Genomic DNA, 56,705 nt, shown 5'->3' with positions numbered 1-56,705 from the left:
GGCCTCGTCGTCTCTGAAATGATCGCGAGCCGCGAGATGCTGTCGGCCCGGCCCTCGACCCGGGCGCGCGCCGAGCTGGGGCTCGGGGATGCGCAGACCGCCGTGCAGATCGCGGGAAACGACCCGGAGCTGATGGCGGAGACCGCCCGGCTCTGCGCGGGCGAGGGCGCCCGCATCATCGACATCAATTTCGGCTGCCCGGCCAAGAAGGTGACCTCCGGCCTGTCGGGTTCGGCGCTGATGCGCGACCCGGATGTGGCGCTTCGCATCGTCGAGGCGGTCGTCGCCGCGGTGGACGTGCCCGTCACCGTCAAGATGCGCCTCGGCTGGGACGAGGATTGCCTCACCGCGCCCGAGATCGCCCGGCGGGCCGAGGCGGCCGGCGTCCGCATGATCTGCGTGCATGGCCGCACCCGCTGCCAGTTCTACAAGGGCCGCGCCGACTGGAACGCGATCGCCGCCGTCCGCGCGGCCGTCCGCATCCCGCTCATCGCCAATGGCGACATCGTCTCGGCCGGCACCGCGGCCGAGGCGCTCGCGCGCTCCGGCGCCGACGGCGTGATGATCGGACGCGGGGCCCGCGGCCGGCCCTGGCTCATCGCGGGGATCGAAGCCGCCCTCGCGGGCCGCCCCGTCCCGGCGGAGCCCGGCCCCGCGGCGCGCAGCGCGCTCGTCATCGAGCATTACGAGGCGATGCTCTCCTTCTACGGCGTCGATCTCGGGGTCCGCGTCGCGCGGAAACACCTCGGCTGGTATCTCGAGCGGCTCGACGGCGCGGAGGCGCTCCGCGACCGGGTCATCCGCCTTACCGATCCCTCCGCGGTGATCCGCGCCCTTCAATCGGAAATGTCATCGTGCAATTCGTCAAGCCCCAGGGCCGCCGCCTGATGGAAATCGGTTTCGAAGCGCTCTGGAGCGCGATTCCCTATCCCGGCCTCATCATCCGCAAGGACGACACGATCGCCGCCGCCAACCCGGCGGCGGAGGACTTCGGCGCCACCTCGGTCCGGCAGATGCGGGGCAAGCCGTTCAAGAAGTTCCTCGGGCCCAACAGCGTTGTGATGGACGTGATCCACCAGGCGCGGAAGAGCGATGTCTCGGTGACGCAATACAACGTCATGGTGAGCTGGGTCGGCATGCCGCCCTCGCTCCAGAACCTCCACGCCTCGCCGATGCACGAGGCGGATGGCGAGATCCTGCTGCTGATGCACCCCCGCGGCATGGCCGAGAAGATGGATCGCAGCCTCAGCCACCGCTCGGCGGCCCGCTCGGTCTCCGGCATGGCGGCCATGCTCGCCCACGAGATCCGCAATCCGCTCGCCGGCATCTCCGGCGCCGCCCAGCTGCTCGAGATGGGGCTCACGGCCGAGGATCGCGAGCTCACCGGCCTCATCCAGGCCGAGGCGGCGCGGATCGGCGCGCTGGTCGACCGGGTGGAGCAGTTCGGAGATCTCCGGCCTGCGCTGCGCCGGCCGATCAACATCCACGACGTGCTCGACCGGGCGCGGCGCTCGGCGCAGGCGGGGTTTGCGGCCCACGCGCGCTTTTCCGAGGAATTCGACCCCTCGCTGCCGCCGGCTTCCGGCGATCCGGACCAGCTCCTGCAGGTGTTCCAGAACCTTCTGAAGAATGCCGCGGAGGCAATCCCGCGGGTGGGGGGCACGATCGCGATCGGCACCGCCTACCGGCCGGGCGTGAAGCTCTCGCGGCCCGGCGGCAAGAGCGAGAGCCTGCCGCTTCTGGTCACGATCACCGACAACGGCCCGGGCATTCCGGAAAATCTCGTGCGCGACATCTTCGATCCCTTCGTCAGCTCGAAGGAAAACGGCACCGGGCTCGGCCTCTCGCTGGTCTCGAAGATCATTTCTGACCATGGCGGTGTCGTCGAATGCGACAGCCGCCCGGGGCGGACCCGGTTTCTCGTCCGGCTGCCGGTCTGGATCGAGAAGAAGAAGACCAAGGAAACGGATGGAGGGCGCTAGGGCATGGAAGGGACGATCCTTGTTGCGGATGACGATCGCACGATCCGGACTGTGCTCGCGCAGGCGCTGACCCGCGCCGGATGCCGCGTGCGGGCGACGGGCACGGCCTCGACGCTCTGGCGCTGGGTCGACGAGGGCGAGGGGGACGTGATCGTCACCGACGTGATGATGCCCGACGGCGATGCGCTCGACCTGCTGCCCGCGATCAAGAAGCGCCGGCCGGACCTGCCCGTCATCGTGATGAGCGCGCAGAACACGGTGATGACCGCGATCCGCGCGGCGGAGGTCGGCGTCTACGAATACCTCCCCAAGCCCTTCGACCTGAAGGAGGTTCTGGGCCAGGTCTCCAAGGCCCTGAAGCAGAAGGCGCGCCGCACGCCGCTGGCCGAAGAGGAGCCCGCGCGCGAGGAAAACCTGCCGCTCATCGGCCGGAGCCCGGCGATGCAGGAGGTCTACCGCATCCTTGCCCGCCTGATGAACACCGATCTCGGCGTGATGATCACCGGCGAGAGCGGCACCGGCAAGGAGCTGGTGGCGCGCGCCCTGCACAATTTCGGGCTCAGGAAGGACGGGCCGTTCGTCGCGATCAACATGGCCGCGATCCCGCGCGACCTGATCGAGAGCGAGCTCTTCGGCCATGAGAAGGGCGCCTTCACCGGCGCAGACCGCGCGATGGCGGGCAAGTTCGAGCAGGCGCGCGGCGGCACGCTCTTCCTCGACGAGGTGGGCGACATGCCGCTCGATGCCCAGACGCGGCTCCTGCGCGTGCTGCAGGAGGGTGAATTCACCCGCGTGGGCGGCCGGGACGTGCAATCGGCCGATGTGCGCATCGTCGCCGCCACCCATCAGGATCTGCGCGGCCTCATCGGCGAGGGCCGCTTCCGCGAGGATCTCTTCTACCGGCTCAATGTCGTGCCGATCCGCCTGCCGCCGCTGCGCGAGCGCCTCGAGGACGTGCCCGATCTCGCCCGCGCCTTCCTGCGCCGGGCCGAGAACGAGGGCCTGCCGCGCAAGTCGATCTCCAAGGACGCGCTCGACATCCTCAAGAAGCAGGACTGGACGGGCAATGTGCGCGAGCTCGAGAATCTCATGCGCCGGCTCTGCGTGCTCTGCACCGACGACGTGATCTCCGCGGGCGTGGTGACCCAGGAGGTCTCGGCCCGCCCGACCTCGACCGCCCCGGCGCAGAACGCCCAGCCCCAGCGGCTGGCGCATGCCATCGAGGCGCATCTGCGGCGCTACTTCGATCTCCACGGCGACGCGCTGCCGCCCAACGGGCTCTATGACCGCATTCTCAAGGAGATGGAGCTGCCGCTTATCGCGCTCGCGCTCTCCGCGACACGCGGAAATCAGGTCCGGACGGCGGAGTTGCTCGGCATAAACCGGAATACGTTGCGAAAAAAAATCCGTGACCTCGACATTCGGGTGACACGTGGCAAGAAAATGATGTAAGAACGCCACAGTCGAGCCTGAAAAGAGCGCCATGGCAGAATGCGCCTTCACCCACTGAGCCTGTCCGGAGAGCGTTTCGCACGCTGGCTGAATCGCCGGGACGTCAGGACGTATTTCCTCTGGGCGATGCTCGGGCTTGGCCCGCTGCTCACCATCGCGACCTTCGCCTCCCTCGGGGGGATGCACGGGCTGTCGAGCCAGCCGGTCCTCCGCATCGTGCTGATCTGCGACTTCGTCTATGCGCTCACGGTCGCGATGTTCGTGGCCCGGCGGATCGCCGAGATGATCGCCGCCCGCAAGCGGCATTCGGCGGGGTCGCGGCTCCACATGCGCCTCGTGCGCTTCTTCACCGCGATCGCGCTGATCCCGACGGTGCTGGTCGCGATCTTCGCGACCATCACGCTGAATTTCGGCCTCGAGGGCTGGTTCTCCGACCGGGTGCGCGACGTGGTCACCAACTCGATGGCTGCCGCCCAGGCCTATGAGGAAGAGCACCGGGTCACGCTCCAGACCGATGCCCGCGTGCTCGGCTATTTCCTCAGCGAACAGAAGCAGCGCCACCCGCTGATGACCGGCGGCCAGCTTCGCGAGCTGCTCACCACCGGCCAGCTCCAGATGCAGCGCGCGCTCCCCAAGGCCTATGTGATCGACGGCGACGGCAATCTCCGGGCGCGCGGCGAGCGGAGCTATCTCTTCGACTACATCGCGCCTTCGAAGGCCGATATCGAACGCGCCCGGTCCGGCGAGATCGTCGTGATCCAGGACTGGGAGAACAACGAGTTCCGCGCGCTGGTCCAGCTCCAGGGCTTTGCCGACCGCTTCCTCTACGCAAGCCGTGCCGTGGACGGCAAGATCCTGAGCCTGCTCGACGAAACCCAGGAGACCGTCCGTCTCTACCAGCAGCTCGAGAATGACCGCGGGCGGCTGCTCTTCGAATTCGCGCTGATCTATCTCGGCTTCGCGCTCGTGGTGATCCTCGCCGCGATGTGGATGGGCCTCTGGTTCGCCGAACGCCTCGCCCGGCCGGTCGGCCGGCTCGCGAGCGCGGCCGAGCGGGTGGGCACCGGCGATCTCGGGGTGAGGGTGCGCGAGTCCGGCGAAGACGACGAGATCGCGCTGCTCGGCCGGACCTTCAACAAGATGACCGGCCAGCTCAAGGTGCAGCGTGATGCGCTGGTCGCCTCGCACAGCGAGACCGAGCGCCGGCGGCGGCTCTTCGATTCCGTGCTCACCGGCGTCACCGCCGGCGTGATCGGTCTCGACGGCAACGGCCGGATCGAGGTCATCAACACCGCCGCGGCAAGCCTTCTCGCGCTCGATCCCGAGCAGGCGACGGGCGCCTTCCTCGCCGATGCGGTGCCGGAGTTCGCCGACCTCATGGACCGGGTCGACGACCGCAGCTCGACGGTTGCCAAGGGCGACGTGCGCCTGCGCCGCCATGCCCACGAGCGCGACCTTCTGGTGCGGGTCGCGGCGCGCGAGACGGGCGAGGGCGATCTGGAGGGGTATGTCGTCTCCTTCGACGATGTGACGGACCTCGTGGTCGCCCAGCGCATGGCGGCCTGGGGCGACGTCGCACGGCGCATCGCCCATGAGGTGAAGAACCCGCTCACCCCGATCCAGCTCTCGGCCGAGCGGATGCGGCGCAAGTTCGGCCCGATCCTCGCCCAGGACAAGCGCGAGTCGCTCGAACAGTATGTCGACGTGATCGTGCGCCAGACCAACGACCTGCGGCGCATCGTCGACGAATTCTCGAAATTCGCCCGCATGCCCGCCCCCGAGCGCCGCTCGCTCGATCTCACCAAGCTTATCGGCGATGCGATCCTCCTGCAGGAAACCGCACGCCCCGACATTCGTTATATCACGCAGGTACCCGGGCATGCGGTGCTGGCCCAGCTCGACGGGACGATGATAAGCCAGGCGCTCACGAACCTCCTGAAGAATGCCTCGGAAGCGATTGATGAAGCGCTGGAGGCCGATAAGAGCTATAAGGGAGAGATCCATGTCGCGCTCACGCTCGAGCCTGACGCGATGATCATCGACATCGAGGACAACGGGCCGGGCCTGCCCGACCAGCCCGCCCGGCTCTTCGAGCCCTATGTCACCAACCGGCCGAAGGGCACCGGACTCGGCCTGCCGATCGTGAAGAAGATCGTCGAGGAACACGGCGGCACGCTCGACCTGCTGACCGCCGCGCCCTTCGAGGGCGCGGACCATTGCGGCGCCCGCGTCCGCATCGTGCTGCCACGGACCTCCGCCGGAACTTCCCCAGAAACGTCTGAAAATTCAAGTGCCTTTGCCGAGAAGTTGAGAGAGAGAATAAAATGACAGACATTCTCGTTGTCGACGACGAACGTGACATTCGCGAACTTATTGGCGACATCCTCGAGGATGAGGGGCACGGTGTGCGCCTCGCCTGGGACAGCAGTTCGGCCCTCGAGGAGATCAACCGGGAAGCCCCGGATCTCATCATCCTCGACATCTGGCTCAAGGACAGCCGCCTCGATGGCATCGACATCCTGAAGCGGGTGCGGCGCGACAATCCGGCGATCCCCGTGGTCATCATTTCCGGCCACGGCAACATCGAGATCGCGGTCGCCGCCATCAAGCAGGGCGCCTACGACTTCATCGAGAAGCCCTTCAACATCGACCAGCTCATGGTGGTCATCACCCGGGCGCTCGAGACCTCGCAGCTCCGGCGCGAGAACGCGGCGCTGAAGGGGCAGGACACGCACAAGCTCTCGATGGTGGGCAGCAGCGGCGCCTTCAAGCAGATGAAATCGAAGCTCGACAAGGTGGCGCGCACCAACAGCCGCGTGATGCTGACGGGCCCCGCAGGCTCGGGCAAGGACACGGCCGCGCGCTACATCCACGCCAATTCCGCCCGCGCCCACAGCCCCTTCGTGGTGGTGAATTCCGCCTCCGTCGGGGCCGAGATGATGGAGGAGGTGCTCTTCGGCCGCGACACGCCCGAGCGCGGCGTCGAGCCGGGCCTCCTCGAGCGCGCCCACACCGGCACGCTCTTCTTCGACGAGATCGCCGACATGCCGCTCGGCACCCAGTCGAAGATCCTGCGCGTGCTGGTCGATCAGGCGTTCCAGCGCGTGGGCGGCACCGACACGGTGCGGGTGGATCTGCGGGTCATCTCCGCCACCACGCGCGATCTCGAGGCCGAGATCGAGGCCGGCAGCTTCCGCACGGAGCTCTATCACCGGCTGAACGTGGTGCCGATCACCGTGCCGGGGCTCGAGGCGCGGCGCGACGACATTCCCGAGCTCGCCAGGCATTTCCTGGGCGAACTCAACGAGACCCAGGGCCTGCCGCTCCGCGAGCTCTCGGCCGAGGCGGAGGCCCAGCTCCAGACCATCCAGTGGCCCGGCAACGTGCGCCAGCTCCGCAACATGCTGGAACGCGCGCTGATTCTCGGCACCAGCTCCGAACCGATCGCCGCCGAGGAGCTCACGGGCGAGCTCAATGGCGGCGAGGGGGCCGATGGCGCCGTTCTCGGCGCGGCCTTCGCCGGCCTTCCGCTGCGCGAGGCGCGCGAAACCTTCGAGCGCGAATACCTCATGGCCCAGATCAGCCGCTTCGGCGGCAACATCTCGCGAACCGCCAGTTTCGTCGGGATGGAACGCTCGGCCTTGCATCGGAAGCTGAAGTCCTTGAACGTGATCTCGGCCGTCCGGAGCCAGCGCTCCGAGGAGACCGAGGAGCACGTCTGACCCCGCCGGGGTCGCCCTGAAGCAGGAATGCCCGAATGAAGATCATCATCTGCGGTGCAGGGCAGGTGGGAGGCCAGATCGCCCGCCATCTCTCCCGCGAGGACAGCGCGAACCAGGTCACCGTGATCGACAACAATCCGGCGCTGATCCGTCGGATCTCGGACGCCCATGACGTGAGCGGCATCACCGGCTTCGCCTCGCACCCCGACATTCTGGAGGCGGCCGGCGCGCGCGATGCCGACATGGTGATCGCGGCCACCCAGTCGGACGAGGTCAACATGGTCATCTGCCAGGTGGCGCATTCGATCTTTTCCGTCCCGCGCAAGATCGCCCGGCTGCGCTCGCCGGCCTATCTCAACGCAATCTATTCCGATCTCTACCGCCGCGCGCATCTGCCGATCGACGTGGTCATCTCGCCGGAATTCGCTGTGGCCGACGCGGTGATGCAGCGCCTCGCCGCGCCCGCGGCCTTCGACATCGAAAGCTTTCTCGACGGCCGGGCGCAGCTTCTCGGCATCTCCCTCGACAGCACCTGCGCCGTGCTCAACACGCCGCTGCGCCAGCTCTCCGAGCTCTTCTCGACGCTCCGCGCCGTGGTCGTCGGCATCCGCCGCGCCAACCGGCTCTTCGTGCCCGAACCCGAGGACCAGCTCTACCGCGACGATCAGGTCTATGTCTTCTCCGCGACCGAGGACCTGGCGCGCATGATGGAGGTCTTCGGCAAGGACCACCTCGAGATCCGCCGGGCGCTGGTGATCGGCGCGGGCAACATCGGCCTCAACGTCGCGCAGAAGCTCGAGTCGGGTCGCAACAAGGCGCGGGTGAAGGTGATCGAGGCCAATCGCGACCGGGCGGAGGTCGCGGCGGACGCGCTCAACCGCACCGTCGTGCTCCACGGCGACGGGCTCAACCTCGAGCTGCTCGAGGAGGCGAACGTCCGGCACATGGATGCCGTGCTCGCGCTGACCGACGACGACAAGACCAACATCCTCGCCTGCGTGCGGGCCAAGAACGAGGGCGCGCAGCTCGTCATCGCGCTGGTGAACGACGCCTCGCTCATCAGCCTCATCGCGCCGATGGGGATCGACGCCTATGTGAACCCGCGCTCCACCACCGTGTCGTCGATCCTGCGCTACGTGCGCCACGGCCGGGTCAAGGCCGTCTATTCCATCGGCGACGCCGAGGCCGAGGTGATCGAGGTGCAGGTGCTCGGCACCTCCGCCATCACCGGCAAGACGGTGCGCAACTCCGATCTGCCGGAAGGCTGCCTCATCGGCCTCATGCGCAAGGGCGAGAAGATCCTCGTACCCCGCGGCGACACCCGCATCGAGGAAGGCGACGTGCTGACCCTCTTCTGCATGCGCGAGCAGGTGAACGAGGTCGAACGCCTCTTCCAGGTGGGTCTGGACTTCTTCTGACCATGGGACAGCTGCGCCAGTTCCCGGCCATCGTCATCGTGCTCATGGTGGTCTCCTGCGCGATGATGCTGCCCGCGCTCCACGCCGTCTCGGGCGGCAACTGGGAGATCGCGCGCAGCTTTCTCTATCACGGCATCTTCTTCAACATGGTGGCCGTCGTGCTCGGCATCGCGACGATGAACAGCCGGCCGAGAATGCCCGCGCGCTACCATCTGCTCTCGCTTCTCGGGATCTACGTGCTGCTGCCGATCGTGCTCGCGGCACCGCTCGCCTCGCTCATCACCCAGATGCCGTTCCGCGACCTCTATTTCGAGATGCTGTCCTGCCTCACGACCACCGGGGCGACGATCTTCGACCGCCCGTCGCTGCTGCCCGACACCATCCACCTCTGGCGGGCGATGGTCGGCTGGTTCGGCGGCCTCATCGTGCTCGTCACCGCCTTCGCGATCCTCGCGCCGCTCAACCTGGGCGGCTTCGAGATCAGCCAGAACTCGCAGTCCCTGCGCGGCGGCTTCTCGGGCACCTCGATCGAGGACGCAAGCCGCCGGATCATCGCCAACACCCGGCTGATCGCCCCGATCTACGCCGTGGTGACAGGCATCCTCGCGCTCGCGCTCATCCTGCTCGGGGACCGTCCGCTCGTCGCGATCTGCCATGCGATGTCGACACTCTCGACCAGCGGCATCTCGCCGCTCCGCACGCTCGACGCGGCCGGATCGGGCCGGGCAGGGGAAGTCGCCATCGCGCTCTTCCTGCTCTTCGCGATCTCGCACCGCGGCCTCAACCAGCGCATCCTGCGCTTCCAGATGCCCCGCTTCACCAATCCGCAGGTCCAGCTCATGCTGATCTCGGTGCTGAGCGTCACCCTGATCCTGTTCCTCAGGAGCTTCATCGGCGCGGTGGAGATCGAGCGTCAGGCGCATTTCGATTCCGCGCTCCGCGCGCTCTGGGGCAGCATCTTCACCGTGCTGTCCTTCCTCACCACCACCGGCTTCGAGAGCCACGACTGGCGCACGATGCAGATCTGGTCCGGCCTGCCCGATCCGGGCGCGATCCTGCTCGGGGTGGCGGTGATGGGCGGCGGCATCGCCACGACAGCGGGCGGCGTGAAGCTCCTCCGGCTCTATGCGCTCTACCGCCACGGGCTCCGCGAGATGGACAAGCTCGTGCACCCCTCGAGCCTCGGGCGGCAGGGCGAGGGCGACCAGCTCATCTCCGAGCGCGGGCCGCAGATCGCCTTCGTCTTCCTCATGCTCTTCCTGACCGCGCTTGCGCTGATGATGACGCTGCTCTCGGCAACCGGCCTCGGCTTCGACGAAAGCCTCGCGCTTGCCGTCGCCTCGCTCACGACGACGGGGCCCGCGATCCGCGTCCTGGGCGGCGCCTTCACCTACAACGACCTCGACGCCGTGGCGCAGATCCTCTTCGGCATCGGCATGGTCGTCGGCCGCATGGAGGCGCTCGTGATCATCGCGCTCTTCAACCCCGCCTTCTGGCGCAGCTGACGCGGAGGACACAGCCGCGGAATTTTTTCAACCGCCGCACTGGAAATGCGGCAGCGCACAACCGATAATAAACGCACAACAACAACACGAGCCGCTGTGAGCGGATATACAACTGAAGGCTGAAAAATAATGGCTGCCGACAAACAGAATCTGCAGGACGCATTTCTCAACAATGTCCGCAAATCCAAGGTGCCGGTCACGATCTTCCTCATGAACGGCGTCAAGCTGCAGGGAGTTATCACCTGGTTCGACAATTTCTGCGTGCTCCTGCGCCGCGACGGCCAGTCGCAGCTCGTTTACAAGCACGCGATTTCCACCGTGATGCCCTCCCAGCCGATCACGCTTTACGAGGCCAGCGATAACTGAAGAACACGCGCGGATGCAGACGCTCGTCGTGCATCCGTGGATTGCCGCGTCCGCGTCGCGAGACCCTGAGGACGCGCTTTCCGAAGCCACCAGCCTTGCAACGGCCCTTGACCTCGATGTGGTCGGGGCCTTCGTCGTGTCTCTGCCAAAGGCGCGCTCCGGCACGCTCTTCGGCACCGGCAAGCTCGAGGAGCTCGGCCGCCGCGTGGCGGAGGACGAGGTCGGCCTCGTCATCGTCGATGCCACCCTCTCTCCGGTGCAGCAGCGCAACCTCGAGCGCGACTGGAAATGCAAGGTGCTCGACCGCACCGGGCTCATCCTCGAGATCTTCGGGGACAGGGCGCGCACCCGCGAAGGCGTGCTTCAGGTGGAGCTCGCGCATCTGAGCTACCAGAAATCGCGCCTCGTGCGGAGCTGGACCCATCTCGAGCGCCAGCGCGGCGGCACCGGCTTCCTCGGCGGCCCCGGCGAGACCCAGATCGAGGCCGACCGGCGTGCGCTCGACGAACGCATCCACCGCATCCGGCAGGCGCTGGCCAAGGTCGTGAAGACCCGCGGCCAGCACCGGGCGGCGCGGCGCCGCGTGCCGTATCCGATCATCGCCCTCGTCGGCTACACCAACGCCGGCAAATCCACGCTCTTCAACCGTCTCACCGGCTCGGGCGTGCTGGCCAAGGACATGCTCTTCGCCACGCTCGACCCGACGATGCGGGCCATCGAGCTGCCCGGCGGGCCGCGGGCGATCCTCTCCGACACGGTGGGCTTCATCGCCGATCTGCCGACCCAGCTCGTCGCCGCCTTCCGCGCGACGCTCGAAGAGGTGCTGGAGGCCGATCTGATCCTCCACGTGCGCGACATCTCGCATCGCGAGACCGAGCATCAGGCGGAGAACGTGCGCGCGATCCTGCGCGATCTCGGCATCGACGATGCCGCGCAGGAGAACGTGATCGAGGTCTGGAACAAGGTCGACTGCCTGCCCGAGGAGAGCGTCGGCCCGGTGCTTGCCGCCGCCGAGCGCAATCCCCGGGTGCTGCCGATCTCCGCCCTCACCGGCGAACGGGTGGAGGCGCTCCTTGCCGCCATCTCGGAGGATCTGCGCGCCACGGCCGTCGAGGAGGAGATCGATCTGCCCTTCGACGACGGCCGCCGCCGCGCCTGGCTCTTCGAGCGCAATCTCGTCGAGGCGGAAACCATGACCGATGGCGGGCATCACCTCACGGTCAAATGGACCGAGCGGGACCGCAACCGCTTCCGGCAACTCTGAAATCCGGCGGGCGGGCGCGGGCAGGGGGCCCGCACCCGCCGCCGCGTCGGGCTCAGATCCGGGCGAGCAGGGTGGCCGGGCTGAAGCGGAGGCGCGACACCGCCTCGATCGCGTAATGCACCGCCACGCCAAACCCGACGCAGCCCGCATAGACCAGCACGAAGAGCGCCAGCGGATAGCCGGTTTCAAACCCGTCCGGAATGAAATGCAGCAGCACCGTCACCGCGATGAGATGTGAGCAGAAGATCCGGAAGCCGAGCTTGCGCGACACCTGCGCCGGGGCCTCGGATGACACCACGACACGGGCGAGCGCGGCGAAGACAAGAAAGCCGCAGATCAGCCGCGCCGGAATGGTGAGCGCGAACAGCAGGACGCCGCGCGCCGTCGGGTCCTTCGGCACGGCGATATTGTAGTATTCGAGGAAATGGGCCGAGAGCAGCGTCGCCAGCACCAGCCCGGCAAGCACGCCGTTCGAGGAGACCGCCCGGAGAACCGAAGGCTCGAAGAGCCGCTTCCAGACGCCGTGCGTTGCGACGCCGAGGAAGAAGAGCAGCACAATGCTCGAGCGCGGCATCAGCGACATGCCGTTGTCGCCGAAGCGATTGGCATTCTCGCCCCAGAGCAGCGTCACGAGGCAGAGCGCGACCCCGGCCAGCGCCACCATCCAGCGGTTCCGCAACCCGAGCGCATGGAGCGCGAGGAAGACCACTGTCGCGAAGCAGATGTCGAAGACGAAGTGCAGCGGATAGTTGTAGGGCCAGATGCCGATGCCGAAGATCTTCTCGAGCCAGCGGTAGTTCACGTTGGCGCCCGCAATGCCGCCCGCGATCATCAGATAGGCCACCGCCCAGAAGACGTAGGGCAGCCCCATGGACACGAGGCGGTTGCGCGCGACATCGACGGCATTGCGCCGCTCGAGCCCCTCCATCACGAACCAGGCGCTCACCAGCGTCAGCGCCGCCACCGCGCCGCGGCCAAGGCCGGACTTGAGAAAGAGCATGAGGTTTTCGCGCAGCAGGAAGCCGAACTCGGCAAGGGTGAGGCTCAGGGAATGCCAGGAGACGCCGCCATAGAGCGTCGCGAGCTCCGGCAGCTTCAGCGTATAGGGCACATGGACCGAAACCATGAGCACAACGACCACGACACGAAACATGTCCACCAGCCGGGACCGGACCAAACTCTCACTCACTGACTCACGCACCTGCATTCCTCGGCTCCGGCCAAACTTCGACCGGCCACCGAAATCATCCGGCGGTGAGACAATCAAGAAGCTAACAGTTTCATTGGCTTAATGGGCGGATTCGCGCCGAGCGCAAGATCGCGGCGCGCATGCAATCATTGCGCGAGCGGGCGATCCGGCGGCACGGCAGCGAGCAGGTCGTCCGTGCCGGGCGAGAGCCAGCGCCAGTCCGCCATCCGGCCACGGAACCAGCTCCGCTGGCGCTTGGAAAACTGCCGCGTCGCAATGACGGCCTCGAGGATCGCCGTCTCGAGGTCGATCGCGCCGTCGAGATGGGCGAAGAGCTGCTCGGCGCCGAGCGCGCGGGCCGACGGCAGATCGCGCGGCGTGCCGGCCGCCAGGAACGCCCGGCATTCCGCCAGCGCACCCTCGGGCACCATCCGCCGGAACCGCGCCTCGACGGCACGGTGCTGCACCGGGATCTCCGGGCTCAGAACGATCGCATCGCAGGCCGCGCGCGGCAGCAACGGCGGCGGCGTCTCGTCCTGCCAGGAGGAGAGGGGACGGCCCGTGCTGACAAGCACCTCCCAGGCCCGCTGTACGCGCACAGGATTGGCCCGGTCCATGCGCCCGTACGTACGGTGGTCTCTGGCGGCAAGCTCGCTCAGCATGCCGCTGAGGAGTCCGCTGTCGATGCGCCTCTGAGAATCCGCGCGCACCTCCGGATCGATCTCCGGGATCTCGGCCAGTCCTTCGGTCAGCGCCGAGAGATAAAGCCCGGTGCCGCCGACGATCACCGGACGCTGGCCACGGGCCGCAAGCCGCTCGAGCAGCGCCGCAACGTCGCGCAGCCAGGCGCCGACCGAGTGCCGCGTGCGGGCATCGACCGTGCCGTAGAGCGCGTGCGGCACCCGGGCACAGTCGGCCTCGGAGGGCCGCGCCGACAGCACGCGCCAGCAATCGTAGACCTGCAGCGCATCGGCATTGATCACACAGCCGTCGTCACGCTCGGCAATACGCATCGCCAGCTCGGATTTACCGCTGGCGGTCGGACCGGCGATCAGAACCGGCCTGCGCCCATATATAACATAATCTTCGTTATACGACACTTATCCCATTCCCGGCCGGGATCTTCTCATAGGCCCGAAGGAAGCTTGCAACCCTGCCGGATGGCCATCGCTGCGGGCCGATACAGGCCGTCCTGCCACCCGCGCCGCGCCTTTCCGCCACCGGGATGCCGCCACAGGCCGCCACCCGCCCGGACCCGGCCCTAGTTGAGCGATACGGCCTGAAACTCGGCGATCACCGCGCCCGTCTCGTCGACAAGGCACATCTTGTCGCCGGAGATCGTCCACCGCCGGGCCTGCAGGATGGTGTCCGCCAGCAGCCTCTCCCATCCGTCCAGCGGCGGCGGACAGGCCATCCGCGTCGACGCCGCCCCCTTGCCGAAGGAAATCGCGTCACCGTCCACCGAATAGCTGCCCAGAATCTGGTTGCACCCCACCGTGGCCGTAAACCTGTCCTCGTCGTCCCCGAGCAGGATCAGATGCGGATCCTTGCCGCCCTCCGGCACCTGGATCTCGGTCTCCCCGAGCTTCAGGATCTTCCAGTAGGTGTTGGTCAGCCCCACCTCCCGCGTCGCACGATCGCAGGACACGTCCGGCCAGACCCCGATGAAGCGATTGACCACCACAACGTCCTTCTCGTCGCCGCTCCCGTCCGTGCCGGGGCGCTGCTCGAGGTCGCCGTCGAAGGTCGCAAAGATCGACAGCCCCGGCTCGCGCCCTGCGGCGAGATAGGCATGCTCGAGCGCGGCGTAATCGCCTTCCTCCGAAATCGGAAAGGTCATGCCGCTGCTGCATTGCTGAAAACTCGCGCCATCCGCGGCATAGGTCACGAGACCCTGCATCGACGGCTCGCGCTCCGGCTTCGGCACCGCCGCGTCCGTCGCTTCGCCCTGGCCGGTCATCGCGGCCTCGGGCGTGGCATCCACCGCCGTGCCGCTCGCCTGGGCCACGAAGACGCCGGTCTCGCCGCGCAGTCCGAGCAGATCGCCGTTCCGCGCCGCCAGCATCACCATGCCGACATCGACATGATCCGAGGCGCCGCCCGTCAGCACCGGATAGATCGTGTCCGAGGTAAAGCGCAGCCGCCCCGCGACCTCCACCGTGGCGCGCACGGAATAGACGTGATCCTCCAGGATCGAATTCGGATCAAACGGGATCGTGAAACGGATCGACGGCCCGCCGGGCCCGGCAATCGAGACGCGCCCGAGCTCGACCGGAAGCGTGTCCGCGAGCGTGATGTCGAGCAGCCGTGCCTCGAATACCGCTTCGGTGGGCAGTGTGATCGTCTCCCGGTAGCTCGCAGTGCCGCTCACAAGCGACGGTTTTGCCGATACGGGCGCGAGCGCGAGGACAAAGACCCCGAATACGGCGTAAAACCTTCGCCAGTTCATGTCTGTTCGCCATTCTTGCCTACCCCGCCCGTTCTTCAACTTGACAGGAATTGTGGAGATGGCCAATCCCCTACACAGAGTAAACTGAATTTTTCGCGACTACTTTCGTCGGATTTGACAAGTCCGTGAACCGCCCCGCCCGGTATTCGGCGAAGCGGCCGGATCGCGCCGGGCTCAGAGCTGAGCCATGACCTCTTCCGAAATCTCGAAATTCGCCGTCACGGTCTGCACGTCGTCATCGTCCTCGAGCGCCTCGATGAGGCCCATGAGCGTCTGCGCCGCGTCGAGATCGAGCTCGGTGGTGGTCTGCGGCCGCCAGACGAGCTTCGTGCTCTCCGCCTCGCCGAGCACAGCTTCGAGCGCGGTCGAGACATCGTTGAGATCGGTGTCGGCGCACCAGATCACGTGCTCCTCCTCGCCGCTCTCCACATCCTCGGCCCCGGCCTCGAGCGCGGCCATCATCACGTCATCCTCGGAACCCGCGGCGGCCGCATAGACGATCTGGCCCTTGCGGTCGAACATGAAGCTCACCGAGCCGGTCTCGCCGAGATTGCCGCCGCGCTTTGTGAAGGTCGAGCGCACGTTCGAGGCGGTGCGGTTGCGGTTGTCGGTCATCGCCTCGACGATGATCGCCACCCCGTTCGGCCCGTAGCCCTCGTAGCGGATTTCCTCGTAGTTCTCCGCATCTCCACCGGCGGCCTTCTTGATGGCCCGGTCGATATTGTCCTTGGGCATCGAGCTGGCCTTGGCCTCCTTCACGGCGAGGCGCAGGCGCGGGTTCTTGTCCGGATCGGGATCGCCCATCTTGGCGGCGACGGTGATCTCCTTGGAAAGTTTCGAGAACAGCTTCGAGCGCGCCGCATCCTGGCGCCCCTTGCGATGCTGGATGTTGGCCCATTTGGAATGCCCGGCCATGGGATGCTCCGTTGGATATCTGAAGATGGATGGCGCGCCTTATAGGCTGGCGCAGGCCCCGTCATCAACCCCCGAGAGACGCAGGGGCGCCCGTCATGCGGGCACCAGCGGCCAGAAGACCGGGATGAGAAGACAGGATGCGACCCACATCAGGAGGTTGAGAGGAATGCCGACGCGGAAATAGTCGGTGAACCGATAGCCGCCCGGCCCGTAGACCAGCGTGTTGGTCTGGTAGCCGATCGGCGTCGAGAAGCTCGCCGACGCCGCGAACATCACCGCCACCACCAGCGGCCGCGGGTCGAGCCCGAGCTCGTGGGCGAGCGTGATGGCAAGCGGCGTGATGACCACCGCCACCGCATTGTTGGTCACGATCTCGGTCAGCAGCATCGACATGCCATAGAGCGCAAAGAGCACGACGATCGGCGGCAGCTCCCGCAGGGTCGGGGCAATCGCCCCCACGATGAGATCCATCGCGCCTGAATTCTCGAGCCCTGCCCCGACGGCCAGCATCGCGAAGATCAGCGTCATGAGCTGGGCGTTCACGTTCGCATAGCACTCGTCGGTGTCCATGATCCGGATCAGCAGCACCGCGGCGACGCCCACCAGCGCCAGAATGTGGATCGGCGCGACATTGAAGGCGGCAAGCCCCACCACCGCGGCGAGAATCCCCACCATGAGCGGCGCCCAGCCGCGCTTGTAGGGACGTTCGCTCGGTTCGGAGATGTCGACGAGATCGACCTCGGAGGCGAGCCGCCGGATGTCTTCCGGCGCCCCCTCGAGCAGCAGCGTGTCCCCGACCCGGACCACCACATCGTCGAGCTGCCGGCCGATGTTCTGGTTTCTGCGATGGACGGCAAGGGGATAGACGCCGTAGCGGCGGCGCAGCCTCAGGCTCCCGAGGGAGCGGCCGACGAGCTTGCAATCGGGCGAGATCAGCGCCTCGACCGTGGTCGTCGTCTTCGACCCGACCCGGTCCACCAGCGTCACCTTGTTCGAATCCTTGAGCCCGAGCAGCTCCTTCATGTCGGTGCGCAGCACCACCCGGTCGCCCTCGCCCAGCGTCACGTCGGGAAAATCCCGCCGCAGCGACTCGTCGCCGCGCAGCAGGTCGATGACCCGTGTGCCCTCATGCTTGAAGAGCGCCACATCCATCACCCGCTGGCCGATGAGCGGCGAGCCCTCCGGCACCACCACCTCGGTGAAGAAGCGCATCCGCTTGCGCGGCCCGAGCAGATCGGCCATCGAATCCCGGTCCGGCAGCAGGTAGCGCCCAATGGTCGCCAGATAGACGATGCCGATGAGCGCAAGCATCACACCGAGCGGCGCGATCTCGAAGAGCGTGAAGGGCTCGAGCCCCGAACGGCGGGCCACCCCGTCGACGAGCAGGTTCGTCGAGGTCCCGATCAGCGTGCAGAGCCCGCCCATGATCGTGATATAGGAGAGCGGAATCAGCAGCTTGGAGGGCGCGAGCCCGAAGGATTGCGCCAGCTGGATCACGATCGGGATCATCACGACCACGATGGGCGTGTTGTTCATGAAGGCCGACGCGCCCGCCGTCACGATCGCCAGCGCCGCGAGCGTTCGTCGCGGTCGCTCCGTCGCATGGCGCGTGACGAGCAGCGAGAGATTGGCGAGCACCCCCGTGCGGATCAGCCCGCCCGAGAGGATGAACATCGCCGCGATCGTCCAGGGCGCGGGGTTTGCGAAGACCTCCAGCACATCGTCCACCGGCAGCACACCCGCCACCAGCAGCGCCACCGCCGCCCCCATCGCCGTCACCTCCGGCGGATAGACCTCCCGGACGAAGAGGCCGAACATCACCACCAGCACGACCAGCGTGTAGATCGGCGCAAACATTTCGTGGCTCAACAAGGCCGTCACCCGTGACTCCCCCAGTACATACCCACCATACCCGGATCTCCGGGCCACAAGACCGTCGGCCACCTTGCCCCAACGCCGCGGCGCACTCAAGGGCACCTGATGCCGCCGCGCTCGCGGCCGCACCTGCGTGGCAGTTCAATCACCCCTGCTCCACCGGCCCCGACGGCGCGAGCCGCCCGCCGACCCGCACCGGCACCACGCGGAGCGCCCGCCCGGTGCCCGCCTCGGTCTCGACGAAGATGCCCGAAAGCGTCGCCTCGCCATTGGCCGGCGTGAAGCGCGCTTTCGTCATGCCGGTGACGAACCGGGTGATCGGCTCGAGCTTGTCCATGCCGATGACGCTGTCGTAATCGCCGCACATGCCGGCATCGGTCAGATAGCCGGTGCCCTTGGCGAGGATCTGCGCATCGCCCGTCGGCACATGGGTGTGGGTGCCGACGACGAGGCTCGCCCGCCCGTCGCACCAGTGCCCCATCGCCATCTTCTCCGAGGTCGCCTCGGCGTGGAAATCGACGATCACCGCATCCGCCACCCGGCCGAGCGGCGCCTCGCGCAGCGCGGCATCGACGGCGGAGAACGGATCGTCGAAGGGCCGCTTCATGAAGACCTGCCCCAGGATCTGCACCACGAGCACCTTGCGGCCGCCCGGCGCATCGAAGAGCCGCACGCCCTTGCCCGGCGCCGTCTTGGCATAGTTCACCGGCCGCAGCACCCGCCGGTCCTGCTCCACATGCGAGAGCATGTCGCGCTGATCGAAGGCGTGATCGCCCAGCGTGAGGCAGTCCGCACCCGCTTCGAGCAGCAACTGGGCATGCGCCGCCGTCAGCCCCATGCCGCCGGAGGCGTTCTCGCCGTTGACCACCACGAAGTCGAGCCGCCAGTCCTTGCGCAGGCGCGGGAGCGTCTCGCTCACCGCCTTGCGCCCCGCGCGGCCCATCACGTCACCAAGAAAAAGAAGTCTCATTCGCACGCCTTATCGTGCCGCCCCGGGCCGGGCAAGAGGCGCCCGCGCGCCCTGCCCGGCCCCGCGCGCAATCCCGCCTCAGCCGCCGAGCGCCTTTCGCAGCATGTTGAGCGCGGTAAGGATGATGAAGGCGGCAAAGACCCGCCGCAGCGGCTTGGGATCGAGCGCATGGGCAAGCCGCACCCCCCAGGGCGCCGTCACCATGGTGACCGCCACCACGACCAGGAACGCCGGCAGGTTCACCAGCCCGACCGTGAAGGGCGGCCGGCCCGGCGCATCCCAGCCCGTGAACAGGAACGCCGTGACCGAGGGCAGCGCGATCACCAGCCCGAAGCCCGAGGCCGTCGCCACCGCATTGTGGATCTTCACGCCATAAAGCCGCATCAGTGGCACCCCGAAACTGCCGCCGCCGATCCCCATCAGCACCGAGATGAAGCCGATCGCCGCCGAGGTGACGGCCCGGCCGATCCCGCGCGGCATCTCGGTGCCGAGCTGCCAGCTCTCGCGGCCGAAGCCGATATAGAGCCCGACGAGCGTGCCGAGCACGCCGAAGATCATCATGAGCGAGGCGGTCTTGAGCCCGCTCGCCGCGAAGACGCCGACAAGCGCCCCCACCGCGATCCCCGGCGCCCAGGCCTTGAGAATGTCCCAGCGCACCGCGCCCTTGCGGTTGTGGCTCCTGAGCGACCGGGCCGAGGTGAAGACGATGGTCGCCAGCGAGGTCGCGAGGCAGACCTGCATCACCTGCGGCCCGTCATAGCCGAGCGCGATGAAGGTGTAGAGGAAGGCGGGCACCAGGATGATGCCGCCGCCGACCCCGAGCAGACCTGCAACGATCCCGGCCAGCGCGCCGATGGCGATGAGCAGGCCGAGAAAGGGAAGAAGCTGGGACGGATCGGGCATGGGCATGGCCGCGGACACTCGCACTTGCAAAAGACCTCGGCCCAAGCCCTAGCCCACCGGCGGCGCGGGATAAAGAGCCGCAGCGCCGCAGCGCCGCAGGGCTCAGCGCATCCCGCCGGCCTGCCGCTCGCGCCAGCCCGAGACGAGCGCCACCGTGATCCCGAAGAGCAGATGGCCCGCGAGCGAGGCCCAGGCGAGGCTCCCGAAACCGAGGAAGGCGGGCAGCCCGGCGAGGAGATGCGCCATCACATAGAGCGCGAAGACCCAGAGCCCGAGCCCGAAGCCCGCGCCCGCGAGCACGAGCGGCAGTCCGGGCAGCAGCGCGCGCTGGAGCGGCCGGGCGATGAAGAGCCAGCCGAGCGGATAGCAGACCACGCCGACAAAGGCATGGATCGCCTCGGCCAGCGGCCAGTTGCGGAAGCCGAAGACCGATTGCACCAGCGCCGCGGGCTGCAGCGGCCCGCCGACCAGCAGCGGCGTGATCCCGCGCGCCCAGACCTCCCAGACGAGATCCGCGGCAAGCCCGGAGAGCAGCACGGTGAAAAGAAGCGTGCGCCCGGCAACAGGAAACAGGGGCCGCGGCGCGGCCTGAGGCATCATGGTCATGGGAAGGTCTCCGAAAGATCGCCCTGAATCAGGCGGTTGAAGGAAAGACTGAAAGCTCTGCGCGAGGGCCTACCCCGCCTGCGCCGCCTGCCGCCCCACGGCGGCAATCAGCGTATCCTCGGCCTTGAGCTGCGCCCGCGCCGCCCGGATGCGGGCGAATGCGCCCGCATCGCCATCGCGGCCCGCGAGATCGGCGAGCGCCAGAACGAAGAGATCGCGCTGCGCATTGCTGCCGCCGAGTTGCGGCAGACGCCGGAGCAGCGGCTCCAGATCGCGGCCCGCGCGCGTGTCGGTGCCGGCAATGGCGCGCGCCAGCGGCAGCCCCACCGCGCGGGCGATCTCCGCCTGTTCGCCCTGCCCCCGCGCCTTGCGCGCGATCGCCTCGAGCGCCTCCCGCGCCGCCACCCGCTCGCCCGCCGCAACCAGCGCCATCAGCCGGTGGAGTGCCGCGAACATCAGCGTCGTGTCATTGGCCCGCGCCCGGCCGAGCGCCGCCAGCTCGTCCCACCGCGCCCCCACCGCGACGCCGCAGCGCTCGAGCCGCCAGAGCAGCGAGACGGCGTTCGCCACGTCGCGGAAGTCATCCGTCGGCTCGGGCCGCACCTCGGCATCGTAAAGCGCCAGCACCCGGTCGTGTTCGCCCCGGTCGAGATGGAGCAGTGCCAGGTGCCAGGCCATGTGGAAGGAGAAGTTGTTGCAGCGCGACCAGTCCCGCCGCCCGGCTTCGAGCCAGGCGATCCCCGCCGCCGCATCCCCCGTCATTTCATGGACATGCCCGACCGCATGCATCCCCCAGGCGTCTTCGGGCTGCAACGCCACCGCCCGCCGCCCGATCGCTTCGGCCACCCGGTAGGCGCCGCTCTCCTCGAGCGCGAAGGCGTGGCAGCCGAGCAGGAACCCCGCCGCCGGATCCGTCTCGCGCCAGGCCTGCAGCATCCGCGTGCTCGCCGCGAGCATCCCCGGCCCGTCGCCGATCATGAAGCGCAGCGCATGGGAGAGCTTGAACGGCAGGAACGCCGCCGGCCGCTCGGCGAAGCCCGCGTCGAGGCACTCCGCCGCGCGCCCGAACTGCCCGCCCGCGGCATGGCCGAGCGCCTCGACGAGCACACGCTCGTCCCGCGTGCCGCCATCCCGGCGCCGGAGCGCGCCGCGCGCGGCCTCGAGTGCCGCCTCGACCACCGGGCGGAGCTCGGCGCGGGCCAGCGTGAGATTGGCAAAGCCCTTGAGCGCCAGCCCCGCCACATGCTGCGGATCGGCCTCGAGCGCCCGGCCGAGATCGACGCCCGCATTCGGGCGATGCGCGCCGAGCCCGTGGACCGCCGCCTCGAAGGCCGCGAGCGCCTCGGGGCATGTCGTGCTCGTCACGAGGCCGTAGCGATCCTCCGACGTCATCAGCGAAACCGGTCCGGCGGCGGGCTCTGGGCGCATCATGTCCTTGGATCCTTGCGTCATGGATACGCCCGGCGGGCGCGGTCACAAGGCGTTACGGAGCCCGCGCTTTCCCCGTTACGCCCCGACCTCGTAACGCCTGCGTGAGGGCCTGCGGGAGGGCCTGTGGGATCCATGCCGGGATCGCGGTGAAACGCTCCGCGAGATCCGCCCGGCGCCGAAGGCCGGCCCTGCGGCATTCATGATATGTTAACTACGAAAATCGAATGATTTCAGAGGCGTTTTTTCGATTTCACGGTGAAACGCCCCGTTTTCACGCCCCACCACCCCTGCCCCGGACCCCGCCTTTTGCCCGGTCGCCGCGCCGAGGTTTTGCATTCGCCGCAGGGCCGCGCTATCAGGCGCACGAATCCTCCCGGAGTAGCACCCATGATCCTCTATCCCGCCATCGACCTGAAGGACGGCCAGTGCGTCCGGCTGCTCCGCGGCGAGATGGACCAGGCCACGGTCTTCGGCGACGACCCCTCCGCGCAGGCCCGCGCCTTCGCCGCCGCCGGCTGCCGCTGGCTGCACCTCGTCGATCTCAACGGCGCCTTCGCGGGCCAGCCGGTCAACGGCGCCGCCGTCGAGGCGATCCTCGGCGCCGTCGACATTCCGGCCCAGCTCGGCGGCGGCATCCGCGACCGCGCGACGATCGACCGCTGGCTCGAGCGCGGCATCGCGCGGGTGATCCTCGGCACCGCCGCACTGCGCGATCCCGAGCTCGTCCGCGCGGCCGCCCGCGCCCATCCCGGCCGCATCGCCGTCGGGATCGACGCCCGCGGCGGCATGGTCGCGGTCGAGGGCTGGGCCGAAACCAGCGACGTGACCGCGACCGACCTCGCGCGCCGTTTCGAGGATGCGGGCGTTGCCGCCATCATCTATACCGACATCGAGCGCGACGGCGCCATGCAGGGCCCGAACGTCGCGGCCACCGCGGCCCTCGCCCGCGCCGTCGGCATCCCGGTGATCGCCTCGGGCGGCGTCTCCTCGATGGCCGACCTGCGCGCGCTCAAGGAAAGCGGCGCGCCGCTCGACGGCGCGATCTCCGGCCGCGCGCTCTACGAAGGCAAGATCGACCCGGCCGAGGCCACGGCCTACCTTGCCGCCTGAAACGAAAGGCTCCGCCCATGCTCAAGGTTCGCGTGATCCCCTGCCTCGACGTCAAGGACGGGCGCGTGGTGAAGGGGGTGAACTTCGTCGACCTGATCGACGCGGGCGACCCGGTCGAGGCCGCGCGCGCCTATGACGCCGCCGGCGCCGACGAGCTCTGCTTCCTCGACATCTCCGCAAGCCAGGAAAAGCGCGGCACCCTGCTCGACCTCGCCTGCCGCACGGCCGAGCAGTGCTTCATGCCGCTCACCGTCGGCGGCGGCGTGCGCACCCCCGAGGACGTCCGCGCCCTCCTCCTCGCCGGGGCCGACAAGGTGAGCTTCAACACCGCGGCGGTGAATACCCCCGATGTGGTCAACGAGGCCGCCAGCAAGTTCGGCAACCAGTGCATCGTCGTGGCGATCGACGCCAAGACCGTCGCCGACGGCCGCTGGGAGATCTTCACCCACGGCGGCACCAGACCGACCGGCATCGACGCGGTGTCCTTCGCCAGGGACATGGCCGCCCGCGGCGCCGGCGAGATCCTCCTCACCTCGATGGACCGCGACGGCACCAAGGCGGGCTACAACCTGCCCCTGACCCGCGCCATCGCCGATGCGGTCGAGGTCCCGGTGATCGCGAGCGGCGGCGTCGGCACGCTGGAGCATCTGGTGGAGGGTGTGACCCAGGGCCACGCCTCCGCCGTCCTCGCCGCCTCGATCTTCCACTTCGGCACCTACACCATCGGCGAGGCGAAAGCCGCCATGGCCGCCGCCGGCATTCCCGTGAGGCTCGCATGACCGACACGCTCTCCCGCCTCTGGGCAACGATCGAGGCCCGCGCCGCCGCCGATCCCTCAAGCTCCCACACCGCCGCCATGCTGGCCAGGGGGCCTGCGAAATGCGCCGAGAAATTCGGCGAGGAAGCGGTCGAGGCGATCATCGCCGCCGCCCGCGGCGAACGGGCCGAACTCGTCCACGAGGCCGCCGACACGCTCTATCACCTCCAGGTCACCCTCCGCGCCTGTGGCGTCAGCTGGGCCGAGGTGATGGAGGAACTCGAACGCCGCGAAGGCCGCTCCGGCATTGCGGAAAAGGCATCGCGCGGGAAGTGAATTTTCCGCGCTGTTGCCGATTGCAGCCCGCCGCAAGCTCGCATATAGAGGCGCTCAGGCACCCGTAGCTCAGCTGGATAGAGCGCTGCCCTCCGAAGGCAGAGGTCACAGGTTCGAATCCTGTCGGGTGCGCCATCCCAGACAAGTATCGGCCACTCCGCAGGGCGATCTTTCACCGATCACTTTCCGCGCCCGTTCCGATCTCGCGAAGGCTGCCGGGGGGTCACAGCCCCCTTGGCAAGGCCGAAGCACCTGGGATCCGACAAGCGGCGGTGACGATGCCGCGCAACCATCGGTGCGCCGGATCTGCCTCCATGCGGGGATGCCAGAGCGCCGAGATGCCGATTTCCGGCGTCGTGACCGGCAGGTCGAAGCCAACCAGACCTTCCGCCAATGACGGGTCACCGAGGCACGATCGCGGGACAAGCGCGACAAGATCCGACTGCCGCGCGATCCGCAGCGCATCGGGAAATCCCGGCACGACGGCGATGATCCGGCGATACAGCCCGAGCGCTTCCAGCGCGTCATCGACCGCTCCGGTGAAATGGCCCCTGCGCGATGCCACGACATGGCGGGCGGCCGCATAGGCCTCCGGCGTCACCGGAGCCGACAGAAGCCCATGCCCCGCCCGCACGACACCGAGGAATCGGTCTCGGAACAGCAGGTGGGTGCGTACCTCCGGCGCGAACGCCCCGAGCACGCCAATCTCAAGATCTGCGTCACCTTCCCGGAGAGGGCCGGCATCCTTGGCGGGCTTCGGCGCGAAGCGCAGCCGTGCATGCGGTGCAGCCTCGGCAAGAGCGGCGACCAGAGGTGCCGAAAACAGTCCGATGAAACCTTCATTGGCGCGGATCGTGAACGTCCGGTCGAGCGTGGTGAGATCGACCCTCTCCTCCTGCGGACTGAGAACGTCGCGCGCCTCCCGAGCCAGCGCATGAACGCGGTCGCGTAGCGCGACAGCGCGCGGCGTCGGCACAAGACCGCGGCCAGCCCGCACCAGCAGCGGATCGCCGGTTGCAGCCCGCAGCCGTGCGAGCGTCCGGCTCATGGCGGACGAACTGAGCCCCAACCGCCGCGCCGCGCCGGTCACACTGCCTTCCGCCAGAAGCGCATCGAGCGCAGGAAGCAGATTGAGATCGATACCGTTCATGACCGGAACCTACGCCATCCGGCCGGCTCATCATAGCGTCCGGCGCAACAACAGTTTGCGTCCTGTGCGTCTGGTGCATTTCACACCATGCGACCACCTTGCCTGTCGAGACTGGAAACGAAAGGCAATCCAATGACATCGAACGATCCCAACGAGACAGCAGGCACCATCCTGATCGTCGGCGCATCCCGCGGCCTCGGCCATGCCATGGCAGCGGAGTTTCTCCGGCGAAACTGGGCCGTTATCGGAACAGTGCGCGGCACCGGCAATACCCTGCTGCACGCGCTGGCCGACACCTTCCCGGGGCGTGTCGAGGTCGAGATGCTCGACGTGACCGAGCGGGAACAGATCGCCGCCCTCCGCGGCCGTCTTTCCGGGCGGACCATCGATGTCCTGTTCGTCAATGCCGGCACGGCGAACACCGATCAGGACGAGACCATCGCGGAGGTCACGACGGATGAGTTCGTTCGCGTGATGCTCACCAACGCACTCGGGCCGATGCGGGTGGTCGAAGGCTTGCAGGCGTGCGTTGCGCCAGCCGGCATGATCGGCATCATGTCATCGGGACAGGGCAGCATCAGCAACAACAATAGCGGTGGCCACGAGGTCTATCGCGGCTCGAAGGCGGCCCTGAACCAGTACATGCGCAGCTACGCCGCACGCCATGCCGGAGACTCCCGCACCCTGGTTCTGATGGCTCCGGGCTGGATCCGGACTGCACTGGGTGGCGCAGCCGCACCGTTCGGCATGGAAGAGACGGTGCCGCAGATCGTGACCACGCTTCTTGCACAAAGGGGCAGGCCCGGCCTTCGGTATCTCGAACGCGACGGTCGGACCGTGCCCTGGTGAAGACCGATCCGACCGGCTTTCACCCTGAACCCCATCGAACCGACCTGACGGAGACGATTGGGTGGGCGGACCTCTCCGCGTCCCCCGGCGCGGCGCGCCATCCTGACTCCCGCGGCCCCGTCCGTCGTGACGGGACGCCAAGGTCTGCGGCCTGAAGGTGTCTCAAGGCCCGTCGCGCATGATTTCAATCGGTGCCGGAGGTCCAGAGGCCGTAGGGGTGTCCGTTGAAATCGATCTGCGCCGCGGGGCCGGTTTCCGGGTGAGAGCCGTCCATGCGGCAGACGAGGATGGCATCGGGGGTCGTGTCCAGCCAGTGGAGGGCATCCTGAAGGGCGCCGATCGGCAGGACAGGTTCGCGTAGGCGGGCGGCAAAGCTGAATTCACCCTGGTATCTGTCGGAGCAGATGGCGATCGCACCATCATGCGGCGCGATGATGCGGGCGATCGGATCGGGATTGTAGATCCGGCCCGGGGCCCCATGCAGGAACAGGAGGTCGAGGGCAAGGACCAGCCCCGGCCCGAGCAGGGCCGCGCGCGGCCCCTTCAGGACAAACCCGGCGCCCGCAAGCGCCAGGAGCAACGCCGCCGGGAGGAGACTGCCCCAGACCGGCCGCGCCAGCGCTGTCATATCCGCCGGGCCGAAGCCAAGCGCGAGCGCAAGCAGGGTGATGCCGAGCGTCAGCGGCAGCAGGCCGGCCGCCGCCAGGCCGCCGCCCCTGATCGCACCAGCTCTGGCGAAGATGAGCGCAACGGCCGGCAAGGCCGGAAGCAGGTAGTGCAACTGCTTGCTGGCAATCAGGCTGAAGAGGAGCAACGCCGAGAGGGACCAGAGCAGTGCGAGCCGCAGCCCGCGATCCCGGCGAAACCCGAGCCCCGCGACCTCGCGCCAGAGCCGGCCGGACCATGCCCAGGGCCAGAGCAAGAGCGGCAGAAGCGGCAGGAACCACCAGAGCGGCCGGCCGTGGGCAAAGGGATCGGCAATCCGGCCGGCGCTCTGGGTCCAGAGCACGGCATCGCGATATTCGGGGCCTCCGAAGAAACTTGCCGGAATCAGCCACAGGCTCACCATCAGCAGCGCGAGCGCCACGGCCTTCAGTGTCCGCAGGGCGGCCACACGCCAGGGTTCCCCGCGCCAGAGTGGCGTGGCGAGGGCGATGGGCAGGAGATGCACCAGAATGACCGGCCCCTTCGCGAGTGCACCGAACGCAAGGGCCGCGCTCAGCCCGATCCAGGCGCGCGGCTGCGTTTCCGTCGCGACGAGGGCCCTGACCCCGAGCACGACAGCGAGGGCCAGCATGGTGTCGAACATGGTGAGCCCGGCGTAGAGGTCGAAGGCGGCGAAACCGGCGAGCACCAGAGCGGCACGGCCGCCTGCGGCCGCGTCCTCCGGCCAGAGCCTGCGGGCGAGGCCCGCCGTTGCCGCGATGGTGGCAAGGCCGAAGGCCGGCCCGACGAGCCTTGCCGCGAAGGCGGAAACGCCCGTCACCGACCAGACCAGATTGATAAGCCAGAACAGAAGCGGCGGCTTGTGGCTGTAGACCGCGCCGTTCAGATGCGGAACAAGCCAGTTGCCATGGGCGCGCATTTCCCAGGCGACAGACAGATAGCGGGTCTCATCGACCGGCAGGACCGGCCGGGCGAGGATGCCGACCACGGCCACCACCCCGAAGGCAAGCAGGGCAAGCCATGTCCCGTGTCGCGCGATCCCCACTCCACGGGCCTCTGCGGCCAGGCCGGCGGAGGGCGGTTCCTTGCCCTGGAGTTCGTGCCAGCCCTCATGCAGCAGATCAGCCATAGTCCTCGGAGCTCCCGGTTCAGCTTCGGCACACAGAGATCGAGGCAGATCCTCGCGGCCCTGCTCTCACCTCGCCTGGTGACGCCGCCGGGATGCGAAGGAACCTCGACAGGTCGGGCGGGGTCTTGTGACCCGGGACGCGACGGTGCCGTTCGACCGACTGTGTAATCCGGGGAAATCCGGCCGAGCTGAAGGAGACCTTACTTTTTCGTAAGATCCTCGATTGACGGGATATCCTGGACGGTTGCTCCTGCACGGACCATTGCGCGCCGCAGCCAATTGCGTGCTATGACGGGCGGACACGCGCCCGGCGCGCTCCCTCGCCATCCCGATGCGGCGCGGGGGTGGGGCCGCCGGGCTTTCGAACGGGAGGATCCTCGCGGCAGTGCGGCAACCGGTCCGGGAAGGCAGGAGCGAGACGGGCGTGCTGCCGGTGCTGGCGGCAGCGGCGGCCATTGCCTTCGTGGTGCTGGCCTGGATCGGCTACGAAGCGCTTGCGCGGGAATTCGAGGCCGAACTGGTGGAGGATGGTACCCGCTCGCTCGACCGGACGGCCGACATGGCCCGTGTCTGGTTCGAGCGCTACAGCGCACTCGCGCCGATCTATGCCCGAGATCCGCGCGTCACCGCCGCGCTCGAGGCGCCCGGCGATGCCGCGCTTGCCCGGACCCTCAACCGCGAGCTCGAAGCCTGGAACGGGCTCGCCGGCACCACCGACACCTATGTCATGAACCGCGACGGCACGACCATCGCCGCCTCGAACTGGGAGGAGGCCCACAGTTTCGTCGGCCGGAACTTCGCCTTCCGGCCCTACTTCCGCGACGCCCTGGAAGGCCGGCTCGGCCGCTTCTTCGGCCTCGGCACGACATCGGGGCTGCGCGGCTACTATTTTGGCGCTCCGGTTCGCGATGCGCGCGGCATCATCGGCGTGGTGGTGGTGAAGATCGCGATCACTCCGCTCGAGGAGGATCTCCGGCTCGGCCCGCATCAGGCCTTCTTCACCGACGAGGCCGGCATCATCGTCGTGGCCGGAACCCCGGCCCTGCGCCTCAAGCGGCTCGGAGAGATTGCCGAAGCCGAGCGCGCGCGGATCGTCGAGACGCGTCAGTTCGACGGTGCGACGCTTGGCCCCGCCCCGGTGGCCGCAGCCGGATCCTGGCTCGACGGCACCCAGCAGCTTGTCCGCGCCCCCGACGACAGCGGCAGCGGAACCGCGCACCGCTATGTCGATCTCAGCCGCCGCATCGAGACGCTGGACTGGACGCTCCATGTGCTCGCCGACACCGCCGTGGTGAACCGTCGCATGACCTCGGCCCTGCTCACGGGCGGCGCCGGTGCGCTCGCCCTGCTCACGCTCGCCTCCCTTCTCTGGCAGCGGCGCCAGCGGCTGGTCGAGCGGCTGCGGCATCGCGAGCGCGACCGGCTTGCGCTCGAGCGCCGTGTGGCGCAGCGCACCGCCGAACTCACCGCGGCGAATGCCCGGCTCGAGGCGGAGGTTGCCGAGCGGCGCAATGCCGAGGAGAGCCTGCGGCGGACCCAGAGCGAGCTAGTGCAGGCCGGCAAGCTCGCCGCCCTCGGCCAGATGTCGGCCGCCCTCAGCCACGAGTTCAACCAGCCGCTCACGGCGATCCGCACCTATTCAGAGAACGCCATCGCCTTCTACGAGGCGGGCGCGGGCCAGAAGGCGGCAGAGAACCTCGCCCGGGTGCTGCGCCTCACCGAGCGGATGGCCCAGCTTTCGAAACACCTGACCCGCTTCGCCCGCCGCTCGCAGGACGACGTGACGCCCGTCGATCTCGATGCGGTGCTTTCGGACGCGCTCGGCCTGCTCAAGGGACGGATCGAACGGGCCGAGGCGGAGGTGCGCCGCGAGGGCGATGCCGGGCTCGCGGTGCTCGGCGGCGCGGTCCGGCTCCAGCATGTGGTGATGAACCTCGTCGGCAATGCGCTCGATGCGGTTCCCGCGGACCGGACACCCCAGATCCGCATCGCGCTCCGGCGGGACGGCGGCGAGATCGAGATCGCCGTCGAGGACAACGGCACCGGCATCGCGCCGGAGGCCCTGCCCCGTATCTTCGATCCGTTCTTCACCACCAAGGAGGTCGGCAAGGGGCTCGGGCTCGGGCTCTCGATCTCCTTCAACATCGTGAAGGATTTCGGCGGCACCATGCGGGCGGAAAATGGCGCGGACGGCGGCGCGCGCTTTGTCATCCGGCTTCCCGCCGCGGGAACCGGCACGCGGGAGGCGGCGGAATGAGCGCGATCGAGGTGCTGCTCGTCGATGACGAAGAGGATATCCGCGTCTCGGTCGGCCAGGCGCTCGAGCTCCGCGGCTTCGAGGTCACGGCCTTCGCGCGCGCCGAGCGGGTACTCGACCGGCTCGGCCGCGATTTCACCGGTGTCATCGTCTCCGATATCCGCATGCCGCGGATGGACGGGCTCGCGCTCCTCGACGGCGCGCTCGGGATCGACGCCGATCAGCCGGTCATCCTCATCACCGGCCATGGCGACGTGCCGCTGGCGGTCGAGGCGCTCGGACGCGGGGCCTATGATTTCATCGAGAAGCCCTTCGCAACCGACCGGCTGGTGCATTCGATCACCCGGGCGGCCGAGAAGCGCCACCTCACGCTCGAACTTCGCCGCCTGCGGGAGGCGCCCGCCCCGGACGATCCGCTGGAGGCGATGATCCTCGGCCGCTCGCCCGCGATGACCGAGTTCCGCCGCAAGCTCCGGACCGTGGCGGAAACCGATCTCGATGTCCTCCTTGTGGGCGAGACCGGAACCGGCAAGGAGCTCGCCGCCCGCGCGCTTCACGGGTTGTCCGCCCGCCGCGATCGCCCCTTTATCACCATCAATCTCGCCGCGCTCCCCGCCGCCCATGCCGAGGCCGAGCTCTTCGGCCATGTCGCGGGTTTTGCCGGCTCGGCACGGGCGCGGATCGGCCGGCTCGAGCACGGCCGCGGCGGCACGGTGCATCTCGACGAGATCGGCTCGGTGCCGCTCGCGCTGCAGGTCAAGCTCCTGCGCGTGCTCGAGGACCGCGCCATCGAGCCACTCGGCGGCGGCGACCGGGTCGATCTCGACATCCGCGTCATCGCCTCGACGCGGGAGAGCCTCGAGGAACTGGTGGCCGAGGGCCGTTTCCGCGACGACCTGCTCTACCGGGTGAACCCCGTCACCCTCCGCATCCCGCCGCTGCGGGCGCGGGGCGGCGACATCCCGCGCCTCTTCCAGCATTTCGCCGCCGCCGCGGCCGGGCGGCACGGGCGTGATGGGCCGGAGGTTCCGCCGGAGACGCTGCTCGCCGTCGCTTCGCGCGACTGGCCCGGCAATCTTCGCGAACTCAAGAACGCCGCCGAGCGCTTCATCCTCGGGATCGAGAGCGACCCCGCACCGGGCGCGGCCCGCGGCCTGACGCTGGCCGAACGAATCGACCGATTCGAGCGCGATGTGCTGACCGCGACGCTCGCCGCACATGACGGCAGCCTGAAAGCGACCTACGAATCGCTCGGGCTCGCCCGCAAGACCCTCTACGAGAAGATGCAGAAGCACGGTCTGCGCCGCGAGGACTTCAGCGACTGACGCCGGACGTCCCTGCCGCCACCCGCCCCTCGGGCCGACATGGGTGGCTGAGGGAACATCGCACCCGCCTTCGCCTCAAAATGATCGCATGGCAGCCTTGCATTCGTTGCATGGCTCGCAGGTCCGTGGCCTTTTCGATGGCACGAGCCGCCCACGGGCGGTCAACACCGGGCAAACGATCGCCCCGAAAAAACGCCAAACCAATCGGAGGAACCCGTATGAAGCGCGTATCCATTCTTGCCGCCACCGTCTGCGCCGTTGCCCTTGCCGGGCCGGTCTTCGCCGCCTGCGACGAGGGCGAGACCCTCATCAAGTTCGCCCATGTGACCAACTCGGACAAGCATCCCAAGGGTATCGCGGCCCAGCTCTTCGCCGACCGCGTGAACGAGGAGATGAACGGCAAGGTCTGCGTCGAGGTCTATCCGAACTCCACCCTCTATGACGACGACAAGGTCCTCGAGGCCATGCTTCAGGGCGACGTGCAGATGGCCGCGCCCTCGCTCTCGAAATTCGAGACCTTCACCAAGAAGCTCCGCATCTTCGACCTTCCCTTCCTTTTCAACGACATGCCGTCGGTCGACCGCTTCCAGACCTCCGAGCCCGGCCAGGCGCTGCTTGCCTCGATGGAGCGCAAGGGGCTGACCGGCCTCGCCTACTGGCATTCCGGCATGAAGCAGCTCTCGGCCAACAAGCCCCTGCTCGAGCCGGGCGATGCCAAGGGCCTCAAGTTCCGCATCCAGCCCTCCGACGTGCTTCAGGCGCAGTTCGAGGCGCTGGGCGCTAACCCGCAGAAGATGGCCTTCTCGGAGGTCTACGGCGCGCTGCAGACCGGCGTTGTCGACGGGCAGGAAAACACCTGGTCGAACACCTACGGCCAGAAGTATTTCGAGGTGCAGGACGGCATCACCCATACCGACCACGGCGTGCTCGACTACATGGTCGTCGTCTCCACCGACTGGTGGCAGGGCCTGCCCGATGACGTGCGCGAGCAGCTCGCCACGATCATGCAGGAAGTGACGACCGAGCGGAACACCGCTGTCGTCGAGATCGAGGAGCAGTCCAAGGAAGCCATCGTCGAGGCGGGTGGCACGGTCCGCGAACTGACGCCCGAGCAGCGCGAGGACTGGGTCGCGGTGATGAAGCCCGTCTGGGACCAGTTCTCCGACCAGATCGGGCAGGACAACATCGACGCCGCACTCGAGGCCAACACGCTCACTAACTGAGCCGTCATCCCGGGCCCGCAGCGCCGAGGCGTCTGCGGGCCCATCGGGCTGCCGGGCCTGCTCCGCCCGCGCCGAAACCCCAAAAAATCCGAGGAAACACCCGATGTCCTATCCGCCGAAAACGGCCCTGGGACGAGCGGTCAACGAGATCGAGGAGACGCTGATCGCGGTCTGCCTCGGACTGATGACGCTCATCACCTTCGCCAATGTCATCGCGCGTTACATCTTCAACGCCAACGTTCTCTGGGCGCTTGAGGCGACTGTCTTTCTCTTCGCCTGGCTGGTGCTGATCGGCACCTCCTACGTGGTCAAGGTCGGCGGCCATCTCGGGGTCGATGCACTCGTCAAGGTGCTCTCTCCCGGGACCCGCCGCTACGTCTCCCTGGTCGCCGCGGCCTGCTGCATCGTCTTCTCGCTGCTGCTGCTGATCGGCGCCTGGGAATACTGGGCGCCCTTCATCGGCAAGCAGGCCTGGTACGAGGTCAACGACATCCCGATGCCCGGCTGGCTCCGCTTCATCGAGCCCATCCTCAACGAGGGTGAGCCCTACGAGAAGCTGCCGCGCTTCATCCCCTACGCCGCGCTCCCCATCGGCATGGCGCTGCTGCTCTTCCGCTTCATCGAAGCCGCCTGGCATGTCTGGACCGGCCAAACCGACCTGCTCGTCGCCAGCCACGAGGCCGAGGAAATGGTTTCCGAGGCAGCCCGCTCGGCGAAGGAGGACTGATCCATGGATGTCGCATTTCTCTTTCTGCTGATCGTCGGCCTGATGCTGATCGGCGTGCCGATCGCCGTCTCGCTCGGACTCTCCTCGATCCTCTTCCTGCTGCTCTTCTCCGACACCTCGCTTGCCTCGATTGCACAGCAGCTCTTCAACGCCTTCGCCGGTCACTACACCCTGCTCGCGATCCCGTTCTTCATCCTCGCCTCGACCTTCATGTCGACAGGCGGCGTGGCTGACCGGATCATCCGCTTCGCCATCGCGAGCGTCGGGCACTTCAAGGGCGGGCTCGCCATCGCGTCGGTCTTTGCCTGCATGCTCTTCGCGGCGCTCTCGGGCTCCTCGCCCGCCACCGTGGTCGCGATCGGCTCGATCTGCATCGCGGGCATGCGGAAGATGGGCTACACCAAGGACTTCGCCGCAGGCGTGATCTGCAATGCCGGCACCCTCGGCATCCTCATCCCGCCCTCGATCGTCATGGTGGTCTATGCCGCCGCCGTCGATGTCTCCGTTGGCCGCCTGTTCCTCGCCGGCGTCATCCCCGGCCTGCTGGCGGGCGCGATGCTGATGGTCGGCATCTATGTCGCAGCACGCTGGAAAGGCCTGCCCTCGCAGCCCTTCGCCGGCTGGGGCGAGATCTTCGCCGCCGCCCGCGAGGCGGGCTGGGGCCTCTTCCTGATCGTCATCATCCTCGGCGGCATCTACGGCGGTATCTTCACGCCGACCGAAGCCGCAGCCGTCGCGGCGGTCTATGCCTTCATCGTCGCAAACTTCATCTACCGCGACATGGGGCCGCTCTGCGACCGAAGCGAAGCCGATGCCGCCGAACCGGACGGCGCGCGCTCCCTCTCCGCCGCCGCCGTCACGCAGCGCAAGCACAGCCTGCTCACCCGGCCCTGGGCGCTCATCACGGTGTTCTTCCACCGCGACACCAAGCAGGCGCTTTTCGAAAGCGGCAAGGTGACCATCATGCTGATGTTCATCATCGCCAACGCGCTGATCCTCAAGCACGTCCTGACCGACGAGCAGGTGCCCCAGGCGATCACGGCAGCACTCCTCGACGCAGGCTTCGGCCCGGTGATGTTCCTCATCATCGTCAACGTGATCCTGCTGATCGGCGGGCAGTTCATGGAGCCCTCGGGCCTCATCGTGATCGTCGCGCCCCTCGTCTTCCCCATCGCCATGGAACTCGGGATCAACCCGATCCATCTCGGCATCATCATGGTGGTGAACATGGAGATCGGCATGATCACACCGCCCGTCGGCCTCAACCTCTTCGTGACCTCGAGCGTGGCCTCGATGCCGATGACCCAGGTCGTCCGCGCGGCTCTGCCCTGGCTCGGCATCCTGGTGATCTTCCTGATCATCGTGACCTACGTGCCGTTCATCTCGACCTGGCTGCCGACAACATTCATGGGACCGGAGCTCATCATAAAGTAGCCGCAGCCCGTGGGCGCCGGCCTCCCCGGCGCCCTCCAAACCAACTCCCCAAACTTGGCCGTCCGCACATCGCGGGCGGCTCTTTTGCATCTGCGAAGGCCAATTTGGTTGATGAAAGACGTCTATCATAAACTGATTGACGTCTTTCAGAGACTCGGCTCTACTGCGGAGAGGGAGGACAATAATGACAAGGCGAATGCCGACCCTGACCGACGTGGCCCGCCACGCCGGCGTGAGCTATGCGACAGCCGATCGCGTCGTGAACGGCCGCGGCGGCGTCTCGGAGAAATCCGCCCTGCGCGTCCGGCGCGCCGTGGAAGATCTCGGCTACGTCCGCAACGTCGCGGCCGCGAACCTTTCCCAGCGCCGCACCTACCGCTTCGCCGTCATCCTGCCCTCCGGCCCGAACGCCTTCTTCGGCAAGGTGCGCGACATCATCTCGCAGGAGCGCCGGCGTCTCCGGCGCGAGCTGGTGGACCTCCGCCTCGAGACCGTCGAGGCCTTCGACCCCGAGGCGCTTGCCGCGCATCTGGCCGGCCTCGCGAGGGACGGGCTCGATGGTGTCGCCCTCGTGGGAAGCGACCATCCAAAGGTCTGCGAGGCGATGGCGGCGCTGCGCCGCGACGGCCTCGCGGTCGTCACGCTCATTTCCGATGTCACCGACAGCTTCCGCGACGCCTATGTCGGCATCGACAACCGGGTTGCGGGGTGCACCGCGGGACGGCTGATCGGGCTTGCCCATACCGGTCGCGCCGGGCGCATCCTGCCCATCGTCGGTGCGCTGTCGGCGCGCGACCACGCCGACCGGCTCGGCGGCTTCCGCGAGACCCTCGCCGCGCGCCATCCGGGCCTCACCGTCCTGCCCGAAATCGAGGGGCGTGACCGGCACGAGCGGGTCGAGGCACAGGTGGCGGAGATCCTTGCCGCCGATCCCGGCATCACGGCGATCTACAGTGCGGGCGCCGGCAACAGCGGCCTTGTCCGCGTGCTCGAGGGGCGCGCGCCGGCGGAGCGCCCCGTCGTCGTGCTCCACGAACTCGTCGCCCATTCGCGCCGCGCGCTCGAGCAGGGGCTCGTCGATGTGGTGATCGACCAGCGCCCCGCCGAGGAAATCACCCTCGCCATCGCGCACATGCGCGCCGTGGCCGACCGGATGCCCGCCCCGGCGGCCGGGCCGGTCGTGCCCGCCATCTACGTCAGTGAAAATCTGCCGCCCGATCCTGGTGCGGTCCCGCAAGGAGAACCTTCAAGATGAGCAATTTCTTCGGCGATCTCGCCCCGCTGAGCTTCGACCCGGAGGCAGAAGGGCTCGCATTCCGTGCCTACAATCCGGACGAGGTCGTTCTTGGAAAACGGCTTGAGGACCACCTGCGTTTCGCGATCGCCTACTGGCATTCCTTCGCCTGGCCGGGCGGCGACCCGTTTGGCGGCCAGACCTTCGAGCGCCCCTGGTTCGGCGACGGCATGGACGCCGCCCGCCTCAAGGCCGAAGTCGCCTTCGAGATGTTCGAACTCCTCGGCGCATCGTATTTCTGCTTCCACGACCTCGACATCCGCCCCGAAGGCGCGAGCTTCACCGAGAGCAAGCGCAATTTCGAGGAGATCGTCGCGATCTTCGAGGAAAAGATGGAGACCGCGAAGGTCCGGCTGCTCTGGGGCACCGCGAACCTCTTTTCCCACCGCCGCTTCATGTCGGGTGCCGCCTCGAACCCCGATCCCGACGTCTTCGCCTGGTCGGCCGCGACCGTGAAGTCCTGCATGGACGCCACCCACCGGCTCAAGGGCGAGAACTACGTGCTCTGGGGCGGCCGCGAAGGCTACGAGACCCTGCTCAACACGGATCTCAAGCAGGAGCTCGACCACATGGGCCGGTTCCTCTCGATGGTGGTGGATTACAAGCACAAGATCGGCTTTCCCGGCACCATCCTGATCGAACCGAAGCCACAGGAGCCCACCAAGCACCAGTACGACTATGACGTCGCGACCGTCTTCGGCTTCCTGCAGCGCTTCGGGCTGGAAAAGGAGGTGAAGGTCAATATCGAACAGGGCCACGCCATCCTCGCCGGGCATTCCTTCGAGCATGAGATCGCGCTCGCCCAGGCACTCGGCGTCTTCGGCTCGATCGACATGAACCGCAACGATTACCAGTCCGGCTGGGACACCGACCAGTTCCCCAACAACGTGCCCGAGGTGGCGCTGGCCTACTATGAAATCCTGAAGGGCGGTGGTTTCACCACTGGCGGAACCAACTTCGACGCGAAGCTCCGCCGCCAGTCGCTCGACCCCGAGGATCTGATCGCGGCCCATGCCGGGGCGATGGATATCTGTGCCCGCGGCCTCAAGGCGGCGGCGCGGATGCTCGAGGATGACGCGCTCGAGGCTCCGCGCAGGGCCCGCTACGCCGGATGGGAGACACCCGAGGCGCAGGCGATGCTCACAAGCGATCTCGCCAGCATTTCCGCCCGCGTCGAGGCCGGGGACGTCGATCCTCAGCCGCGCTCGGGCCGGCAGGAAAAGCTCGAGAACATCGTCAACCGCTACGTCTGAAACGACAAAACCGGGGAGGAAACGATGAAGACTATCAAGGGGCCGGGCCTGTTCCTGGCACAATTCGCAGGTGACGAGGCTCCCTTCAATTCCTGGGATGCCATCACGAAATGGGCGGCCGACTGCGGTTATGCCGGGGTACAGGTCCCAAGTTGGGACGCGCGCCTCGTGGATCTCGCGCAACTCGCCGCCTCGAAGGACTATGCCGAGGAATGGGCCGGCAAGGCTCGCGAAAACGGCGTCGAGGTCACCGAACTCTCGACCCATATCACCGGCCAGCTCGTCGCGGTGCACCCCGCCTATGACGCATGGGTTGACGGCTTCGCGGCGCCGGAGGTCCGCGGCAAGCCGAAGGAGCGCACCGAATGGGCGGTCGATCAGGTGAAGAAGGCGCTGACCGCCTCGCGCCATCTCGGCATCGGCCAGCACGTCACCTTCTCCGGCGGGCTCGTCTGGCCCTTCCTCTATCCCTTTCCGCAACGGCCGCAGGGGCTTGTCGAGACCGCCTTTGACGAACTCGCGCGGCGCTGGCGGCCGATCCTCGACCATGCCGAGGAGATGGGGGTGGACGTCTGCTACGAGATCCACCCGATGGAGGATCTCCATGACGGCGTGACCTTCGAGATGTTCCTCGAGCGGCTCGACAATCACCCGCGCTGCAACATGCTCTACGATCCCTCGCACTACGTCCTGCAGTGCCTTGATTACCTTGAGAATATCGACATCTACAAGGACCGCATCAAGATGTTCCACGTCAAGGATGCGGAGTTCAACCCCACGGGCCGCCAGGGCGTCTACGGCGGCTATCAGCCCTGGGTGGACCGCGCCGGGCGCTTCCGCAGCCTTGGCGACGGCCAGGTCGATTTCGGCGCGATCTTCTCCAAGATGGCGGCGAACGATTTCGAGGGCTGGGCGGTTGTCGAATGGGAATGCTGCCTCAAGCATCCCGAAGACGGTGCGCGCGAGGGCGCCCGCTTCGTCAAGGATCACATCATCCGCGTAACCCCGCATGCCTTCGACGATTTCGCCGGTGGCGCAACGGATGACGCCGCCAACCGCAAGATGCTGGGGATCGACTGAAATGGCACGTATTCGACTGGGAATGGTCGGTGGCGGCAACGATGCCTTCATCGGCGGCGTTCACCGCATCGCCAGCCGCATCGACGACCGCTTCGAACTGGTCGCCGGCGCGCTCTCCTCGACGCCCGAGAAGGCGCGGGCCAGCGCCGCCGCCCTCGGCATCGCCCCGGACCGGGCCTATGGCAGCTTCGAGGAAATGGCCGCCGCGGAAGCCGCGCGGCCCGACGGCATCGAGGCGGTCTCGATCGTTACCCCGAACCATGTCCACTACCCCGCCGCGAAGGCCTTCCTCGAGCGCGGCATCCACGTGATCTGCGACAAGCCGCTCACCGCCACCTCCGAGGATGCCGAGGCGCTGGAACGCGCCGTCGCCGCTTCCTCCGCGCTCTTCATCCTCACCCACAACTACACCGGCTATCCCATGGTGCGGCAGGCCCGCGCCATGGTGAGCGAAGGCGCACTCGGCACGATCCGCATCGTGCAGGCCGAATACCCGCAGGACTGGCTCACCGAAAGCCTCGAGACCGAAGGCGTCAAGCAGGCCGAGTGGCGCACCGATCCGGCGCGCTCTGGCGCGGGCGGCGCGGTGGGCGACATCGGCACGCATGCCTACAACCTCGCCTGCTTCGTCACCGGCCTCAAGGGCACGGAGCTCGCCGCCGACCTCCAGAGCTTCGGCGCCGGGCGGCGGCTCGACGACAATGCCCACGTAATGCTGCGCTTTTCGGGCGGCGCGCGCGGAATGCTCTGGTGTTCCCAGGTCGCGCCCGGCAACGAAAACGGCCTCCGCCTGCGGGTCTATGGCGACAAGGGCGGGCTCGAATGGGCGCAGGAGGATCCGAACTACCTCTGGTTCAGCCCCCATGGCGAACCCCGCCGCCAGATCCGCCGCATGGGCGCGGGCGCCGACATGGCCGCCAATGCGGTGAGCCGCATTCCGTCCGGCCACCCGGAGGGGTATCTCGAGGGCTTCGCCAACATCTACACCGCCGCCGCCGAAGCGATCCGCGCGGTGCAGGACGGCGCCTCCCGGGGCGACGCCATCGGCCTCCTGCCCGGCATCTCCGCCGGCATGGAGGGCATGGCCTTCATCCGCGCCTGCGTGACCTCCTCGGCCCGAAACGCGGCTTGGGTGGCATTGTGAGCGCCGCGCCCATCCTGCGCCTCGCCGGGGTTACCCGCAGCTTCGGCCCGGTCGAGGTGCTTCACGGCATCGACCTCGACCTCCGGGCCGGCGAGGTCCACGCCCTGATCGGCGAGAACGGGGCGGGCAAGTCCACCACGATGAAGATCCTCGCCGGCTACCAGCCCGCCACCCGCGGCCGCATCCTGCTCGATGACCAGGAGGTCACCTTCCGGTCGCTGCACGAGGGCGAGGAAGCCGGGATCGTGATGATCCACCAGGAGTTCAACCTCGCCGAGCAGCTCACGGTCGAGCAGAACATCTTCCTCGGCCGCGAGCTCCGCCGCGGCTGGCTCCTCGACAAGGCGGAGATGCGCAAGCGCACCCGCGCCTATCTCGACCGGGTGAAATGCCCGGTCGATCCCGACACACCGGTCTCGCGGCTCTCGAATTCCGACAAGCAGATGGTCGAGATCGCCAAGGCGCTCAGCCGCGACGCGCGTGTTCTCATCATGGACGAGCCCACCGCGGTGCTCACCAATACCGAAACCCGGGTGCTCTTCGAACAGGTCCGGGCGATGCGCGCCGCCGGCACCGCGATCCTCTTCACCTCCCACAAGCTCGGCGAGGTGGCCGAGATCGCCGACCGGGTGACGGTGATGCGCGACGGCAGCGTCGTTCACACCGGGCCTGCAAGCGCGATCAGCGAGGACGGGATGGCCAGCGCGATGGTCGGCCGCGACGTCTCCGACCTCTACCCGGCAAAACCCGCCGCAGCCCCCGAACCGGCCATCGCGCTCCGCGTCCGCGGCCTCGATGTGCCGGGCCATGCCGAGGCCATCGGCTTCGATCTCCACGCAGGCGAGATCCTCGGCATCGCGGGCCTCATCGGTTCGGGCCGCACCGAGGCGATGGAAGGCCTCTGCGGCCTCCGGCCCGCCACCACCCGCGCACTCGAGATCGGCGGCAAGCCCGCCACGATCCGCCGCCCCTCCGATGCGCTCGCCCACGGCCTCTGCTACCTCACCGAGGACCGCAAGCTCCGCGGCCTGCTGCTCGAGAAGGGCATGCGGGTCAATCTCACCCTTCAGGCACTGGCGAAATTCGGCCGCGTGCTGATCGATCAGGCCGCCGAGGAGCGCGCGCTCGACACCGCGATCCGCGAATTCGACATCCGCGCCGGGCGCCGCGACATGCGCGTCGGCAACCTCTCGGGCGGCAACCAGCAGAAACTCCTGCTCGCCAAGGTCATGCAGTCCGAGCCGCGGATCCTCGTCGTCGACGAGCCGACCCGCGGCATCGACATCGGCACCAAGCAGCAGATCTACGCCTTCCTCCGCGCGCTGGCGGCCGAGGGCCGCGCGATCATCGTCGTTTCCTCCGAGATGCAGGAGGTGATCGGCCTCTCCGACCGGGTGCTCGTGATGCGCCGCGGCCGGATCGCCGGACGCCTCGAAGGCGCGGAAATCACCGAAGACACCATCGTGCGCCACGCCATGGGCGTCGGCGCCAGCAGCCAGGAGAGGGTCGCCTGATGGCCATGGATACCACCACGCCCGCGTCCCGGCGCAGCCTGCCCTCGATGAGTGTCCTCGGGCCCATCATCGCGCTGGTGGCGCTCGTCGTGATCGGGGCGCTGCTCAACCCCAATTTCCTCGGTGCGGCCAACATCACCAACGTGCTCGCCCGCTCGGCCTTCATCGGCATCATCGCGGTTGGCACGACCTTCGTCATCACCGCGGGCGGGCTCGACCTCTCGGTCGGCTCGATGGCGGCCTTCATTGCGGGCCTCATGATCCTCGTGATGAACGCGGCCCTGCCCACGCTCGGCGTCGGCGTGCCGATCATCCTGCTCGGCATGGCAACGGCGCTGGCCGCCGGGCTCATCGCCGGGCTTATCAACGGATTCCTGATCACCACGCTCGGGATCGAGGCCTTCATCGTCACCCTCGGCACCATGGGCATCTACCGCTCGCTCGTCACGTGGCTCGCCGACGGCGGCACGCTCTCGCTCGATTTCGGCCTGCGCACCTTCTACCGCCCGGTCTATTTCGACGGCATCCTCGGGATCAGCTGGCCGATCATCGTCTTCGCTCTCGTGGTGATCGGCGGCGAGATCCTGATGAGCCGGTCCCGCTTCGGACGGCACTGCGCCGCGACCGGCTCCAACGAGCATGTGGCGCATTACTCGAACGTCAACGTGAACCGCACGCGGCTCTTCACCTACGCGATGCTCGGCATGCTCGTCGGCGTCGCAACGATCATGTATGTGCCGCGCCTCGGCTCGGCCTCGGCCTCCACCGGCGTCCTCTGGGAGCTCGAGGCCATCGCCGCGGTCATCATCGGCGGCACGGTGCTCAAGGGCGGCTTCGGCCGCGTCTGGGGCACGGTGATCGGCGTCCTGATCCTGAGCATGATCGACAACATCCTTAACCTGACTGACCTGGTCTCGCCCTATCTCAACGGTGCGATCCAGGGCGTCATCATCGTTCTCGCAGTCATCCTGCAGCGGGAAGCCAAGGCAAAGGGCTGAAGCCCAGCCACCATCCGGGAGGAAACGCAATGACTTACATGAAGACGCTGCTTGCAGGCAGCCTCGCACTCACCCTCGGCGCCGCCACAGCCGAGGCCCAGGAGACCAAGGTGATCGGCGTCTCGATCCCCGCGGCAACCCATGGCTGGGCGGGCGGCATGAACTACCACGCCCAGGAAGCCGTCGCGCGGCTCGAGAAGGTCTATCCCGACCTCCAGTTCGTCCTCGCCACCGCCTCCGATCCGGGCAAGCAGGTGAACGACATCGAGGACATGATGGCGACGCGCAACATCAACGCCCTCGTCGTGCTGCCTTTCGAATCCGAACCGCTGACCGCCCCCGTGCAGGCGGTCGCCGAGGCTGGCGCCTGGGTCACCGTGGTTGATCGCGGCCTTTCGGTCGAGGGGATCGAGGATCTCTATGTCGCCGGCGACAATCCGGGCTTCGGCCGCGTCTCGGGTGAATACATGGCCTCGAAGATGCCCGACGGCGGCAAGATCGTCGTGCTGCGCGGCATCCCGACGACCATCGACAACCAGCGCGTCGAGGGATTCGAGGCCGGCATTGAAGGTTCGGGCATCGAGATCCTCGGCATGGAGCACGGCAACTGGAACCGTGACGACAGCTTCAACGTGATGCAGGACTTCCTGTCCAAGTATCCGCAGATTGACGCGGTCTGGGCCTCGGATGACGACATGGCGGTGGGCGTGCTCGCCGCGATCGAGGCCTCGGGCCGCGACGACATCCAGTTCGTGCTCGGCGGCGCCGGCATGAAGGAAATGATCAAGCGCGTCATGGACAACGACAGCATGATCCCGGCCGATGTCACCTACCCGCCGTCGATGATCGCCACCGCCATCGAGCTCACCGCCATCGCGATGACCTCGACCGCACCAGTCTCGGGCACCTTCACCATCGGCTCGGTGCTGGTTACCCCGGAGAACGCCGAACAGTACTACTTCCCCGACAGCCCGTTCTGACCCCGCGTCACAGGCACCAGGCCCCGGACCGGCAAGGCGCGCCGGTCCGGGGCCAACCATGAGCCAACGGCCCGTGCGCGCGCATCGCCCGTCGGCAAAAGATCAAAAATTTCAGGTAATTGGTGGAGGGGACTGGATTCGAACCAGTGTAGGGTTGCCCCGACGGATTTACAGTCCGTTGCATTTGACCGCTCTGCCACCCCTCCAGAGGTTGCTACGGGCAATGCTCTTGCCCGCGCGGTAGCGGGGAATTATGCCAGTGCGCCGGATGCGTCAACACGAAAAATCCCCGAAGGCAAATTTCCCGCGACGCCTTGCAAGCCGCCCGCGCCCATGGCTATTTCCGCAGCGAAGATCGCGTATGGGGATGAACATGGCCAAGAAGCCCACCTGGGCCGTCGAGAAGGAACGCGCCCGAAGGACCGGCGAGGGAGCCGGCGACACGGTCTGGCTCTTCGGCATTCACGCCGTGCGCGACGCGCTTGCCAATCCCGCCCGCGAGCGCCTGCGGCTCATCCTCACCCGCAACGCCGCCGACCGGCTCGCCCCGGAACTCGCCGCCTCCGGCATGACGCCCGAGATCGTGGACGCCCGGAAGTTCAACGCCCCGCTCGATCCCCAATCGGTTCACCAGGGCGCCGCGCTCGAGGCGAAACCCCTCGACTGGGGCTCGGTTTCCGAGCTCTGCGCGCCGCGGGGCGAGGCTCTGCTCGTGCTGCTTCTCGACCGGGTGACGGATCCGCACAATGTCGGCGCCGTGCTGCGCTCGGCCGAGGTTTTCGGCGCGCGCGCGGTGATCGCACCGCACCGGCATTCCGCCCCCGAGACCGGTGCGCTCGCCAAGACCGCCTCGGGCGCGCTGGAGCGCCAGCCCTACCTGCGGGTGCCGAACCTCGCCAACGCGATGGAGGCGCTGCGCGGCATGGGCTACGCGATCGCGGGCCTCGACGGCACCGGCGAGACCACCATCGGCGCCGTTGCGGAGGAATTCGCCGCCCAGCCCCTCGCGCTTGCGCTCGGGGCCGAGGGGCCAGGCCTGCGCGAGCTTACCACCAAGCTCTGCGACCGGCTCGCACGCATCCCGGCCACCGGCGGCTTCGGTTCGCTCAACGTCTCGAACGCCGCCGCCGTCGCGCTCTACGCCGCCCGGACGGCGCGCGGCTGAGCCCGATGTTCACATTTCCTTCACTGCCCTTCTCCGCCACAGTTCACGCCCCATATGAGCAAGGAAGCAAGATGCTTGGAACTGCCTTGCTTTATCTCACTGTCCCTCGTTCCGACTGTGCGCCCGGACATTTTCCGGGCGCTTTTTTGTTCAGAAGCAATGGCATCGCATGAAGAGTGAAGATGACCGCCTGAGGCGGATCCTGGCGGAAACCCGGACCATCGCGATCGTGGGCGTCTCGGCGAAGCCCGAGCGGCCGTCGCATCAGGTTGCGGCATTCCTGCAGGCGGCGGGCTACCGCATCGTGCCGGTCAACCCCGGCCTTGCCGGACAGACGCTCTTCGGCGAGCGTGTGATCGCCCGTCTTGCGGAGATCCCCGAAAGTCTCGGGCCTGTCGATATGGTGGATATCTTCCGCCGCTCGGAAGAGGCCGGCAGCGTGGTCGATGAGGCGATTGCGGCGCTGGCCGGGCGCGGGCTGCGGACGATCTGGATGCAGATCGGCGTGATCGACGACGCGGCCGCCGCAAGGGCCGAAGCCGTGGGCCTGGAAGTGGTGATGAACCGCTGTCCGAAGATCGAGCTGGCCCGGCTCAGGGCCGCCTGACCGGAGGCGGGCCGGCGCCGGTCGCGCAGGGAGTGGATCGAGGGCCGGCGCATATGCTGCGTTGCAGCATATAGATACCAACCCTCCGCGTCAGCCCCGGGTGATGCTGAGCAGCGCCAGGAAGATCACCGGCACGGCGACGAGCGCGGGGATGATGATCGCCGGATAGCCGAAAGCGATGATGGCAATGATCCACATCATCACGAGCGCGGCGATGAAGTAATAAATATTGTCCTTGTCGCCATACGCAACGTCCTTCAGCATCCAGCCGAGAACCGGAATCGCGTAGACCATGCGCTCATAACGGGGCAATTGATTCATCTGAGATCCTCCTTCGCTCCGGAGCGGTTAACAGGATCCGATTTTTGCTGCAATGCAGAATAAATTTACAATCGCACACGCAGAAGTGAAGTTCGCGCGCCCGTCTCAGCGCCCGGCGTAGGCCGGACGCGGCACCAGCCCCTGCGCCTGCTGCCGGCGTATCTCGGCCGCTGCGGAGGACACGAGGGCAAGGCGCTGCGGGGACCCCGGATGGGTCGCGAGCAGCACCGGGCCACCGCCCGAGCGCAGTGCCGGCCGGCTGAAGATCTGCGCGCCCTTCTCCGGATCGTAACCCGCACGCGCCGCGATGAAGGCGCCGAGCCAGTCGGCCTCGAGCTCGTAGTTCTGGCTGTAGGCCCGGCCGCCGACGAAGGCGCCGATATCCATCGCGTCCTGAATCCCCTGCTCGGTGGCGTACTGCCCGCCCGCGGCGGCGGCAAGCCCGCCGAGCACCAGGGCGCCAAACACCTGACTTTGCTGCTGTTTCGGGATATGGCGCGCAATGTGATGCGCAGCCTCATGCGAGAGCACGAAGGCAATCTCGTCGTTCGAGCGCATCTCGCCGAGCAGGCTCGCGGTCATCACGATCACCGGCCCGCCATTCTTGTCCCGCGTCTGATAGGCGTTCGGCGGGCTCGAGGCGTCACCGTCATAGACGATTTTGAAATCGCAATAGCCTGCCGGCGCGGACGGCGCCTCCTCGCGGCAGAAGGATTCCGCCACCGGCTCCACCCGCGAGACGACGCGGTTGAAATCCCCCCGGCTCCGCGCCGCACCGCCGGAGCTTGCGGCCACGCTTGTGCCTTGCGCGCCCCCCGGCGATGCCACCGGCACGGCATAGGTCGTGCCGCAGGCGGCGAGCGCGATACAGAGAAGCAGCGCCGAGCAGCCGGAGACGGCGCGGGACAGGCGGCGAGGCATGAAGGTCGGCATGGGCGATGGCTCCGAGGCAGTCGCGCGCGATCTTCCGCAAATCACCGCGCCTGTCCAGTCACGCCGGCGCGACAGGGTTACCCGCCGTAAACCCGCTCGCGGAACCGCGCGCAGAAGGCCACCAGCTCGGGATGCGCCCGCGCCGCGGCCTCCAGCGGCCCGTCGAGCGCGATCGTGACGAGATTCTCGAGAAAGCCGAAGAGCGTGGTGTCGATGCTGTGCGGGGTCTCGCCGAAGAAGAACGGCCCCTCTCCCAGCCGCAGCGCCAGGGCCTCGAGATCGGCGCGCCCGAACGCGAGCAGATCCTCCTCCGCGTGCCGGCCCAGCCCCTGCCCCTCGAGATCGCGCGCCATCTTGGCCTGAATCTGGGCAAACGCCGCCTCCCGCACCGCCTCGGGCAGACGGCCGAGGAAGACCTCTCGGGTGATCTCGGGCCGCGCAATCCAGCGTGTGTGATGCATGATGAAATAGAGATGCTCCTCCAGCATGCAGCGATAGGCCTGCGCCTCGCCACGGGCGCGCGCATCGAGCCCCGCATCGGCATCGAAGCCGTGGGCCAGGCGCAGGTGCCGCTCGATGCGGACGGAATCGGCCAGCCGCTCCGCCCCGTCGCGCAGCACCGGCAGCTTGCCGAGCGGCGCCTTCTGCGGCAGCGCCGTCTCGCGCGCAAACGGCAGGCCGGACAGCGTGAGCAGCGCGTCCGCCTTGAGGCAGAACTGGCTCGGGCTCAGGATGCCGAGGGCGGGCGGAAAGGTTTCGAGGACAAGCATGGGCGCCGGGGCCTCCTTGGCGTCGGGGACGCCGCCATAATGCCCGAAATCCGGCCCCCGTCGAGGCTTGCCCCTCCCCGCCGGCCTGCTATAGAGGCCAGCGAACCGGATCGGAGGCCACCATGTTCGCGCATCGCCACCTGCTGGGGATCGAGGGCCTCGCCCGGTCCGACATAGAGGCCATTCTCGATCTCGCCGAGATCTATGCCGATCTCAACCGACGCCCCGACAAGCACGCCGACGCGCTGAAGGGCCTCACCCAGATCAACATGTTCTTCGAGGCCTCGACCCGCACGCAGGCAAGCTTCGAGCTGGCCGGAAAGCGGCTCGGGGCCGATGTGATGAACATGTCCGTCGCCCAGTCTTCGGTGAAGAAGGGCGAGACGCTGATCGACACGGCGCTCACGCTCAATGCCATGCATCCCGACCTTCTCGTCATCCGCCACCCGTCCTCGGGGGCGGCGCATCTGCTCGCGCAGAAGGTGAACTGCGCGGTATTGAACGCAGGCGACGGCCGTCACGAACACCCGACCCAGGCACTGCTCGATGCGCTCACCATCCGCCGTGCCAAGGGCACGCTCCACCGCCTCAACGTCGCGATCTGCGGCGATATCGCCCATTCCCGCGTCGCCCGGTCCAACATCCTGCTGCTCGGCCGGATGGAGAACCGCGTCCGCCTTGTCGGCCCTCCCACGCTCATGCCCGCCCGCGCCGCCGAGCTCGGCGTCGAGGTCTATGACGACATGGCCGAGGGGCTCGATGGCGTCGATGTGGTGATGATGCTGCGGCTCCAGAAGGAGCGCATGGACGGCGGCTTCATCCCCTCGGAGCGCGAGTATTTCCACCGCTACGGGCTCGATGCCGAGAAGCTTGCCTACGCGAAGCCCGACGCCATCGTCATGCACCCCGGGCCGATGAACCGCGGCGTGGAGATCGACGGCACGATCGCCGACGACATCAACCGCTCGGTGATCCAGGAACAGGTCGAGATGGGCGTCGCGGTGCGCATGGCCGCGATGGATCTGCTGGCGCGCAACCTCCGCGAGGCGCGTGCCGGTGCCTGAGACACCGGACACCGCTCCGCCCATGATCCCGCGCTCTGCGACCGGAGCGGGCAAGAAACCTTCCCCTGCCGCAGAACCGCGGCGCCGACGCACCAGACAGGAGCACGCAAGGATGATTTCCCCGATCAGGCTCATCGCCGCCGCAGGCGCCCTCGCCGCCCTCACCGGCTGCGGCAGCGACATGGAAGATGCCGTCACCCCGGCCGTCGCCTCTGACGAGCGCTTCGAGACCATGACCGATCCCTGCCTCGAACAGGCCGCGCGCTTTTCGGGCCAGCCGCTCAACAACATCACCGTCACCGGCCAGAGCATGACCGGCGGCGGCCCGCTCCTCACCCTCTCGGCCGGCGGCACGCCGCTGAGCTGCCGCCTCGACAACGACGGCAGTGTCACCGTCTTCAGCGAATACGCCAACTGAGGAGGGCAAGGGGATGAAATGCAAGCCGGCCGCCGCCGCGGAACCCTGCGCAAGCCTGCGCACCGCGCGCGTGCCGCCTGCGTTTCCCGCCCCGGCCCACGCCGAGGCCGATGGCCCGGATGTTCACCGGGTGACGGGCGGGGCGCGCGGCGACACGCTCAAACTCCGCCGCGGCCCGGGCACCCGATACGAAACCATCGCCGCCCGGCCGCCGGCGCGCGCGGCGAACCCGCTCTCGCGCGGGCGGCACCGTGAAACTGGCGCGTGCCTCGTCTCGCTCCGGAAAACACTGCAGTCGCAGGGCCTTGGCCCCTGCCGCTTTACCGGAGAGTGAGGGCGGCCATGACCTCCGGCAGCATGGAGCCCCGCCCGCCGCAGCCCGGCCACCCCGCCATCCCCGGCCTCCGGGAGGGGGAGCGCGTGCTCTGGACCGGTCGGCCCGCCACGGGCCTCTGGGGGCGGCTCAAATGGCTCAAGATCGGGCTCCTCGGGCTCTTCGCGCTGCTCGCGGTGCTGAACCCCGAAAAGCTCACGCAGAACCTGCTCTTCCTCGTCGTCGTTTCCCTCTGGATCCTCGCCGACGCCGCCCTGCGCCGCCGCACCTCCTATGTGCTGACTGACAGCCGCGTGCTGGCGCTCCGCCCGCCCGGCCGGCCCCGGTCGATCCGGATCGCGGAGCGCCCCGAGCCCGTGCTCGCGCTCGGCCTCATCCGCTTCGAGGGCGTGCCGGTCTTCACGCTCGAGGGCCTTGCGGATCCGAATGAGTTTCTCGATGCATATCGCGCGGCCCGACGCGGCCCGGCTTCCGGCGCGGGCGAGCCCGGCGCAGAACAACAAGGAACGGCGGCATGACCCTCCTGCTCACAAATGCCATCCTGATCGACCCCGAGGCCGGCACCGAAACCCGCGGCGCCCTGCGTATCGCCGAGGGCGTCATCACCGAGGTGATTCCCGATGAGGGGGGCTCCGCCCGCCAGATGATCCGCGCCCGCGAGGTGATCGATTGCGGCGGCCTCCACCTCGCACCCGGCATCGTCGACATCGGCGTGAAGGTCTGCGAGCCGGGTGAGCGGCACAAGGAAAGCTTCCGCACCGCGGGCGCCGCCGCCGCCGCCGGGGGCGTCACCACCATGGTCACGCGCCCGGACACGAAGCCCGCGATCGACAACCCCGAGACACTCGAGTTCGTCGCCCGCCGCGCCCGCGAGATCGCGCCCGTCCGGGTGCTGCCGATGGCGGCGCTCACCAAGGGCCGCGCCGGCCGAGAGATGGTCGAGATCGGCTTTCTCAAGGATGCCGGCGCCGTCGCCTTCACCGATTGCGACCATGTCGTGACCGACACCAAGGTGCTCTCCCGCGCCCTCACCTATGCCCGCTCGCTCGGCGTGCTGGTGATCGGCCACCCGCAGGAGCCGGGCCTGAGCGAGGGCGCCTCGGTCACCTCGGGCAAGTTCGCCTCGCTCCGCGGCCTCCCCGCCGTCTCGCCGATGGCCGAACGCCTCGGGCTCGAGCGCGATCTCGCCATCGTCGAGATGACCGGCGCGATCTATCACGCCGACAACCTCTCCACTGCCGCCGCGCTTCCCGCGCTCGAGCGCGCCAAGGCCGCCGGGCTCAACGTGACCGCGGGCGTCAACATCCACCACCTCACCCTCAACGAGCTCGACGTCGGCGACTATCGCACCTTCTTCAAGGTAAAGCCCCCGCTCCGGTCCGAGACCGACCGCACCGCGATGGTCGAGGCCGTGGCCTCCGGCCTCATCGACATCATCTCCTCGATGCACACGCCGCAGGACGAGGAGAGCAAGCGCCTGCCCTTCGAACAGGCCGCCTCGGGCGCCGTCGCGCTCGAGACCCTGCTGCCCGCCGCGCTCCGGCTCTGGCATGCCGGTGCCCTCGACATGGCGACCCTCTTCCGCGCGCTCTCGCTCAACCCCTCGCGCCGCCTCGGCCTCGGCACCGGCCGGCTCGTTTCCGGCGCGCCCGCCGATCTCGTCCTCTTCGATCCGCACGCGCCCTATGTCATGGACCGCTCGAACCTGCGCTCGAAATCCAAGAACACGCCCTTTGACGAACAGCGAATGCAGGGCAAGGTACGCATGACCTTTGTCGCCGGACGCATGGTGTTCGGCGCCGGGCAGGAGGCCGCGGCATGACGATCCTGATAACCTTCCTCGCCGCCTACCTGCTGGGCTCGATCCCCTTCGGCGTGCTCATCACCCGCGCGCTCGGCCTCGGCAACCTGCGCGACATCGGCTCGGGCAACATCGGCGCGACCAATGTGCTGCGCACCGGCAACAAGGGCGCGGCCTTCGCCACCCTCGTCCTCGACGGCGCCAAGGGTGGCGTCGCCGTGCTCATCGCCCGTGCGCTTCTCGGCGAGCAGGCAGCCCTCGTCGCCGGCCTCGGCGCCTTCCTCGGACATCTCTTCCCGGTCTGGCTGAAGTTCCAGGGCGGCAAGGGAGTCGCGACCTTCCTCGGTGTTCTGCTCGCGGTGAGTTTCCCCGCCGGGCTTGCCGCCTGCGCCACTTGGCTCGTCGCAGCACTCGCGTTCCGATACTCCTCGCTTTCGGCACTGATCGCCGCGGCGGCCGCGCCGGTCTGGCTCCTGCTGTTCGGGCGCCCCGATGCGATCTGGCTCGCGCTTCTGCTCGGCGCCCTGGTCTTTGCCCGCCACCACGCCAACATCCGCCGGCTGATGCGCGGCGAGGAGCCGAAAATCGGTCGTTCCCGCACGTGAATGGCCGCATATGGCCTTCTCTGCCGGTGGGCACCTTGTCTCGCCGCCTGGCAGTGCATAATGTCCTGACGCATACGTGATCAGGTCCGCCAATGTTCCTCAGAACCCTTTCGGGTCGCTTTCTCGCCTTGACGATCCTCTTCGTGATGATCGCCGAGATCCTGATCTTCTTGCCATCGATCGCGCGCTTTCGTCTCGATTACCTGCAGAACCGCCTCGATCTGGCACAGATCGCCGCCCTGGCCTCTCTCGGCTCGACCGAAGACCTGGTTCCGCCGCAGCTCGAACGCGAACTGTTGCAGACGGCCGATGTGATGATCGTCGTGCTGCAACGCGACGGCGTGCGCGAGCTCGCTCTCTTTGACAAGATGCCTCAATCCCCGGTTGTAACCTACGATATCCGCGACCCGAGCCCCTGGGCGCTGATCCGCAGCGCCGGCCGGGTGCTCATCACGCCCGAGAACAGGGTGATCCGCGTCATCGGCGAGACCCGCCAGGGAACCGAGGGCATCGTCGATGTGGTTCTCAACGAGGCGCCGCTCCGCAAGGCGCTGATCGATTACGGGCTCCGCATCTTCTACCTCTCGCTGGTGATCTCCGTCGCCACGGCCTCGCTGCTCTTCCTCTCGGTGCAGCAGCTCATCGTCCGGCCGATCAACCGCGTCATCGCCCATATGGTCGCCTATCGCGACAACCCCGAGGACACGACGCGGATCATCGCGCCCGCGAGCGGCACCCGCGAGCTCAACGATGCGGAAAACGCGCTCCACGACCTCGAGGTCCGGCTCACCGCCGCCCTGCGCCAGAAGGAGCGCCTCGCGGCTCTCGGCCGGGCGGTGGCCAAGATCAGCCACGACCTGCGCAACATGCTCACCACGGCCCAGCTCCTCGTCGACAGCCTGGAGGCAAGCCCCGACCCCCGCGTCCGCCGCATCGCGCCCAAGCTCGTCGGCTCGATCTCCCGCGCCGTCGCGCTCTGCGACCGCACGCTCGCCTACGGCAAGGCCGAGGAGCCGCCACCCGACATCGAGCGCTTCGGGCTCGCGCGGCTCGTCAACGAGGTGCTGGAGGCCGAGCGCCAGACCCTCGGCGCGGAGACCGTCACATTCACCTCCGCGGTGCCCGACCGCCTCTGCGTGCGCGGTGACCCGGACCAGCTCTTCCGCGTGCTCTCGAACCTCGTGCGCAACGCCGCCCAGGCGATCGCGGCCAGCAGCCGGCCGGGCACCGTGCGCATCGAGGCCGAGGAGTCCGACGGCCGCAGCTTCATCCGCGTGAGCGACACCGGCCCGGGCCTGCCGCCCAAGGCGCGCGAGAACCTGTTCCAACCCTTCCAGGGCGGCGTCCGTCAGGGCGGCAGCGGCCTCGGCCTCGTCATCGCCGAGGAAATCGTCCGCGGTCACGGCGGCACCCTCTCGCTCGAGGTCTCGGACGAGCAGGGCACCACCTTCGCGATCTCCCTGCCCGCCCCGCCGCGCGAGAGGGGCTGAACCCGGCCTCAGGCCCGATCCGGCCAGACCACCGCGCGGCGGTAGAGATGCCAGGTCGCGTGGCCCAGCACGGGCATCACCACGATGAGCCCGAGAAACGCCGGGATCGAGCCCGCGAGCAGCGCGCCCGCAACGATCGCGCCCCAGGCCCCGATGACGCCGGGGTTTTCCCGCGTCACCCGGATCGAGGTCACCACCGCCACCGGCAGCCCCACCTTGCGGTCGAGCAGCATCGGGAAGGAGATCACGCTCGTCGCGAGCACCGCCGCGGCGAAGAGAAACCCGACGCCGAGCCCCACCACCATCATCGTCCAGCCCTCCGCCGTGGTGAAGACCTGTGTCAGGAAGATGCCGAAGGAGGCCGGCGCATCGGGCCCGAGCGTGAGCTGGTGGATCTGGTCGGCCAGGATCATCCAGGCGATGAAGGTCGCAAAGAGCATGAGCCCGAGCGCGAAGATCGCGCCGAACGAGGGCGAGGCCGCCACGCGGAAGGCATCGGCAAAGCTCGCCGGCTCGCCGCGTTCCCGCCGCCGGCTCATCTCGTAGAGCCCCACGGCCGCCACCGGCCCGACGAGCGCGAAGCCCGCCATCATCGGAAAGACGAGCGGCAGCAGGGCATTGTGAAAGGCAACCCAGGCCATCACGATGCCGATGACCGGATAGAGCAGACAGAGAAACGCCACGTCCGAGCGGCAGGCGGCGAAATCCTCCATGCCGCGCCGGAGCGCGAGATGCAGGTCCTCGAAGCCAAGCCGCTGCACCTGCGGCAGCTCGGCGGTCTCGTCACTGCCGACCGAGGCGGTGTAGGCCCCCACGTGACGGCCCATGGCGCCGATCTGGTCGACGCTCCAGGAGCCGGGATTCCGGATAGTCGTAGCCATGTCATCCTCCCCGTGGCTTGAGCGCTCCGTGCGTGCGGAGCCGTCTGGCACGTGCTGCGGCCGGAACCGGGACCTCGGGGGGCGAGTCGGCGCGGCCGCAACCGGCTGGTCTCGTCATGCGAGCATAGCACCGGAAGCGGCCACCAGGGCCTCACAATCTGGAGTGGCAGGAGACCGCCGCGGGCGGCCTCAGTATTTCTGCGGCACGTAGAGCTCGGGCGGCAGCACCTTGCGCTCGTAATTCGGGTTGAAGACCCGCTCGGGCAACGCGATTTCCTCATGCGGCACCGGGCCGTAGGGGATCTGGTGCAGCAGATGGTCGATGCAGTTGAGCCGCGCCCGCTTCTTGTCGTTGCCCTCGACGATATACCAGGGCGCCTCGGGAATGTTCGTACGCGCGAAGGTCTCTTCCTTGGCCTTGGTATACTGCTCCCAGCGCACGCGGGACTGCAGGTCCATCGGCGAGAGCTTCCACTGCTTCAGCGGATCGTGGATGCGCATGAGAAAGCGCATCTGCTGCTCCTCGTCGGTGATCGAGAACCAGTATTTCACCAGCCGGATGCCGGACCGCACCAGCATCCGCTCGAATTCCGGCACGTCGTTGAAGAACTGCTCGACCTGATCCTCGGAGGCAAAGCCCATCACCCGCTCGACGCCCGAGCGGTTGTACCACGAGCGGTCGAAGAGCACGATCTCGCCGCCGGCCGGAAGGTGCGGCACGTAGCGCTGGAAATACCACTGGCTCTTCTCGCGCTCCGAGGGCGCCGGAAGTGCGACGACGCGCGCGACCCGCGGGTTGAGCCGCTGGGTGATGCGCTTGATCACCCCGCCCTTGCCGGCGCTGTCGCGGCCCTCGAAGATCACCACCACCTTTTCCTGGTGATAGGACACCCAGTCCTGCAGCTTGATGAGCTCGGACTGGAGCGTCAGCAGCGCCCGGAAATAGTCGGCGCGCGGAATCGAGGGCGGATGCGCCTTCTGGTAGATCTTGCGGATTTCCATCGAAAGGGCGGGTTCGGAAATCTCGAGCTCGTAATCCTCGTCAAGCGTGTCGGCGAGTTCCGCCTCGAGCCAGTCCATCCCGTCCTGGGGGTTCAGCGTGTCTGTCATGGCATCCGTCTCTCTCGTGGCAAGCGATATCGGGCGCGGATCGCACCGGAAAAATCCAGCCCGCACATAGCCTGCGGCCTGCAACAATTTCATGACAATGGCGCGAAACCGCGGCGCTGTCACCGGCGTCGTCGCCGGCCTCAGCCCGCCGCTGTCGTGCGCTCCCCGAAGATCGCCGAGCCCACCCGCACATGCGTCGCCCCGCAGGCAATCGCCGTCTCGAAATCCCCCGACATCCCCATCGAGAGGCGGTCGAGCCCGTGCCCGGCGGCAAGATCGGCCAGCATGCGGAAATGCGGCTCCGGGTCCGCCTCGGCGGGCGGGATCGCCATCAGCCCCGCCACCGGCAGATCCAGCGGCCCGCGGCACTCGGCGAGGAAGGCGTCGAGATCCTCCGGCGCCACCCCTGCCTTCTGCGGCTCGCGCCCGGTGTTGACCTGCACGAAGAGCTCCGGGCAGGCCCCGCGCGCCTGCACCGCATGGGCGAGCTTCTTCGCAAGGCTCGGCCGGTCGAGACTGTGGATCGCATCGAAGAGATCGAGCGCCTTGCCGAGCTTGTTGGTCTGCAGCGGCCCGACCAGATGCAGCTCCACCGCGCCGAACTCCGCGCGGAAATCCGGCCATTTGCTCTCGGCCTCCTGCACCCGGTTCTCGCCGAAGACCCTCTGGCCCGCCTCGAGCACGGCCCGCACCCGCTCGAGCGGCTGGACCTTCGAGATCGCGATGAGCTTCACCGACCCGGCGGGCCGTCCGGCCGCGGCAACGGCGCGCTCGATACGGGCGGAAATGTCTGCAAGCGGCATGGGCTCCGTCGTCCTCCTGACAGTCGGGGGCCGAACTTACCGCCCCCCGCCGCCGGACGAAAGCCCTGCCGGCCCGTCAGGGCAGCCGCTGCACCAGCCGCACCAGCCGCGCGACGCGGCGGTTGCCGAAGATCCTCGGCGCGAAATGCACGCCCGCCGCCCGTTTCGAGATCTCCGAGAGCGTCGGATAGGGCATCACCATCCCCGCGATCCGCGAGAGCTTCAATCGCGCCCCGATCGCAAGCGTCCAGAGCCCGATGAGCTCGCCCGCCTCCGGCCCCACGATCCCGGCGCCGACAACCCGCCCGCGATGGAGCACAAGCTTCACAAGACCCTCGGTCCGCGCCTCCGCCCGTGCCCGGTCATTGGCCGCGAAGGGCTCGCGGATCACCTCGATCCGCCCGCCATGAAGCGCGCGCGCCTCCGCCTCGGTGAGCCCCACCTGCGCGAGCTCCGGCCCGGTATAGAGGACCCGCGGCACCACCAGCCCCGCCGCGCGCACCGGCAGGCCAAAGAGCGCGGCGCGGAGCACCAGGCCTGCCTGCGCCCCGGCCAGATGGGTGAACTGGCCCTGGCCCGCCACATCGCCGATGGCAAAGACGCGCCGGTTCGAGGTCCGAAGCCCGCCATCGACCTCGATCCCGCGCGGCCCCGCGCGCACGCCCGCCTCCGCAAGCCCGAGCCCCTCGACATTCGGCGCCCGCCCGGCCGCGACCAGCAGATGCGAGCCCGCCACCTGCCGCCCGTCCGCGAGGTCGAGCGCGATGCCGCCCGCCCGCCGCGCCACCCGCGCCACCGCCACCCCTTCATGGATCGAGACCCCTTCGGCCCGCAGCCGGTCGAGCACGACGCCCGCAAGCTCCGGGTCCTCGCGCCCGAGCGCCCGATCCGCCTCGATCACGCTCACCTTTGCCCCGAGCCGCCTGTACGCCTGCGCAAGCTCGATGCCGACCGCCCCGCCGCCGAGCACCAGCAGATGCTCCGGGCGCTCGCGCAGCCCGAAAACCGTCTCGTTGGTGAGAAAGCCCGCCGCCGCAAGGCCCGGCACCGGCGGCACAGCGGGCCGCGAGCCGGTCGCGATCACGAAACGTCGCGCCGTGATCTCCGCCTCGCCCGCCCGCACCACCCGC

52 protein-coding genes and 2 tRNA genes (2 of these 54 only partly in view) are annotated in these 56,705 nt (G+C 68.1%); 35 read left to right on the top strand and 19 right to left on the bottom strand.

Annotation, left to right across the window (positions count from 1 at the left end; all coding sequences use genetic code 11):
* The 9 genes from dusB to hflX form a co-directional block, all read left to right on the top strand.
* Positions 1–888, top strand: partial view of a tRNA dihydrouridine synthase DusB gene (gene dusB / locus ACF66B_RS01885; protein ID WP_111428520.1) — the 3' portion only. Its footprint begins 108 nt before the window's first position; the window shows 888 of its 996 coding nt (coding positions 109–996); its start codon lies beyond the left edge, outside the window; its stop codon occupies positions 886–888.
* Positions 855–1,982: a nitrogen regulation protein NR(II) gene (locus tag ACF66B_RS01880; RefSeq protein ID WP_392663830.1), complete on the top strand. Its 1,128-nt coding sequence runs from the start codon at positions 855–857 to the stop codon at positions 1,980–1,982. Before dusB ends, ACF66B_RS01880 begins: the two co-directional genes overlap by 34 nt.
* A gap of 3 nt (positions 1,983–1,985) precedes the next feature.
* Positions 1,986–3,434: a nitrogen regulation protein NR(I) gene (gene ntrC / locus ACF66B_RS01875; protein ID WP_111428521.1), complete on the top strand. Its 1,449-nt coding sequence runs from the start codon at positions 1,986–1,988 to the stop codon at positions 3,432–3,434.
* Between the two features lie 39 nt (positions 3,435–3,473).
* Positions 3,474–5,762, top strand: a complete 2,289-nt coding sequence (locus ACF66B_RS01870; RefSeq protein WP_111428522.1) for a PAS domain-containing sensor histidine kinase — start codon at positions 3,474–3,476, stop codon at positions 5,760–5,762.
* The gene (locus ACF66B_RS01865; RefSeq protein ID WP_111428523.1) at positions 5,759–7,156 is read left to right on the top strand and encodes a sigma-54 dependent transcriptional regulator; all 1,398 of its coding nucleotides are present in this window, start codon (positions 5,759–5,761) and stop codon (positions 7,154–7,156) included. Before ACF66B_RS01870 ends, ACF66B_RS01865 begins: the two co-directional genes overlap by 4 nt.
* A gap of 35 nt (positions 7,157–7,191) precedes the next feature.
* Positions 7,192–8,574 (top strand): Trk system potassium transporter TrkA, encoded by a 1,383-nt coding sequence (trkA, locus tag ACF66B_RS01860; protein ID WP_111428524.1) that lies wholly within the window; start codon positions 7,192–7,194, stop codon positions 8,572–8,574.
* 2 nt (positions 8,575–8,576) lie between these two features.
* Positions 8,577–10,079: a potassium transporter TrkG gene (locus tag ACF66B_RS01855; protein ID WP_111428525.1), complete on the top strand. Its 1,503-nt coding sequence runs from the start codon at positions 8,577–8,579 to the stop codon at positions 10,077–10,079.
* A 129-nt stretch (positions 10,080–10,208) separates the two neighbouring features.
* Positions 10,209–10,445, top strand: a complete 237-nt coding sequence (hfq, locus tag ACF66B_RS01850) for an RNA chaperone Hfq (RefSeq protein WP_111428526.1) — start codon at positions 10,209–10,211, stop codon at positions 10,443–10,445.
* A gap of 13 nt (positions 10,446–10,458) precedes the next feature.
* Complete coding sequence (hflX, locus tag ACF66B_RS01845) at positions 10,459–11,709, top strand: GTPase HflX (protein WP_111428527.1); 1,251 nt, start codon at positions 10,459–10,461, stop codon at positions 11,707–11,709.
* A gap of 52 nt (positions 11,710–11,761) precedes the next feature.
* Here hflX and ACF66B_RS01840 read toward each other — a convergent pair whose 3' ends face one another.
* The 9 genes from ACF66B_RS01840 to ACF66B_RS01800 form a co-directional block, all read right to left on the bottom strand.
* Entirely contained in the window at positions 11,762–12,898 is a 1,137-nt protein-coding gene (locus ACF66B_RS01840) for an acyltransferase family protein (RefSeq protein ID WP_392663824.1), read from the bottom strand.
* A gap of 146 nt (positions 12,899–13,044) precedes the next feature.
* Complete coding sequence (miaA, locus tag ACF66B_RS01835) at positions 13,045–13,998, bottom strand: tRNA (adenosine(37)-N6)-dimethylallyltransferase MiaA (RefSeq protein WP_111428529.1); 954 nt, start codon at positions 13,996–13,998, stop codon at positions 13,045–13,047.
* Positions 13,999–14,159: 161 nt separating this feature from the next.
* Positions 14,160–15,347 carry a YbaY family lipoprotein gene (locus ACF66B_RS01830; RefSeq protein ID WP_111428530.1) on the bottom strand — a complete coding sequence of 396 codons (1,188 nt, stop codon included), beginning with the start codon at positions 15,345–15,347 and terminating at the stop codon, positions 14,160–14,162.
* Positions 15,348–15,521: 174 nt separating this feature from the next.
* Entirely contained in the window at positions 15,522–16,262 is a 741-nt protein-coding gene (locus ACF66B_RS01825) for a YebC/PmpR family DNA-binding transcriptional regulator (protein ID WP_111428531.1), read from the bottom strand.
* 93 nt (positions 16,263–16,355) lie between these two features.
* Positions 16,356–18,119, bottom strand: a complete 1,764-nt coding sequence (locus tag ACF66B_RS01820; protein WP_111428532.1) for an SLC13 family permease — start codon at positions 18,117–18,119, stop codon at positions 16,356–16,358.
* A gap of 163 nt (positions 18,120–18,282) precedes the next feature.
* Complete coding sequence (locus ACF66B_RS01815) at positions 18,283–19,107, bottom strand: TIGR00282 family metallophosphoesterase (protein WP_111428533.1); 825 nt, start codon at positions 19,105–19,107, stop codon at positions 18,283–18,285.
* Positions 19,108–19,185: 78 nt separating this feature from the next.
* Positions 19,186–20,010 carry a sulfite exporter TauE/SafE family protein gene (locus tag ACF66B_RS01810; RefSeq protein WP_111428931.1) on the bottom strand — a complete coding sequence of 275 codons (825 nt, stop codon included), beginning with the start codon at positions 20,008–20,010 and terminating at the stop codon, positions 19,186–19,188.
* 102 nt (positions 20,011–20,112) lie between these two features.
* A complete protein-coding gene (locus ACF66B_RS01805) occupies positions 20,113–20,616 on the bottom strand; it encodes a hypothetical protein (protein ID WP_111428534.1) in 504 nt (167 codons plus the stop codon).
* 69 nt (positions 20,617–20,685) lie between these two features.
* Positions 20,686–22,047: a tetratricopeptide repeat protein gene (locus ACF66B_RS01800; protein ID WP_392663817.1), complete on the bottom strand. Its 1,362-nt coding sequence runs from the start codon at positions 22,045–22,047 to the stop codon at positions 20,686–20,688.
* A 387-nt stretch (positions 22,048–22,434) separates the two neighbouring features.
* On the opposite strand from ACF66B_RS01800, the gene hisA reads away from it, so the two are divergent.
* From hisA to ACF66B_RS01780, 4 genes are all read left to right on the top strand, one after another.
* Positions 22,435–23,157 carry a 1-(5-phosphoribosyl)-5-[(5-phosphoribosylamino)methylideneamino]imidazole-4-carboxamide isomerase gene (gene hisA, locus ACF66B_RS01795; protein WP_111428535.1) on the top strand — a complete coding sequence of 241 codons (723 nt, stop codon included), beginning with the start codon at positions 22,435–22,437 and terminating at the stop codon, positions 23,155–23,157.
* A gap of 17 nt (positions 23,158–23,174) precedes the next feature.
* A complete protein-coding gene (gene hisF, locus ACF66B_RS01790) occupies positions 23,175–23,936 on the top strand; it encodes an imidazole glycerol phosphate synthase subunit HisF (RefSeq protein WP_111428536.1) in 762 nt (253 codons plus the stop codon).
* Positions 23,933–24,250, top strand: a complete 318-nt coding sequence (locus ACF66B_RS01785; protein WP_111428537.1) for a phosphoribosyl-ATP diphosphatase — start codon at positions 23,933–23,935, stop codon at positions 24,248–24,250. Before hisF ends, ACF66B_RS01785 begins: the two co-directional genes overlap by 4 nt.
* A gap of 58 nt (positions 24,251–24,308) precedes the next feature.
* A tRNA-Arg gene (locus ACF66B_RS01780) sits at positions 24,309–24,385 on the top strand.
* 88 nt (positions 24,386–24,473) lie between these two features.
* Here the strand turns inward: ACF66B_RS01780 and ACF66B_RS01775 are convergent.
* A complete protein-coding gene (locus tag ACF66B_RS01775) occupies positions 24,474–25,400 on the bottom strand; it encodes a LysR family transcriptional regulator (RefSeq protein ID WP_111428538.1) in 927 nt (308 codons plus the stop codon).
* 132 nt (positions 25,401–25,532) lie between these two features.
* Between ACF66B_RS01775 and ACF66B_RS01770 the strand changes: the two genes are divergently transcribed.
* Entirely contained in the window at positions 25,533–26,249 is a 717-nt protein-coding gene (locus tag ACF66B_RS01770) for an SDR family oxidoreductase (RefSeq protein ID WP_111428539.1), read from the top strand.
* 184 nt (positions 26,250–26,433) lie between these two features.
* Here ACF66B_RS01770 and ACF66B_RS01765 read toward each other — a convergent pair whose 3' ends face one another.
* The gene (locus tag ACF66B_RS01765) at positions 26,434–28,044 is read right to left on the bottom strand and encodes a glycosyltransferase family 39 protein (protein WP_111428540.1); all 1,611 of its coding nucleotides are present in this window, start codon (positions 28,042–28,044) and stop codon (positions 26,434–26,436) included.
* 385 nt (positions 28,045–28,429) lie between these two features.
* Between ACF66B_RS01765 and ACF66B_RS01760 the strand changes: the two genes are divergently transcribed.
* The 12 genes from ACF66B_RS01760 (at position 28,430) to ACF66B_RS01705 (ending at position 43,273) form a co-directional block, all read left to right on the top strand.
* Positions 28,430–30,301, top strand: coding sequence for an ATP-binding protein (locus ACF66B_RS01760; protein ID WP_162683154.1), 1,872 nt, complete (start codon positions 28,430–28,432; stop codon positions 30,299–30,301).
* On the top strand, positions 30,298–31,626 hold the full coding sequence (locus ACF66B_RS01755) for a sigma-54 dependent transcriptional regulator (protein WP_111428542.1): 1,329 nt from the start codon (positions 30,298–30,300) through the stop codon (positions 31,624–31,626). The genes ACF66B_RS01760 and ACF66B_RS01755 overlap by 4 nt, the downstream gene beginning before the upstream one ends.
* 218 nt (positions 31,627–31,844) lie before the next feature.
* A complete protein-coding gene (locus tag ACF66B_RS01750; protein ID WP_111428543.1) occupies positions 31,845–32,849 on the top strand; it encodes a TRAP transporter substrate-binding protein in 1,005 nt (334 codons plus the stop codon).
* Positions 32,850–32,952: 103 nt separating this feature from the next.
* Positions 32,953–33,576: a TRAP transporter small permease gene (locus ACF66B_RS01745; RefSeq protein ID WP_111428544.1), complete on the top strand. Its 624-nt coding sequence runs from the start codon at positions 32,953–32,955 to the stop codon at positions 33,574–33,576.
* A 3-nt stretch (positions 33,577–33,579) separates the two neighbouring features.
* The gene (locus ACF66B_RS01740) at positions 33,580–35,010 is read left to right on the top strand and encodes a TRAP transporter large permease (protein WP_111428545.1); all 1,431 of its coding nucleotides are present in this window, start codon (positions 33,580–33,582) and stop codon (positions 35,008–35,010) included.
* Between the two features lie 184 nt (positions 35,011–35,194).
* Positions 35,195–36,265, top strand: coding sequence for a LacI family DNA-binding transcriptional regulator (locus ACF66B_RS01735; protein ID WP_392663809.1), 1,071 nt, complete (start codon positions 35,195–35,197; stop codon positions 36,263–36,265).
* Positions 36,262–37,557 carry a xylose isomerase gene (gene xylA, locus ACF66B_RS01730; RefSeq protein ID WP_111428547.1) on the top strand — a complete coding sequence of 432 codons (1,296 nt, stop codon included), beginning with the start codon at positions 36,262–36,264 and terminating at the stop codon, positions 37,555–37,557. Before ACF66B_RS01735 ends, xylA begins: the two co-directional genes overlap by 4 nt.
* Positions 37,558–37,581: 24 nt before the next feature.
* Positions 37,582–38,637, top strand: a complete 1,056-nt coding sequence (locus tag ACF66B_RS01725) for a sugar phosphate isomerase/epimerase family protein (RefSeq protein ID WP_111428548.1) — start codon at positions 37,582–37,584, stop codon at positions 38,635–38,637.
* A gap of 1 nt (position 38,638) precedes the next feature.
* Positions 38,639–39,781 carry a Gfo/Idh/MocA family protein gene (locus tag ACF66B_RS01720; protein ID WP_111428549.1) on the top strand — a complete coding sequence of 381 codons (1,143 nt, stop codon included), beginning with the start codon at positions 38,639–38,641 and terminating at the stop codon, positions 39,779–39,781.
* Positions 39,778–41,295: a sugar ABC transporter ATP-binding protein gene (locus ACF66B_RS01715; protein WP_392663804.1), complete on the top strand. Its 1,518-nt coding sequence runs from the start codon at positions 39,778–39,780 to the stop codon at positions 41,293–41,295. The genes ACF66B_RS01720 and ACF66B_RS01715 overlap by 4 nt, the downstream gene beginning before the upstream one ends.
* Positions 41,295–42,293 carry an ABC transporter permease gene (locus tag ACF66B_RS01710; RefSeq protein ID WP_392663801.1) on the top strand — a complete coding sequence of 333 codons (999 nt, stop codon included), beginning with the start codon at positions 41,295–41,297 and terminating at the stop codon, positions 42,291–42,293. Before ACF66B_RS01715 ends, ACF66B_RS01710 begins: the two co-directional genes overlap by 1 nt.
* A 38-nt stretch (positions 42,294–42,331) precedes the next feature.
* A complete protein-coding gene (locus ACF66B_RS01705; protein ID WP_111428935.1) occupies positions 42,332–43,273 on the top strand; it encodes an ABC transporter substrate-binding protein in 942 nt (313 codons plus the stop codon).
* A gap of 120 nt (positions 43,274–43,393) precedes the next feature.
* Here the strand turns inward: ACF66B_RS01705 and ACF66B_RS01700 are convergent.
* Positions 43,394–43,479: transfer RNA gene (locus ACF66B_RS01700), tRNA-Tyr, on the bottom strand.
* 167 nt (positions 43,480–43,646) lie between these two features.
* Between ACF66B_RS01700 and rlmB the strand changes: the two genes are divergently transcribed.
* Together rlmB and ACF66B_RS01690 are read left to right on the top strand one after the other, a co-directional pair.
* Positions 43,647–44,438 (top strand): 23S rRNA (guanosine(2251)-2'-O)-methyltransferase RlmB, encoded by a 792-nt coding sequence (gene rlmB / locus ACF66B_RS01695; RefSeq protein ID WP_392663799.1) that lies wholly within the window; start codon positions 43,647–43,649, stop codon positions 44,436–44,438.
* A gap of 169 nt (positions 44,439–44,607) precedes the next feature.
* A complete protein-coding gene (locus tag ACF66B_RS01690; protein ID WP_111428550.1) occupies positions 44,608–45,045 on the top strand; it encodes a CoA-binding protein in 438 nt (145 codons plus the stop codon).
* 90 nt (positions 45,046–45,135) lie between these two features.
* Here the strand turns inward: ACF66B_RS01690 and ACF66B_RS01685 are convergent, their stop codons facing one another.
* From ACF66B_RS01685 to ACF66B_RS01675, 3 genes are all read right to left on the bottom strand, one after another.
* Complete coding sequence (locus ACF66B_RS01685; protein WP_111428551.1) at positions 45,136–45,366, bottom strand: hypothetical protein; 231 nt, start codon at positions 45,364–45,366, stop codon at positions 45,136–45,138.
* A gap of 105 nt (positions 45,367–45,471) precedes the next feature.
* On the bottom strand, positions 45,472–46,299 hold the full coding sequence (locus tag ACF66B_RS01680) for a M48 family metalloprotease (protein WP_111428552.1): 828 nt from the start codon (positions 46,297–46,299) through the stop codon (positions 45,472–45,474).
* Between the two features lie 77 nt (positions 46,300–46,376).
* Complete coding sequence (locus ACF66B_RS01675; RefSeq protein ID WP_111428553.1) at positions 46,377–47,069, bottom strand: glutathione S-transferase family protein; 693 nt, start codon at positions 47,067–47,069, stop codon at positions 46,377–46,379.
* Between the two features lie 122 nt (positions 47,070–47,191).
* On the opposite strand from ACF66B_RS01675, the gene ACF66B_RS01670 reads away from it, so the two are divergent.
* From ACF66B_RS01670 to ACF66B_RS01640, 7 genes are all read left to right on the top strand, one after another.
* Positions 47,192–48,133: an aspartate carbamoyltransferase catalytic subunit gene (locus tag ACF66B_RS01670; RefSeq protein WP_111428554.1), complete on the top strand. Its 942-nt coding sequence runs from the start codon at positions 47,192–47,194 to the stop codon at positions 48,131–48,133.
* A gap of 112 nt (positions 48,134–48,245) precedes the next feature.
* Positions 48,246–48,551 (top strand): hypothetical protein, encoded by a 306-nt coding sequence (locus ACF66B_RS01665; protein WP_111428555.1) that lies wholly within the window; start codon positions 48,246–48,248, stop codon positions 48,549–48,551.
* A gap of 13 nt (positions 48,552–48,564) precedes the next feature.
* Positions 48,565–48,885, top strand: coding sequence for a hypothetical protein (locus tag ACF66B_RS01660; RefSeq protein ID WP_111428556.1), 321 nt, complete (start codon positions 48,565–48,567; stop codon positions 48,883–48,885).
* An 8-nt stretch (positions 48,886–48,893) separates the two neighbouring features.
* Positions 48,894–49,403, top strand: coding sequence for a hypothetical protein (locus ACF66B_RS01655; RefSeq protein WP_111428557.1), 510 nt, complete (start codon positions 48,894–48,896; stop codon positions 49,401–49,403).
* Positions 49,400–50,707 (top strand): dihydroorotase, encoded by a 1,308-nt coding sequence (gene pyrC, locus ACF66B_RS01650; protein ID WP_111428558.1) that lies wholly within the window; start codon positions 49,400–49,402, stop codon positions 50,705–50,707. Before ACF66B_RS01655 ends, pyrC begins: the two co-directional genes overlap by 4 nt.
* Entirely contained in the window at positions 50,704–51,291 is a 588-nt protein-coding gene (plsY, locus tag ACF66B_RS01645) for a glycerol-3-phosphate 1-O-acyltransferase PlsY (protein WP_111428559.1), read from the top strand. Before pyrC ends, plsY begins: the two co-directional genes overlap by 4 nt.
* 92 nt (positions 51,292–51,383) lie before the next feature.
* Positions 51,384–52,781: a HAMP domain-containing sensor histidine kinase gene (locus tag ACF66B_RS01640; protein ID WP_111428560.1), complete on the top strand. Its 1,398-nt coding sequence runs from the start codon at positions 51,384–51,386 to the stop codon at positions 52,779–52,781.
* An 8-nt stretch (positions 52,782–52,789) separates the two neighbouring features.
* On the opposite strand, the gene ACF66B_RS01635 is transcribed toward ACF66B_RS01640, so the two are convergent.
* From ACF66B_RS01635 to ACF66B_RS01620, 4 genes are all read right to left on the bottom strand, one after another.
* Complete coding sequence (locus ACF66B_RS01635) at positions 52,790–53,662, bottom strand: DUF2189 domain-containing protein (protein WP_111428561.1); 873 nt, start codon at positions 53,660–53,662, stop codon at positions 52,790–52,792.
* 189 nt (positions 53,663–53,851) lie between these two features.
* Positions 53,852–54,772, bottom strand: coding sequence for a polyphosphate kinase 2 (gene ppk2 / locus ACF66B_RS01630; RefSeq protein WP_111428562.1), 921 nt, complete (start codon positions 54,770–54,772; stop codon positions 53,852–53,854).
* Positions 54,773–54,912: 140 nt separating this feature from the next.
* Positions 54,913–55,575: a YggS family pyridoxal phosphate-dependent enzyme gene (locus ACF66B_RS01625; protein WP_111428563.1), complete on the bottom strand. Its 663-nt coding sequence runs from the start codon at positions 55,573–55,575 to the stop codon at positions 54,913–54,915.
* Positions 55,576–55,651: 76 nt separating this feature from the next.
* Positions 55,652–56,705, bottom strand: partial view of a dihydrolipoyl dehydrogenase family protein gene (locus ACF66B_RS01620; protein WP_392663789.1) — the 3' portion only. The gene runs 365 nt beyond the window's last position; the window shows 1,054 of its 1,419 coding nt (coding positions 366–1,419); the start codon falls outside the window, past its right edge; it ends in the stop codon at positions 55,652–55,654.

It is taken from the genome of Amaricoccus sp. B4 (assembly GCF_043226085.1).
GTDB lineage: Bacteria > Pseudomonadota > Alphaproteobacteria > Rhodobacterales > Rhodobacteraceae > Amaricoccus.
The sequence above is the reverse complement of the archived record's forward strand: the minus strand, read 5'-3'. Positions and strand labels throughout refer to the sequence as shown.

Coding starts and splice junctions, on each gene's coding strand:
- ntrC (WP_111428521.1), top strand. CDS start 1,986: ATGGAAGGGACGATCCTTGTTGCGGATGACGATCGCACGATCCGGACT.
- ACF66B_RS01870 (WP_111428522.1), top strand. CDS start 3,474: ATGCGCCTTCACCCACTGAGCCTGTCCGGAGAGCGTTTCGCACGCTGG.
- ACF66B_RS01865 (WP_111428523.1), top strand. CDS start 5,759: ATGACAGACATTCTCGTTGTCGACGACGAACGTGACATTCGCGAACTT.
- trkA (WP_111428524.1), top strand. CDS start 7,192: ATGAAGATCATCATCTGCGGTGCAGGGCAGGTGGGAGGCCAGATCGCC.
- ACF66B_RS01855 (WP_111428525.1), top strand. CDS start 8,577: ATGGGACAGCTGCGCCAGTTCCCGGCCATCGTCATCGTGCTCATGGTG.
- hfq (WP_111428526.1), top strand. CDS start 10,209: ATGGCTGCCGACAAACAGAATCTGCAGGACGCATTTCTCAACAATGTC.
- hflX (WP_111428527.1), top strand. CDS start 10,459: ATGCAGACGCTCGTCGTGCATCCGTGGATTGCCGCGTCCGCGTCGCGA.
- ACF66B_RS01830 (WP_111428530.1), bottom strand. CDS start 15,347: ATGAACTGGCGAAGGTTTTACGCCGTATTCGGGGTCTTTGTCCTCGCG.
- ACF66B_RS01825 (WP_111428531.1), bottom strand. CDS start 16,262: ATGGCCGGGCATTCCAAATGGGCCAACATCCAGCATCGCAAGGGGCGC.
- ACF66B_RS01820 (WP_111428532.1), bottom strand. CDS start 18,119: ATGTTTGCGCCGATCTACACGCTGGTCGTGCTGGTGGTGATGTTCGGC.
- ACF66B_RS01815 (WP_111428533.1), bottom strand. CDS start 19,107: ATGAGACTTCTTTTTCTTGGTGACGTGATGGGCCGCGCGGGGCGCAAG.
- ACF66B_RS01810 (WP_111428931.1), bottom strand. CDS start 20,010: ATGCCCGATCCGTCCCAGCTTCTTCCCTTTCTCGGCCTGCTCATCGCC.
- ACF66B_RS01805 (WP_111428534.1), bottom strand. CDS start 20,616: ATGACCATGATGCCTCAGGCCGCGCCGCGGCCCCTGTTTCCTGTTGCC.
- ACF66B_RS01800 (WP_392663817.1), bottom strand. CDS start 22,047: ATGATGCGCCCAGAGCCCGCCGCCGGACCGGTTTCGCTGATGACGTCG.
- hisA (WP_111428535.1), top strand. CDS start 22,435: ATGATCCTCTATCCCGCCATCGACCTGAAGGACGGCCAGTGCGTCCGG.
- hisF (WP_111428536.1), top strand. CDS start 23,175: ATGCTCAAGGTTCGCGTGATCCCCTGCCTCGACGTCAAGGACGGGCGC.
- ACF66B_RS01785 (WP_111428537.1), top strand. CDS start 23,933: ATGACCGACACGCTCTCCCGCCTCTGGGCAACGATCGAGGCCCGCGCC.
- ACF66B_RS01775 (WP_111428538.1), bottom strand. CDS start 25,400: ATGAACGGTATCGATCTCAATCTGCTTCCTGCGCTCGATGCGCTTCTG.
- ACF66B_RS01770 (WP_111428539.1), top strand. CDS start 25,533: ATGACATCGAACGATCCCAACGAGACAGCAGGCACCATCCTGATCGTC.
- ACF66B_RS01765 (WP_111428540.1), bottom strand. CDS start 28,044: ATGGCTGATCTGCTGCATGAGGGCTGGCACGAACTCCAGGGCAAGGAA.
- ACF66B_RS01755 (WP_111428542.1), top strand. CDS start 30,298: ATGAGCGCGATCGAGGTGCTGCTCGTCGATGACGAAGAGGATATCCGC.
- ACF66B_RS01750 (WP_111428543.1), top strand. CDS start 31,845: ATGAAGCGCGTATCCATTCTTGCCGCCACCGTCTGCGCCGTTGCCCTT.
- ACF66B_RS01745 (WP_111428544.1), top strand. CDS start 32,953: ATGTCCTATCCGCCGAAAACGGCCCTGGGACGAGCGGTCAACGAGATC.
- ACF66B_RS01740 (WP_111428545.1), top strand. CDS start 33,580: ATGGATGTCGCATTTCTCTTTCTGCTGATCGTCGGCCTGATGCTGATC.
- ACF66B_RS01735 (WP_392663809.1), top strand. CDS start 35,195: ATGACAAGGCGAATGCCGACCCTGACCGACGTGGCCCGCCACGCCGGC.
- xylA (WP_111428547.1), top strand. CDS start 36,262: ATGAGCAATTTCTTCGGCGATCTCGCCCCGCTGAGCTTCGACCCGGAG.
- ACF66B_RS01725 (WP_111428548.1), top strand. CDS start 37,582: ATGAAGACTATCAAGGGGCCGGGCCTGTTCCTGGCACAATTCGCAGGT.
- ACF66B_RS01720 (WP_111428549.1), top strand. CDS start 38,639: ATGGCACGTATTCGACTGGGAATGGTCGGTGGCGGCAACGATGCCTTC.
- ACF66B_RS01710 (WP_392663801.1), top strand. CDS start 41,295: ATGGCCATGGATACCACCACGCCCGCGTCCCGGCGCAGCCTGCCCTCG.
- ACF66B_RS01705 (WP_111428935.1), top strand. CDS start 42,332: ATGAAGACGCTGCTTGCAGGCAGCCTCGCACTCACCCTCGGCGCCGCC.
- rlmB (WP_392663799.1), top strand. CDS start 43,647: ATGGCCAAGAAGCCCACCTGGGCCGTCGAGAAGGAACGCGCCCGAAGG.
- ACF66B_RS01690 (WP_111428550.1), top strand. CDS start 44,608: ATGAAGAGTGAAGATGACCGCCTGAGGCGGATCCTGGCGGAAACCCGG.
- ACF66B_RS01685 (WP_111428551.1), bottom strand. CDS start 45,366: ATGAATCAATTGCCCCGTTATGAGCGCATGGTCTACGCGATTCCGGTT.
- ACF66B_RS01680 (WP_111428552.1), bottom strand. CDS start 46,299: ATGCCGACCTTCATGCCTCGCCGCCTGTCCCGCGCCGTCTCCGGCTGC.
- ACF66B_RS01675 (WP_111428553.1), bottom strand. CDS start 47,069: ATGCTTGTCCTCGAAACCTTTCCGCCCGCCCTCGGCATCCTGAGCCCG.
- ACF66B_RS01670 (WP_111428554.1), top strand. CDS start 47,192: ATGTTCGCGCATCGCCACCTGCTGGGGATCGAGGGCCTCGCCCGGTCC.
- ACF66B_RS01665 (WP_111428555.1), top strand. CDS start 48,246: ATGATTTCCCCGATCAGGCTCATCGCCGCCGCAGGCGCCCTCGCCGCC.
- ACF66B_RS01660 (WP_111428556.1), top strand. CDS start 48,565: ATGAAATGCAAGCCGGCCGCCGCCGCGGAACCCTGCGCAAGCCTGCGC.
- ACF66B_RS01655 (WP_111428557.1), top strand. CDS start 48,894: ATGACCTCCGGCAGCATGGAGCCCCGCCCGCCGCAGCCCGGCCACCCC.
- pyrC (WP_111428558.1), top strand. CDS start 49,400: ATGACCCTCCTGCTCACAAATGCCATCCTGATCGACCCCGAGGCCGGC.
- plsY (WP_111428559.1), top strand. CDS start 50,704: ATGACGATCCTGATAACCTTCCTCGCCGCCTACCTGCTGGGCTCGATC.
- ACF66B_RS01640 (WP_111428560.1), top strand. CDS start 51,384: ATGTTCCTCAGAACCCTTTCGGGTCGCTTTCTCGCCTTGACGATCCTC.
- ACF66B_RS01635 (WP_111428561.1), bottom strand. CDS start 53,662: ATGGCTACGACTATCCGGAATCCCGGCTCCTGGAGCGTCGACCAGATC.
- ppk2 (WP_111428562.1), bottom strand. CDS start 54,772: ATGACAGACACGCTGAACCCCCAGGACGGGATGGACTGGCTCGAGGCG.
- ACF66B_RS01625 (WP_111428563.1), bottom strand. CDS start 55,575: ATGCCGCTTGCAGACATTTCCGCCCGTATCGAGCGCGCCGTTGCCGCG.